This is a genomic window from Paenibacillus sp. J31P316 (assembly GCF_056269105.1).
The window spans coordinates 115,343-171,026 of the sequence record NZ_JBWDNI010000010.1 but is presented as its reverse complement, the minus strand read 5'-3'; the positions used below and the strand labels follow the sequence as shown (position 1 = coordinate 171,026).

Annotated in this window: 42 protein-coding genes and 2 pseudogenes (1 of these 44 only partly in view); 10 read left to right on the top strand and 34 right to left on the bottom strand. The window is 57.2% G+C overall.

What is annotated here, in order from left to right:
- Positions 1–400: 400 nt before the first annotated feature.
- The 4 genes from AC0YNU_RS23725 to AC0YNU_RS23710 form a co-directional block, all read right to left on the bottom strand.
- Entirely contained in the window at positions 401–958 is a 558-nt protein-coding gene (locus AC0YNU_RS23725) for a DJ-1/PfpI family protein (protein ID WP_475761160.1), read from the bottom strand.
- 168 nt (positions 959–1,126) lie between these two features.
- Positions 1,127–4,732, bottom strand: coding sequence for an S-layer homology domain-containing protein (locus AC0YNU_RS23720; RefSeq protein ID WP_475761159.1), 3,606 nt, complete (start codon positions 4,730–4,732; stop codon positions 1,127–1,129).
- Between the two features lie 234 nt (positions 4,733–4,966).
- Positions 4,967–5,314, bottom strand: coding sequence for a hypothetical protein (locus tag AC0YNU_RS23715; protein ID WP_475761158.1), 348 nt, complete (start codon positions 5,312–5,314; stop codon positions 4,967–4,969).
- A 191-nt stretch (positions 5,315–5,505) separates the two neighbouring features.
- Positions 5,506–7,023: an L-arabinose isomerase family protein gene (locus tag AC0YNU_RS23710; protein WP_475761157.1), complete on the bottom strand. Its 1,518-nt coding sequence runs from the start codon at positions 7,021–7,023 to the stop codon at positions 5,506–5,508.
- 121 nt (positions 7,024–7,144) lie between these two features.
- On the opposite strand from AC0YNU_RS23710, the gene AC0YNU_RS23705 reads away from it, so the two are divergent.
- Both AC0YNU_RS23705 and AC0YNU_RS23700 read left to right on the top strand, forming a co-directional pair.
- Positions 7,145–8,029 (top strand): helix-turn-helix domain-containing protein, encoded by an 885-nt coding sequence (locus AC0YNU_RS23705; RefSeq protein WP_475761156.1) that lies wholly within the window; start codon positions 7,145–7,147, stop codon positions 8,027–8,029.
- 143 nt (positions 8,030–8,172) lie between these two features.
- Positions 8,173–10,935, top strand: coding sequence for a glycosyl hydrolase (locus tag AC0YNU_RS23700; RefSeq protein ID WP_475761155.1), 2,763 nt, complete (start codon positions 8,173–8,175; stop codon positions 10,933–10,935).
- A gap of 180 nt (positions 10,936–11,115) precedes the next feature.
- Here AC0YNU_RS23700 and AC0YNU_RS23695 read toward each other — a convergent pair whose 3' ends face one another.
- From AC0YNU_RS23695 to AC0YNU_RS23670, 6 genes are all read right to left on the bottom strand, one after another.
- Positions 11,116–12,555, bottom strand: coding sequence for a nicotinate phosphoribosyltransferase (locus AC0YNU_RS23695; RefSeq protein ID WP_475761154.1), 1,440 nt, complete (start codon positions 12,553–12,555; stop codon positions 11,116–11,118).
- Between the two features lie 15 nt (positions 12,556–12,570).
- Entirely contained in the window at positions 12,571–13,128 is a 558-nt protein-coding gene (locus AC0YNU_RS23690) for a cysteine hydrolase family protein (RefSeq protein ID WP_475761153.1), read from the bottom strand.
- A gap of 255 nt (positions 13,129–13,383) precedes the next feature.
- Positions 13,384–14,157: an NUDIX hydrolase gene (locus tag AC0YNU_RS23685; RefSeq protein WP_475761152.1), complete on the bottom strand. Its 774-nt coding sequence runs from the start codon at positions 14,155–14,157 to the stop codon at positions 13,384–13,386.
- 187 nt (positions 14,158–14,344) lie between these two features.
- The gene (locus tag AC0YNU_RS23680) at positions 14,345–14,554 is read right to left on the bottom strand and encodes a DUF3934 domain-containing protein (protein ID WP_475761151.1); all 210 of its coding nucleotides are present in this window, start codon (positions 14,552–14,554) and stop codon (positions 14,345–14,347) included.
- Positions 14,555–14,561: 7 nt separating this feature from the next.
- Entirely contained in the window at positions 14,562–15,005 is a 444-nt protein-coding gene (locus tag AC0YNU_RS23675) for a HEAT repeat domain-containing protein (RefSeq protein WP_475761165.1), read from the bottom strand.
- Positions 15,006–15,165: 160 nt separating this feature from the next.
- Positions 15,166–17,457, bottom strand: coding sequence for a helix-turn-helix domain-containing protein (locus AC0YNU_RS23670; protein WP_475761150.1), 2,292 nt, complete (start codon positions 17,455–17,457; stop codon positions 15,166–15,168).
- Between the two features lie 289 nt (positions 17,458–17,746).
- On the opposite strand from AC0YNU_RS23670, the gene AC0YNU_RS23665 reads away from it, so the two are divergent.
- The 3 genes from AC0YNU_RS23665 to AC0YNU_RS23655 all read left to right on the top strand — a co-directional run bounded on the left by AC0YNU_RS23665 (position 17,747) and on the right by AC0YNU_RS23655 (position 21,322).
- Entirely contained in the window at positions 17,747–18,691 is a 945-nt protein-coding gene (locus AC0YNU_RS23665; RefSeq protein ID WP_475761149.1) for an ABC transporter permease, read from the top strand.
- A gap of 14 nt (positions 18,692–18,705) precedes the next feature.
- Complete coding sequence (locus tag AC0YNU_RS23660) at positions 18,706–19,587, top strand: carbohydrate ABC transporter permease (protein ID WP_475761148.1); 882 nt, start codon at positions 18,706–18,708, stop codon at positions 19,585–19,587.
- Positions 19,588–19,690: 103 nt separating this feature from the next.
- Entirely contained in the window at positions 19,691–21,322 is a 1,632-nt protein-coding gene (locus AC0YNU_RS23655; RefSeq protein WP_475761147.1) for an ABC transporter substrate-binding protein, read from the top strand.
- Between the two features lie 879 nt (positions 21,323–22,201).
- Here the strand turns inward: AC0YNU_RS23655 and AC0YNU_RS23650 are convergent.
- From AC0YNU_RS23650 to AC0YNU_RS23615, 8 genes are all read right to left on the bottom strand, one after another.
- The gene (locus AC0YNU_RS23650; RefSeq protein ID WP_475761146.1) at positions 22,202–22,552 is read right to left on the bottom strand and encodes a hypothetical protein; all 351 of its coding nucleotides are present in this window, start codon (positions 22,550–22,552) and stop codon (positions 22,202–22,204) included.
- Between the two features lie 72 nt (positions 22,553–22,624).
- Entirely contained in the window at positions 22,625–23,470 is an 846-nt protein-coding gene (locus AC0YNU_RS23645; RefSeq protein ID WP_475761145.1) for a carbohydrate ABC transporter permease, read from the bottom strand.
- A 14-nt stretch (positions 23,471–23,484) separates the two neighbouring features.
- On the bottom strand, positions 23,485–24,387 hold the full coding sequence (locus AC0YNU_RS23640; RefSeq protein ID WP_475761144.1) for a carbohydrate ABC transporter permease: 903 nt from the start codon (positions 24,385–24,387) through the stop codon (positions 23,485–23,487).
- A gap of 95 nt (positions 24,388–24,482) precedes the next feature.
- Positions 24,483–25,880 (bottom strand): ABC transporter substrate-binding protein, encoded by a 1,398-nt coding sequence (locus AC0YNU_RS23635; RefSeq protein WP_475761143.1) that lies wholly within the window; start codon positions 25,878–25,880, stop codon positions 24,483–24,485.
- 771 nt (positions 25,881–26,651) lie between these two features.
- Positions 26,652–27,929, bottom strand: coding sequence for an extracellular solute-binding protein (locus AC0YNU_RS23630; protein WP_475761142.1), 1,278 nt, complete (start codon positions 27,927–27,929; stop codon positions 26,652–26,654).
- 66 nt (positions 27,930–27,995) lie between these two features.
- Positions 27,996–28,982 (bottom strand): substrate-binding domain-containing protein, encoded by a 987-nt coding sequence (locus tag AC0YNU_RS23625; protein WP_475761141.1) that lies wholly within the window; start codon positions 28,980–28,982, stop codon positions 27,996–27,998.
- Between the two features lie 28 nt (positions 28,983–29,010).
- Positions 29,011–30,789: a cache domain-containing sensor histidine kinase gene (locus AC0YNU_RS23620; RefSeq protein ID WP_475761140.1), complete on the bottom strand. Its 1,779-nt coding sequence runs from the start codon at positions 30,787–30,789 to the stop codon at positions 29,011–29,013.
- A gap of 1 nt (position 30,790) precedes the next feature.
- A complete protein-coding gene (locus tag AC0YNU_RS23615) occupies positions 30,791–32,416 on the bottom strand; it encodes a response regulator transcription factor (RefSeq protein ID WP_475761139.1) in 1,626 nt (541 codons plus the stop codon).
- A 250-nt stretch (positions 32,417–32,666) separates the two neighbouring features.
- On the opposite strand from AC0YNU_RS23615, the gene AC0YNU_RS23610 reads away from it, so the two are divergent.
- Entirely contained in the window at positions 32,667–33,356 is a 690-nt protein-coding gene (locus tag AC0YNU_RS23610; RefSeq protein WP_475761138.1) for a glycosyltransferase, read from the top strand.
- 225 nt (positions 33,357–33,581) lie between these two features.
- On the opposite strand, the gene AC0YNU_RS23605 is transcribed toward AC0YNU_RS23610, so the two are convergent.
- From AC0YNU_RS23605 to AC0YNU_RS23565, 9 genes are all read right to left on the bottom strand, one after another.
- Complete coding sequence (locus AC0YNU_RS23605; RefSeq protein WP_475761137.1) at positions 33,582–34,289, bottom strand: response regulator; 708 nt, start codon at positions 34,287–34,289, stop codon at positions 33,582–33,584.
- The gene (locus AC0YNU_RS23600) at positions 34,276–35,844 is read right to left on the bottom strand and encodes an ATP-binding protein (protein ID WP_475761136.1); all 1,569 of its coding nucleotides are present in this window, start codon (positions 35,842–35,844) and stop codon (positions 34,276–34,278) included. The genes AC0YNU_RS23605 and AC0YNU_RS23600 overlap by 14 nt, the downstream gene beginning before the upstream one ends.
- Complete coding sequence (locus tag AC0YNU_RS23595; protein WP_475761135.1) at positions 35,825–38,161, bottom strand: histidine kinase; 2,337 nt, start codon at positions 38,159–38,161, stop codon at positions 35,825–35,827. The genes AC0YNU_RS23600 and AC0YNU_RS23595 overlap by 20 nt, the downstream gene beginning before the upstream one ends.
- Positions 38,162–38,237: 76 nt before the next feature.
- The gene (gene kdpC, locus AC0YNU_RS23590; protein ID WP_475761134.1) at positions 38,238–38,804 is read right to left on the bottom strand and encodes a potassium-transporting ATPase subunit KdpC; all 567 of its coding nucleotides are present in this window, start codon (positions 38,802–38,804) and stop codon (positions 38,238–38,240) included.
- A 26-nt stretch (positions 38,805–38,830) separates the two neighbouring features.
- Positions 38,831–40,870 carry a potassium-transporting ATPase subunit KdpB gene (kdpB, locus tag AC0YNU_RS23585; protein WP_475761133.1) on the bottom strand — a complete coding sequence of 680 codons (2,040 nt, stop codon included), beginning with the start codon at positions 40,868–40,870 and terminating at the stop codon, positions 38,831–38,833.
- 220 nt (positions 40,871–41,090) lie between these two features.
- On the bottom strand, positions 41,091–42,764 hold the full coding sequence (gene kdpA / locus AC0YNU_RS23580) for a potassium-transporting ATPase subunit KdpA (RefSeq protein ID WP_475761164.1): 1,674 nt from the start codon (positions 42,762–42,764) through the stop codon (positions 41,091–41,093).
- Positions 42,765–42,811: 47 nt separating this feature from the next.
- Positions 42,812–42,880: a potassium-transporting ATPase subunit F gene (locus AC0YNU_RS23575; RefSeq protein ID WP_420831483.1), complete on the bottom strand. Its 69-nt coding sequence runs from the start codon at positions 42,878–42,880 to the stop codon at positions 42,812–42,814.
- A 198-nt stretch (positions 42,881–43,078) separates the two neighbouring features.
- Positions 43,079–43,501 carry a hypothetical protein gene (locus AC0YNU_RS23570; RefSeq protein ID WP_475761132.1) on the bottom strand — a complete coding sequence of 141 codons (423 nt, stop codon included), beginning with the start codon at positions 43,499–43,501 and terminating at the stop codon, positions 43,079–43,081.
- Between the two features lie 138 nt (positions 43,502–43,639).
- Entirely contained in the window at positions 43,640–44,089 is a 450-nt protein-coding gene (locus AC0YNU_RS23565; RefSeq protein WP_475761131.1) for a hypothetical protein, read from the bottom strand.
- Positions 44,090–44,550: 461 nt separating this feature from the next.
- Here AC0YNU_RS23565 and AC0YNU_RS23560 point away from each other — a divergent pair, with 461 nt between their 5' ends.
- Positions 44,551–45,663 (top strand): NADH:flavin oxidoreductase, encoded by a 1,113-nt coding sequence (locus tag AC0YNU_RS23560; protein WP_475761130.1) that lies wholly within the window; start codon positions 44,551–44,553, stop codon positions 45,661–45,663.
- A 750-nt stretch (positions 45,664–46,413) separates the two neighbouring features.
- On the opposite strand, the gene AC0YNU_RS23555 is transcribed toward AC0YNU_RS23560, so the two are convergent.
- Positions 46,414–47,250 carry a methyl-accepting chemotaxis protein gene (locus AC0YNU_RS23555; RefSeq protein WP_475761129.1) on the bottom strand — a complete coding sequence of 279 codons (837 nt, stop codon included), beginning with the start codon at positions 47,248–47,250 and terminating at the stop codon, positions 46,414–46,416.
- Between the two features lie 269 nt (positions 47,251–47,519).
- On the opposite strand from AC0YNU_RS23555, the gene AC0YNU_RS23550 reads away from it, so the two are divergent.
- Positions 47,520–48,350: a sugar phosphate isomerase/epimerase family protein gene (locus AC0YNU_RS23550; RefSeq protein ID WP_475761128.1), complete on the top strand. Its 831-nt coding sequence runs from the start codon at positions 47,520–47,522 to the stop codon at positions 48,348–48,350.
- Positions 48,351–48,944: 594 nt separating this feature from the next.
- Here the strand turns inward: AC0YNU_RS23550 and AC0YNU_RS23545 are convergent.
- The gene (locus AC0YNU_RS23545; RefSeq protein WP_475761127.1) at positions 48,945–49,820 is read right to left on the bottom strand and encodes a phytanoyl-CoA dioxygenase family protein; all 876 of its coding nucleotides are present in this window, start codon (positions 49,818–49,820) and stop codon (positions 48,945–48,947) included.
- Between the two features lie 118 nt (positions 49,821–49,938).
- Between AC0YNU_RS23545 and AC0YNU_RS23540 the strand changes: the two genes are divergently transcribed.
- Together AC0YNU_RS23540 and AC0YNU_RS23535 are read left to right on the top strand one after the other, a co-directional pair.
- The gene (locus AC0YNU_RS23540; RefSeq protein WP_475761126.1) at positions 49,939–50,691 is read left to right on the top strand and encodes an AraC family transcriptional regulator; all 753 of its coding nucleotides are present in this window, start codon (positions 49,939–49,941) and stop codon (positions 50,689–50,691) included.
- Between the two features lie 122 nt (positions 50,692–50,813).
- A complete protein-coding gene (locus tag AC0YNU_RS23535; protein WP_475761125.1) occupies positions 50,814–51,620 on the top strand; it encodes an SDR family oxidoreductase in 807 nt (268 codons plus the stop codon).
- A 248-nt stretch (positions 51,621–51,868) separates the two neighbouring features.
- On the opposite strand, the gene AC0YNU_RS23530 is transcribed toward AC0YNU_RS23535, so the two are convergent.
- The 5 genes and pseudogenes from AC0YNU_RS23530 to AC0YNU_RS23510 all read right to left on the bottom strand — a co-directional run.
- Positions 51,869–52,231, bottom strand: a complete 363-nt coding sequence (locus AC0YNU_RS23530; RefSeq protein ID WP_475761124.1) for a hypothetical protein — start codon at positions 52,229–52,231, stop codon at positions 51,869–51,871.
- A 97-nt stretch (positions 52,232–52,328) separates the two neighbouring features.
- A pseudogene (locus tag AC0YNU_RS23525) lies at positions 52,329–53,579 on the bottom strand (ATP-binding protein); the annotation flags it as partial.
- A gap of 84 nt (positions 53,580–53,663) precedes the next feature.
- Positions 53,664–54,623 (bottom strand): annotated as a pseudogene (locus tag AC0YNU_RS23520) (response regulator); the annotation flags it as partial.
- 107 nt (positions 54,624–54,730) lie between these two features.
- Positions 54,731–55,582 carry a CheR family methyltransferase gene (locus tag AC0YNU_RS23515; RefSeq protein ID WP_475761123.1) on the bottom strand — a complete coding sequence of 284 codons (852 nt, stop codon included), beginning with the start codon at positions 55,580–55,582 and terminating at the stop codon, positions 54,731–54,733.
- A gap of 46 nt (positions 55,583–55,628) precedes the next feature.
- Positions 55,629–55,684, bottom strand: partial view of a response regulator gene (locus AC0YNU_RS23510; RefSeq protein ID WP_475761122.1) — the 3' portion only. The gene runs 3,679 nt beyond the window's last position; the window shows 56 of its 3,735 coding nt (coding positions 3,680–3,735); its start codon lies beyond the right edge, outside the window; its stop codon occupies positions 55,629–55,631.

Sequence of the window (55,684 nt, the reverse complement as noted above, 5' to 3'; positions counted from 1 at the left end):
TAGATGAATTCGCTTGTTAGCTCATTCAAAAAACTAGCTTGCGAAACGTTAATTTCGCGATTTATGACCTTTTGACAGGTCGCTCATTGTTCAGTTTTCAAGGAACAAATTGTTTCTAATTTCTCGTCCAAGCCTCTCGGCCCGGAATTAGAATATATCATATTTCAAAACCGTTTGGCAAGTTTTATTTTTCAACTTGTTGCGATTTCGATCACCGTTTCGACGTGTCCGTCTCGGCCGGAATTAGAATATACCATAGATCATTTTGGACATGCAAGCTTTTTCTCGGAAAATGTCGAAAGAACTTTCAAAGCCTCTTTTTCGCTACAACCGCCTTCTTTCCTTTTAACACAAAAAGACTGCCAAACGGCAGTCTTAGCGGATCGGAATGACATAACGGCTAGGCCAATAAACGAAGGAATTCGCGCATGAAGCCCGGCAGGTCCGGCCAAGCGTGACCGGAGACCAGCTTGCCGTCCACATGAAGCGTGTCTGTCGCATAGCGGGCTCCCAAGCGTTCTACATCCAAACGACATGCCGTGTAGGCTGTCATCGTGCGTCCTTCGAAATAGCTTGTATCCTTCAAAGCAGCGAATACTTGCACGCCGTGGCAAATCGCTCCGATCGGTTTATCCGACTCAAGGAAATGACTAAGGATTCGCGGAAGGTTCGCATCCCCTCTAATGTATTCGGGCGCTCGTCCACCGGGTATGAGGAGTGCGTCGTATTGGGCTGGGTCCACGTCCGCGAACGCGATATGGGCAGGAAGCAGATGAGCCGGTTTCTCGGTGTAGGTGTCCCAGCCATCGATGAAATCATGCACGACCGTGTGCAGCACTTTCTTTGCCGGAGCGGCGATGACGGCTTCATAGCCTTCTTCAAGCACGCGATAATAAGGATAGTAAACCTCGAGCACTTCTGCTGCGTCTCCGGTGACGATGAGAATGCGTTTGGACATGATATCGCTCCTCTTCAATAATGTCAGGCACTCTTTCCATTATGAAGAACCTCCCATTTTATGTATACGGGTGGATTTTGACGCGTTATGTCGAAACTGCCCCGCTTCTAAAATAAGAAAAGACGCCGAGTTTGCCTCGACGTCTTCGTTTGGTTTGCAGAGTCAGATTCAGTTTAATTCGAAATCGCTGAAGAACTGCGCTTTATTCGCGCCGTCGATCGCTAGCAAACCGTTCATGGCCGTCGGGGAGATTTTGAAATGCGTCTCGTCCGCTTTCGCCGCGACCGCTTCGACATTGGCCATTTGAAGCTGCCAATTGAGGTTCGTTACAAGATCGTCCATATCCATATAGGCCGATTCCAACACAATCGATGCCGTGTGTGTTCCGTCGTTCACCGTAAACGTCCGGTTCTTACTCGTATCCTCGTCCGTGCCCGTAAAATGGCTGTCCGCAAATAAACGGGAATAATCATCGCCCAACGTCACGGATGCCTGAGTACCGGTTGCGAACGTCATGATGTAGAATGTATCTCCATATCCAAAGGCCGTGAGCGTGCGCAGCCCCAAGTCGATGCCGTGATCATTGCAGTATTGTTGGATAAAGCTCTCCACAGCCGAACCTACGGCCTGTCCCGTCGTCAACCCATTGAGCGGAATGTCCCAATTAAGGTCGATCGGAATCGTGACCTTCCCGTCGCTGATCGTGAAATGCACGGGGTGCTGACCGAAATTCGCGTCCGCAATCGTTTTGCTTTGGCCTCTTGCTTGATCCTCGTACACGGTTTCGTAATCGAAACTCGAGACCGCCAGGCTCGGCAAGAATCGAAGCGCGACGATTGCAGCTTCCGCTTGGACCAGCTTGGCTTCATTCGCGACAAGCGCTTGCTGATCGGCCGTAAGCGCATCGAAGGCGCTTCTTGCCGCGTTGACCTCCGCTCGATCGTCCAACGTAATGTCGCCGGTATCCGGCAGAGCCGCTATCAGTGCCGTGACTGGCGCCGCGGCTTGGACGTCGGCGTCATGCTGAGCTTGAAGCTCAGCGATGCGGGCGATATCGGCCGAAAGTGTAGTTTGGTTCGTTACTAGCCCCTGCTGCGCCAGAGTCAACGCGTTGAAAGCATCATTTGCTTCGTTAACGGCTGTCGCGTCGGACAGCTTGAGGTCGGCCGTTGCCGGCAGAGCGGCGATTAGAGCCGTAACGGCATCCGCTGCGGCTTTGTCCGCCTTCATTGCGCCGATTCGAGCCACCGCAGCCGTAAGCGAGCTTTGGCTTTGACTCGGGACAAGGGCTTGCTGCGCGAGCGTCAAATCGCCGAAAGCGTCATTCGCGGCGTACACGGCTGCTTCATCCGTTAGAACCAGACTGGCAGCAGCAGGCAAGGCATCGATTAGACGGGTCACGGCATCCGCGGCAGCTTTGTCCGCTTTGAGCTCGGCAATCCTTGCGATGGCAGTCGTCAGGACTTCATCGTTCGTGACGAGCGCTTGCTGCGCGTTAGACAACGAGTCGAAGGCCATCTTCGCCGCGTTAACGGCTGATTCGTCTGTCAACGCGAGGCTTGCTGCAGCCGGAAGTCCGGCGATCCGTGCGATGACGGCATCTGCCGCCAGCTTGTCCGTCTGAAGTTCGGCGAGTCGGCTAATAGCGCTTGCCAACACCGCTTGATTGTTTACGAGCGCCTGCTGTCCCGGCTTTAACGCGTCGAAGGCATTCTTCGCTTCGTTAACGGCTGTCGCGTCGGACAGCTTGAGGTCGGCAGTTGCCGGCAATGCGCCGATTTGAACGATAACTTCATCCGCTGCTTGTTTGTCGGCTTTCAATGCTTGAATCCGGGATACGGAGTCGGTCAGCTTGCTTTGGCTTTGCGCAGGTACGAACGCTTGCTGCGCGGCAGTCAACGCGTTAAACGCAGCTTTCGCATCTTGTACGGTTGCTTCATCGCCCAGCGACAAATCCGCTACGGCCGGCAGTGCTGAAATTAGAGCCGTGACGACATCCGCTGCAGCCTTGTCCGCCTTGAGCTCAGCAATGCGGGATAACGCATCCAGCAAGGCATCATGCTCCGCCGTCGGAACTAGGGCTTGTTGTACGGCATTCAAATCGCCGTAAGCTTCGTTCGCACGGTTAACGTCCGGCTCGTCCTCCAGCGTCAAATCCGCATGATCCGGCAATGCCGCAATGAGGGCGATAACCGCGTCCGCAGCAGCTTGATCAGCCTTAAGTTCGGCTATCCGCGCAGCGGCATCCGATAATTTGACTTGATTCACGGAGGTTACTAATGCTTGCTGAGCCGCCGACAAGGCTTTAAAAGCAGAAACCGCGGCCTCGACAGCCTTCCCATTCGCCGCCAATGTCAGATCCGCGGTCACGGGAAGCGCAGTGATCAGCGCCGTTACCCGATCCGCTGCTTGATGGTCGATTTGCGCTTGCGTCAAGCCGGGAGAGGGGTTGATTGCGGCTCCGTTCTCGTCCAGCATCCGGTTCGGCTGTCTATCGAACGTCGAGCCGGCTCGCGCCGCGCCGCTCATTCGGACGGTCTCGATCGTGCCTCCGCCGACAACTTTGACGGCTGCTTGCAGCACCAGGTTCACGATATCCGCCTCGCTGCCCAACTGCAATACATTTCCCGCGGCATCCCGGATGACCGTAATATTCTGAACGCTTCCGCTCGGGATGTCGATACGGACCTTGACGCCCGACACGTCAACATCTTCGAACGAGCCGAGCAGCGTAACCGAAGTACCCTCCGCGAGCATCCCGCTTAATTGAACGTCGGTAAAGCCCGCGCCCGTTATTTCGGATTCCTCCAGCGTTGCCTCTGTCTGCAAAACAACCGAAGCAACCGTCGTCGTCCCTTCGGCGACGATGCGAACGGTCCCTGCCGCTTTGTCCACGACGATCGTAAGCAAGATCGAATCCTCGAAATGGATGCTATGAGCTCCGCCGCCCTGCACCAGCGTCGTTCCGTGCACCGTGACATGGTCCAAGACGGCATCGCCTTCCCCGATTCCCGCGGCAAACGTAATATTCCCTTCAATTACGGTGTTGCGCAGCGTGACGCCCGGCGCCGAGATGATGACGTCGCCTTTGATCGTTTGCGTGCCTGCCGCAGGTCCAAAAGTGCCTGCCTTATCGAACGTGACCGGAGCGGCCTTCGTTGTAAGGGCATGGCTCAAAATAACGACGGCCTCGGCGCGCGTCGCTTGGTTCGCGGGTCTGAACGACTTGTCTTCATAGCCTTGCATGATGCCCTTTGCTTGGACGGCTCCGATCGCGCCTTTGCTCCATGCCGGCAGCGACGCCGCGTCTTGGAAGACATCGGCTTCCTCGGCTGCCGGAGCCAGTCCCAGCAATCGCTCCACGATCAGCGCGATTTCTTGACGGGTAATCGGCGCATTCGGGTGGACGGTGCCGTCCTGAAAACCATTTATGTACCCTGCCGTGACGGCTTTCTGAATATCCGCGTAGCTCCAGTCTCCCGCTGTCAAATCCTTGAATGCCGCGCGGCCGGTCGCCTTAAACCCGAACGCTCGGTTCACGAGCGCCGCGAACTCTGCCCGCGTCACGGCTTTGTCCGGCTGGAAGCTGCCATCCGAGTAACCACCGATTAATCCTTGCGAGATCCATTGCTGGATATCCTGCTCCGCCCAATGGCCCGTGATATCCGCGTTGCCGCCCTGTGCGGCTGCGGCTCCATTCGCGGCGCCGACCATGGACAGCGACAGCGACCCTGCCAGCGTTAGGCTGATCATTTTTTTGGATACATGTTTCATTCCGTTCCCCCACCTTAAATTGTGACTGACTTCGCTGATGATAAAGTGCAAGCCGTTCGTTAATCGTTCGACATCAGACAAGAAATACCTCTAATAAATGGCGAAATTTGTCGAATGATGACGCAATGGGAAAAGGCTGCATGGGGGTACGAAGATACGCGGGTCCAGGTGAGCGAGATGAACAGGCTGAGTCCCTGAGCGCTCTTCGAGGCATGGAGGGGACGCCGCGTCCCCCTATTTGCGTTCCACCTGAAGATACGAGACATCCTTTACGGTGTACGCATCTTTAATTCGTTCCTCGGAGATGACGTTCAGCTTGACGAGCTGCGAGATTTTGGCGGTGTCCGGGCTCGACAGGAGGCGCCATAGCTCCAGGTCCGGCAACGCTTGGAACAACTTGGTCTCGTCGTATTCTTTCCTCCGCTGGGCAACCACTTTGACGCTGTATCCGCCAAAATCGGCCGCCGTCGTCTCGTTCTCCGCGCAGAAAGCCAGAATCTCGTTGCGCAGCGCGGCCAGCTCCAGCTCGATCTCCTTCTGCTTCTTTTTCAACCTGTAATAGCTTCGCACCTTTTCGTTCAATCGCTTCACGCTCCCTTCGTTCATATATATGCCGGCGCAAGGAGCGATAGAGCGAAGTAGAACAATCGGGAGCAAGAGAACCCAATTCGCTTTCGGAGGCGCTCGGTGCTCCGGGAACGCGAAAACAAATTAGGCGTCGCATAAAAAAACGGCCTGCGCTTCGATTGCGCAAGCCGGCATCCCTTGTCGGATTAACTAAGTTTCACGAACTGACAGTCCAACAGCTCCGCGACTTTACGAAGCAAGGAGGCTCGATGACCGACGGACATCGCGCAGTGATGGGTCGGCGCTTCTTGGAACCACTTTGCCATGTAGTCGTCCGGATGCATGCCGAAGCGTACCGGCGTCTGCGTATTGCCGATTTGCATGATCGGACCGTTGGTCGATTCGCCTTCGCCCACGATCATTTTGAGGCGTCCCGTACCGGTCTGCGTCATGTTCAGCGTCGTAACGGGACCCGACCGAACCTTTGCTTCGACGGAAATGCCGGTGCCCATTTTACCATGATACAGTCCCATGCCCCTCAGGATCGGCTTGCCGTCCGAGATCGCGATATGGAACGGTCCGTCGTGGCCGAGCAAAATCGTTCCGTCGACGTAATCCACGACTACGATTTCCGAAAAGCTGCCGCCGATGCCGAGCAAATCGCAGATCTTCATCGCGAGCGCCGTCTTCAAGTCCCCTTCGCCCGCGCACGGGATACCCTGCGCGGTGAGTAGCGAATGGCCGAGAATCATGCCGGCCTGCAGCTTCTCGTATTCATTGCCCGCGCTGCCATGATAATAGTAGGTCAGCGCATCGAGATCGTACTCCCTCACCAGCTTCTCCAGCGCCACGGCAACCGTGCATGCCCACTGCAGCTGCTCCTCCGTCGGCTTCTTCGCGATCGGGTCGGACGGCGAATCGCCGCTGATCTCGAACATGGCGGCAACGTCGCTGCGCTTGGCCGCGACTTCTTCGTCCGTGACCTTCCCCATCATGCGGTCCAGGTCGCACATCTCCAGAATCTCCACGTGCAGCCCCGACTGGGCCTGCATCATCGTGAAGTCGCTGTACATGTCCAGCATACCGTTGTATGTGTTGCCGAGGAAACCGAACCGGCTGTGGCGAAGCGTTCGGACGACGCCCGCTCCCCGGATCCATTCGGCGATTTCGCCCCATGCCCGAATCGCCTCCGGACGGTCGCAGGTCCGCTCGTCCGCGAGCGAGATGGCCGGCGTCGATTCCAAGCCCAACAGTCCGTTGACGACGCGGAACGGTATGTTTGCCCGACTGAACGCGTTGGCGATTTCGGGTACAGGACAGGCCCCGCAATGCGCGAGCCACTCTCCCGTCGTTGTCGTATCGTAATCGATTCGGGCGGTCGGCTGCAGATTCAGGACGATGACCGGCTTCGTACATAGCTGATGGACCGGGAGCACCGCGCTGCTCGTGGAGTAGGTGGCGGAATGACAGAACACGATATCCACGTTGCGCTCGTTGAACCATTCGCCCGCTTCGCGCGCCGTGCCTTCCGTGTCGACCAAGCCGAAGTTGTGTACTTCGCCGAAAGCGCCCATCCGCTCCTCAATGAACTCCCCGTAGCCGATCAGCCTTTCTCGCAGTCCCGGAAACTGGTTCCAATACTCCCGCAAACCGATCGAGTACAACCCTACCCTCGCCCGTTTGCCCGGTTTGATTATGTTACGAACCGCCTCTTCAGCTGTCATCGCACACCGCTCCCCACTCGTCGCCATTTTGTTTTCCTGCTACTATTGTAGGGCAAGCGTAGTCTGCGTTCATCCCATGAACTTGCTCAAAAATAACGGATTGTTGCGGAGGCGGATACAGGTGGAAAGCGTCTATTTGAAGGCCGTCTACAACTGGACGGAAGCGTCGGTTACCATCGTGGCGACCCCAAGCCCGGAGGCAAAGCAGAGCTTCTTCTATATGCAGGAGGCAGGGCATTACTTCAGCCTGCCCGGTTATATGACGGAGCGCGAGCACTTGGATTCGTTCCTGATCGTGTTCACGACCGGCGGGCGAGGAAGGCTGGCGTATGGGAACGCGACTTATGAGCTGCGTCCGGGACAAGCCTTCTTCATCGACTGCATGAAGCGCCAATGGTACGCGACGGATCCGAACGAGCTGTGGGAGCTGCATTGGGTTCACTTGAACGGCGCGACGACGCGCGGCTATTGGGACCTCTTCATGAAACAGAACCGCGGTCCCGTTGCCGACCTTGGCATCGATGCCGGGGTGCCGCAGTTGATCGAGAGGCTGCTGCGGCTGCAGGAGCAGCGGGACCTGCATACGGAGATCATCGCCTCGGAGCTGCTGCTTCGATTGCTCACCACCCTCTTGATCCAAGGCGATACCTCGCTTCCGGCGGCCGCGGAGGCGCGAATGCCCGCTTACATTAAGGAGCTGCGAACGCTGCTGGAGACGCGTTTTGCCGAAACGGTCTCCCTGGACGGGCTCGAGCGGACATTCGCCGTCAGCAAATATCATCTGCAGCGTGAATTCAAGAAGCATATCGGTCTATCGCCCAATCAATACGCCGTCAGTCTGCGCATCACGCATGCCAAACAGCTCCTGAAGCACTCCGACCTGGCCGTCGGCGACATCGCCCTTCAGGCCGGCTTCGACAATGTCAGCCATTTCATCCATATGTTCAAGAAGAGAGAAGACACGACTCCGCTCGCTTACCGGAAACGCTGGAAACTGCGGTTGTAACCGTCCGGCGCGCAGCCCCTCATCAGGTCGACTGTAGTGGAAAAGCGCAAAAGAACAAACGCGTCCTTATTTTTTCGCGCGACTGGTAACTTTTGTATCTCCCTTTGCTATACTTGCCCTAAGCAATGATAAGGAGGATGAAGATGACGCATTACGAAACGCTCAAGGCGCGGTTCACGTCGGATGCCCCGCCGCGGAGCCTGTTTCCGCTGCTGTGGCTGCACGGCGACGAACGCGAAACGGAAGAGGTGCTGCGCGCCGAAATCAAAGCGATGGACGATGCCGGCAGCGGCGGCTTCGTCATCGAATCGCGGCCCCACAACGATTACTTGGGCGACGGGTGGTGGCGCGATCTCGACATATGCCTCGACGAGGCGAAGCGCCGCGGCATGGAGGTCTGGCTGTTCGACGAAGAATACTACCCTTCCGGCATCGCCGGCGGACGCGTGCTGGAACGGATGCCCCATTACCGCATGCAGGTGCTTGTGAAAGAAACCGCAACTCCGCAAGCTGAAACGAACTGGTCCTCGCTCGCGCTCGATTTCGATGAACTGCTCAAAATATGCGCGGTGCCGCTGAACGGCGGCAGCACGTCCGCCTTCGACAGCAGGGAAGCTTGGCTCGCTTGGAGCGCGGACCAAAATCCGCAGGCGTGGACGCTCCATTTTATCGGCACTAAGCCGTCCTGGAGCGGCCGGATGTTCGACAAGATGGTCGATTATTTCACCCCGGAAGTCACGGATTTGTTCCTTGAGCTGACTTACGAGCAGACGCGGCTTCGTTACCCGGAATACTGGGGCACGACGATCAAAGGGTTCTTCGGCGACGAGACGAGCTTCGAGAACTTCGGCTCCTATGACTATCTGTTCGGCGAGGAGACGCCTTGCATGCCGTGGTCGCGGATTTTACGAGAGCGCTTCCAGGAGATAAAGGGCTACGACTTGATGACGCGTGCGGAACTGCTCTGGATCGACGGGGACGAGCACGCGACCTCGACGGTCAGAACGGATTTCATGGATGTCATGACGAGATTGTTCAGCGAAAATTTCTTCGGCCGCATTCAGAACTGGTGCCATTCGCACGGCGTGCGGTTCATCGGCCACGTCGTCGAAGACAATCACGCCCATATGCATCACGGGTACGGACCGGGGCATTTCTTCCGGACGACGAAGCATTTTGACATGGGCGGTTACGATTTCGTCATCCGTCAGCTGGATTCCGAGCAGAAGCAACTTCCGTACGAGGAGCAGTATCCGCAGTTCAACGTTTACCGCGACGCGCCCTATCCGGCGTTTTTCCATTACACGCTGACCAAGCTGGCGCAGTCCGCCGCGCATCTGGAAGTCGGCACCGATCTCGTCATGTGCGAGAATTTCGGGGCATACGGCTGGGACCTCGGACTTCGGGAAATGAAATGGCTGACGGACTGGATGACGGTTCGCGGCACGAACTGGTATGTTCCGCATGCCTTCTCGCCGATATTCCCGGACCCGGACTGCCCGCCGCATTTCTTCGCCGGCGGCCGCAACCCGCAGTGGCCACACTTCCGCCAGTGGGGCGATTACGCCAACCGCTCCTGCCTTATGCTCAAGGGCGTGACGCACAAGTCCGAAATCGCCGTGCTTTATCCGGCGGAAGCGCACTGGGCAGGCGACAAGGATAATCTCGACGGCGTGTGCATGACATTGACGCGAAACCAGTATGATTTTGATATTCTATCCATGGACTTGCTGCTGGACGCCGGTCGCGCGGTGATCGAGGACGGCAAACTGAATGTCGGGCAGGAGTCGTTCGCCACGATTCTGCTGCCGAACATTCGCTTCATTCCCGCTCCCGTCGCCGCTAGACTGGAGGCTTACCGTCAGGCGGGAGGCCGCGTCCTACTGGTGACGGACGATGCTGCTATCGCGGATAAAGCGGAAGCTGCAGTCGGGGTGTTGGACGGTGCGGCAGCGGAGGTGGCTGTGGGAGCGGAACCGGCAGCGGCAGCGCAAACAGAAACCGCAGCGAACACGAAAAAGGAAACGGCGGGCGAAGCCTACCCTTCATGCAGCTTGCGTTCGCTGATCGGCGCACTGTCCGAACGCACCGCCCCCGGCGTGAGCCTGACGAAGCCGTTCGGAGATTTGACCTTCTGCCATTATTTCAAAGACGATACGCATATTTTCTTCCTCAACAATGAAAGTCTCTATGACGTCTTGGAGGATACCATCACGTTCCCGGCTGCCGGCGTGCCGGAGAGATGGCTGCCGATGACAGGCGCGATCGAGTCCTTCGTCGCCTACGATGCCGCGGAGGAAGGCGTCACTTTGCCTCTTCGGCTCGCGCCTTACGAAGCGTGCTTCTTGGTCATCCGCGCGGGGTCGGAGGACCATTCAACGCTTGCTCAGGTCGATCGGTCGTTGTGGTTCACCGCCAAGCAATCGGAAACGGGCAGCTGGTTCGAGCCCGTGGATGCCGGCACGCAAACGCTCGCCGATTGGAAAGCCGTCGAGATTCGCAGTTTGCTGGATTACGAAGCGCTTCCCGATGCCGCGTCGATCGATGCGGGCGACTGGATTGTCCACCCTGCGCTCGCGAAATTCAGCGGCAGCATCACGTACGAGACGATCGCGCGGTTAGAATCGACAGGCGGCGTCTATCGGCTCGACCTCTCGGAGGCCGGAGAAACGGCCGAAGCGGAAGCGAACGGCACGAAGCTTGGCGTCCGCCTATGCCCGCCTTATTCGTGGGACATTCCGGCCGGACTGCTCCAGGACGGGGACAACCGGATTCAAATCAAAGTGACGAACACGCTTGGCCCTTACTTCAGCGGCGATTCGTTCGGCCGCAAGACGCCGCATGCATCCGGTTTGACCGGGCAGGCGTCGCTGACGGCCGTGACGCATCGGATAATCAGGCAGTAGGCATTGCTCACCAAGCAGTAAGAAAGCTTCAACGCCAAACAAGCGGCTTCTCCCTTCGGGGACGAGGCCGCTTGTTATTTTCCACGTTGATGGTTGCCTGTGGTTCGCTTGCTGTAGTTCGCTTGCTATCGTTTGCTTGCTATCACTTCGCATGCTATCGCCTATTCGCCGCTCGAACCATTATTTCGTATGCTCCGCGATCATGGCCATCTTCAGCTCCCAAGCCGCATCGCTGAGGTTGACGCGATATTCCGCCGGATTCGTCTTGCGCAGCACCTGCGGCCAAAACAACGCAAGCTGCCCGCGATGATAGCTGCGCGCTTCATCCAAGGTCGGAAGCTCGTAAACCAGTTCTCCGTCTCGAAACACGGCGGTCAGCAGCGGCACGGCATCGTAACGTTGCACGACCTTCTGGATGTAATGATGGATCGGATCGAACAACCGCAGCGGCTCCTCCGTGTCGAGCGGGCCTTCCTCGGTCAGCGTCAAATAATCGCCTTCCGCTATCCCGGTCTCGCGATTGACGATCCGGTAGATATCCTTGCGCCCCGGCGTCGTTACCTTCTCGGGATTACCCGAAATTTTGATCACGGGGATGAGATCGCCGTCCTTCTCCCGCGCCACCAGCTTATACACGCCGCCAAGCGACGGCTGGTCGCCGGAAGTAATGAGCTGCGTGCCGACGCCCCAAACGTCGATCTTCGCCCCCTGGCCCTTCAAGCTGAAAATAATCCCTTCATCCAAATCGTTCGACGCGACGATGCCGACGTAATGCAATCCCGCTTCGTCCAGCATGCGCCGCGCTTCCTGCGACAGATAAGCCAAATCGCCGCTGTCCAGCCGGATCCCGTTCATCTTTTTGCCCTGCTTCTTCAGCAGCTTCCCGATTCGGATCGCATTCGGCACGCCGCTTCGCAGCGTATCGTACGTATCGACGAGCAGCGTCACTTGATCGGGCAGCGCCTCCGCGTATTTGCGGAACGCCTCTTCTTCGCTGTCATGTCCCTGCACCCAAGCATGGGCGTGCGTGCCCTTGGTCGGAATGCCGAAGAGCATGCCCGCGCGCAAATTCGACGTGGCATGGAATCCGGCGAGGTACGCCGCTCTCGCTCCCCAGACGGCAGCATCGGCTTCCTGCGCTCTCCGCGTTCCGAATTCCAGCAAGCCGTCATCCCCGGCTACCTGCTTGATCCGCGATGCTTTCGTCGCGATCAGCGTTTGAAAGTTGACGAAGTTCAAGATGGCCGTCTCGATGAGCTGCGCCTCGAAGATCCGCGCCGTAACGCGAAGGAGCGGCTCGTTCGCGAACACGATCGTCCCTTCCGGAACGGCATCCAGCTGCCCCGTAAACCGGAATTCCCGCAGCGCGTCCAAAAACCCCTCCGTGTATCCCTCTTCCTGTTCGCGGAGGAACGCGATCTCTTCATCCCCGAAACGGAGGCTTTGAATATAGCGGACCACCCGCTCCAAGCCGGCGAATACCGCATAGCCGTTGCCGAACGGAAGCTTGCGGAAATAGACCTCGAATACGGCCTGCTCGTTATGCGAGCCTTGAACCCAATGCGCGTACATCATATTGATTTGATATTTATCGGTATGCATGGTCATGTTGTCGCTCATGTATGTCACTCTCCCTTAGCTTGCTATCTGTTGTCCGTCTCTATAAACGGCAGCGCCCAGCGATCCCGCGAAATGCGTCAGCGCCCAATCATGTCCCATCGCATTGAAGCTTGCGACTGCATCGGCATGCACGATGATCCGAAAGCCTTTATTATAAGCGTCGACGGCGGTGTGCAGGACGCAGATATCGGTGCAAACGCCAACCAAATGCAGCTCCCGAATGTCGCGCATGCGCAGCTGCAATTCCAGATCCGTGCCGCAAAAAGCGCTGTAGCGCGTTTTGTCCATCCAGTAGATACGATCACGGTTGGCTTCGTGGACCTCCTTCAGCTTGCCGTACAAATCCCGACCGCTCGTGCCTTCAATGTTATGCGGCGGGAACAGCTTATGCTCGGGATGCAGCACATCCCCTTCCTTGTGCAGGTCGACGGCCATCACGACGAAATCTCCTTGTCCCGCGAACTGCTCCGTCAATGCCGCGATGCGATCCTCGATATCGATCGCCGGCTGGCCGCAGGGCAGCTTGCCGACCACGAAGTCGACGGTGTAATCGATGACGATGAGTGCTTTCATTTGAAAATCCCCCTTCACAAGTAGCTTGGATAAGATAGTCATGTGCCCGGAGGGCGGTACGGGGTCGGAACAGTGAAGTCTATGCTTACGAAGCCGGTGAATGCTGCATTCCCTGTCATTCGACAGTGAACGCAACCCAATCACCTTAAGCGCTCGCCTTTGTAACCGGACTTATACCGCTAAATCTTTTAATAAATAAGTCTGGTTACAACAGCGAGTGGAGATCCGTACCGCCCGCAGGGCATGCCCATAGCCTTAGCTATAGATCGATAGCTGCGGCACATAATCCGTAAACCGATACAACTGCGCCGCCCGCTGGGAATGACGATTGGACTGCTTCAGCTCGCCCTTGCTGTCGCGCGCTTCTTCGATAATGCCTTCGCGGCTCCGCGTCGAGGTGATTTTGCGAATGAAATTCCGTTCCTCGAACTCCGGCACGACCGCTTCGATGACCTGGTACAGCTCGCCGATCGTGAACTCCTCCGGCAGGAACGACTTGGCGATCGTCGTCGTCAGCATCTTGACGCGGATTTGATGCAGCGCATCCGCCAGTATTTCCCGATGATCGAAAGCCAGGTTCATCCGCAGCGCCTCCTCTACCGGGAACAGCCGCACGTCCGCGGCATCGTCCGCCGCCCGCCGGTTCGCCAGCGCATGCTCGTGCACGAGCGCGAAGAACGCGTGGGAAATCATCCAGCCCCGGGGGTCTCGTCCCGGCGTGCTGTAAGCGCCGTAATATTCGATATGCACATCGGCGACGCCCGTTTCTTCGTGCAGCTCGCGCAGCGCGCTGTCGAGCAGCGTCTCCGTTTCCTTGGAGAATCCGCCCGGAAGCGCCCATTGTCCTTGAAACGGCCAGGCCTTGCGCTGAATGAGCAGCACCTCCAGCTGCCGAAGCGGCAGCGATTTCTTCGCGGTGTTGCGTTCCTTCGAGGTAATCGTGAAAATGACGATGTCGGCCGGTGCGCCGTCGGGCGTGCGGTACCGGTTGGCGGAGTAGTTCGCCGCCTCGTCAATCGGTTCGTTCATGGGCGAATCACCTGCTTTGCTTCTGATTATTATATTGTCATTTTGACATAATCAAAATAAAAGTCAATAGGCGGCGTAAAAAAATCCCCTTCCCGAGCAAACGCTTCTACCTATCAGCGTTAACGGAAAGAGGAAATTTATGCATGCCGGACGTCGACGGCCTTTAAATACGCGCGTTCTGATCCGCTTATTTGGTAGATGGGGATTTTGCCGTTGCGCCGTTACCCGCTCTTGAACTCTTGCTTGCAGCGGCAGCCGGAGCCGCTCCGTCTGCATTCTTGGTGCCCTTGCTCTTATACGGCTTCGGCGCATTCTTCAACCGATTCGCGCTCGCCTGCCAGCGGTTCCAGCCCTTCTTGTCCGTGCCGCGGCCCGTGCCGCCCTTGCTCTTGGCCATGCTCGGCCTACCTTCCGGACAAAGAAGACCAAGTGCTCTCGAGCCATTCGTCGAAGCCTTCTCCCTTGTCGCCCTCGTAAATATCGTACACGTCCGTACGCATGTTTTTCAGCTTTTCTTTGAACGCTTCGTACGAATGGCCTGCCGGCAGGCTCTTCTTGATGCGAAGCAGAATTTTGCCCGTGCCCTTCACGAGCTCGTTCGTCTTCTTCACCGGACGCTCGGCTTGCACGCCCAGCTCCGTCAAGGCTTCGTGCGCGGCCAACTGAACTTGATGAACGGTATCGTTACTCACGATGCGAGTCAGCAAATCGACGGCCGGTTGTCCTCCCAGCTCCCGCAAGGCTTCCACGGCTTTCAGCCGCTCTCTCCAATTCGAAGTCCGGCTCGCGGCCCGCTTCAATTCCTCCATGCTCGGCGATGTTTCCGCTTGTTCCTCGGCCTGTTGCATGGCCTGTTCCTCTGTATGTTCCACTTTCATCAATCTCCCTTAGGTTATAGATCGGCTGTCCGGACAGCGCAGCGTTCGGCGTCTGCTGTCTGCTTATCAATTGCCAGCTAGTACCACGCTACCCTTTATTAAACCTAAAGTCAATGCCGCCCCCGGCATCCTACTGCTGATAAGCATCCGATAACCGCGGACCGCCGCCCGCTTCCAGCTTCGCGTTGGTGCGATACTGGCTCGGCGTCACGCCGTAGGCTCGCTTGAACTGCGTAAAGAAATGGCTTCGGCTGGAGAAGCCCGATTTCTCCATGATGTCCGCGATCGAATCGTCCGACGAGGCAACCAGCCGGCTGGCATATTGCAGCCGCTCGCCATTGATATAATCCGCGACCGAAATCAACCGATGCTTCTTGAATAGTTTGCCCAAATAGGGCGGAGACAGATTGACTTCCTCCGCGATCGCATCCAGCGACAAGCCGGGATTGGCCAGCTCCCGCTCCACGATCCGCGCGACGCATTCCAGCAGCTTCGTGTATCGGTTGTCTTTTCTCGCTTCCAGCTCAGAGGCCAAGCTGTCGAGCAGCGCGCCGTAATCCGCCAGGACATCTTCAATCGTCTCCAGCTTCTGCAGCTTCACCAGGTAGGCATTGAATTGAAAATCCACCTTCATCGCATGGTTGCTCTCCAGCACTTCGACCGCATGACGGATGAGCAGCAGCTGCCGGATGAACATCGAGTGAATGGCCGTATAACCATATCGGGATGCGCCTTGAGCCATCTCGCCGAGCAGCTGCTTCCCTTCCTGAAACCGTCCTTGCACGAGCGCCTCCGTCAATGCCTTCTCCTGTTCCGGCAGCAGCTGGACGTCTTCCGTGCGCACTTCGGTCAGATCGCTGAAGATCATGCAATTATGGCCGTACATCAGACGGTAATCGGACAGATCCGCCGTCTTCAAGTAATGGAAATCCAGCGCGCGCAGCGTCTCGAACGGCTCACTGAACGTGATCGATACGGAGAGGCGAAGGAATTGCTGCGTATGGGCTTGGAGCTGCTTCATGAGACCGACGAGCTCTTCATTCTCCGATGGTGCTTCAAGCGACGGCACATGAAGCAGAATGACGATCAAATCCTCATCCATGTCGATGCACTCATGCGCATAGCTCGGTCGCAGCAGCTCGTTCACGATATTGACGATGCCGAATTTCAACAAATCGCGATCGGCACGGTTATAGGCCGTGCAGAAATCCGAGAAACGGTCGATCTTCGCCAGCACGATCAAGCTGTGTTCGGCAGGGTTAAGCCCGATCTCATAACGCTGGAATTGCTTCGTAACGAAGTCCGGCGGAAGCAGTCCTTTGGCATGAACAAGCTTGCGCAGAAACTCCTGCTTCCGGTTGTACAATTCGTTGCGCTTCTCGGATTCCAGCTGCTTGTAATTATGAATGACGACGGACATGGGGACATACAGCCTTCGGGAGAAATAAAACGACAGCAGCATGCTGCCAATAATGAAGCACGCCACGAACAGGTACGTTTTCTGCCGCATATGCTCGATGTCCTTGATGATGTGCGCATACGGCGTCACGCTGACCAATTTCCAATCGAAGGCATCCGTGCTCACATAGGTAACGAAGGCGTCCACGCCGTCTACGTTCATGCGGAGGCTGCCTGCCCGGTCCTTGGCCGCGTTGATCTGCTGGATATACGCCTCGCCGTGCAAATCAGTGAGCAGCGGATGTTCGGCATCGGGAGACAAGAGACTGCCCCGGTTATCGATCACGAAGATGCGGCTGTCATCCCCTGCCGGGTTCTGCGCTTGGATGCTCTGGTTCAGCCACTCCTCCGATATGTTCAAGATGATGGCTTCGTTCACTTTGCCGCTCGTCAGCTGGGAGTCGAAGAACAAATACGAATAGACGTAAATGTCTTTCTTCGCGTCCGTCGATATGCCCGCCATGATATTCGGGATTTTGCGGAGCACGATGCTGTGGGACTTGTACGTCTCCATATTGTCCAAAATCGCGAAAATGCCCGGGTCGTCGAAATGTTCCCGGTCCTGAACGAACTGCGTTCTCGGTACGGTATACATGCTATCGCCGTTATAGACGTAGATCGATTGGAGGAAAGGGTAGATGTTCTTGTAGGATTGAAGCTTGGTCTGATACTTGCTGTAATCCTCCGCGTCGACGTCGGAATAGAGCAAGTCCTTGACGACATCGTCGAAGAAGGCCGTCGTCGAGACAGACTTCGCCGTCTGTTCGAGCGCGTTTACGTTATTGCTCGTGTTCTGGAGGTTCGCCAGCTGCTGGCCGTACACTTGCTTCAGGGCGAACCGTTCGAAGTTGCGGCTGAGCAGCGAGGATTGAAGGAACAGCAGCAGCACGGTGCTGACGAGGAAAGGAAGCAGGATCGTAAGGAAGAGCTGAAACGGGTTTTTCAGCACGAATGTACGCAACATCTTCGCCACACTCCTCTATTCCCAAGACTATCATAGAACGCGAAAGCGCTTCAATGCGAACAGGTAAAATCAGGAAAAAAGCCTCAATTGAGAACTTATGGACGGTTTGAGAACTGCCCGATCGCCAATCTTCGGACGAATTCGCAAGATGAGAAATTGTCAGCGAACCCCGTTTCTCCTATGATCGAATCATAACAGAGAGCGCTTACAAAATATGTAGCGGATTGCTGTAAACTACGTTTGGCTTGGAACGCAGCCCCATCCGCTTATAAGCAAAGGAGTTCGGACCGTGTACAAAACAGAAAAATCCGTTAAGCGCCCCTTCTTCGCGCCGTCGCGGCATGCCAAGAAGAACCTGCAGCTCACGCTGCTCGCCCTGCCGGCCATTCTTCTCATTCTTGTCTTTGCCTACGTGCCCATGGGCGGCGTCTTCATCGCGTTCAAGAACGTCAATTATACCGACGGCATCCTGCGCAGCCCGTGGGTCGGGTTCACCAACTTCAAGTTCTTCTTTACCTCGAGCGATGCGTGGATGGTCATCCGCAATACGCTGTCCTACAATATCGTCTTCATTGCCGTCGGCACCTTCCTGTCCGTCGTGTTCGCGATTCTGTTGAACGAGATCGTGAGCCGCAGATGGCTCAAGACGTACCAGACCGTCTTCTTCTTCCCGTACTTCTTCTCGTGGATCATCGTCGCCTACATGGCGTACTCCTTCATCGGCCCTTACGGGATCTTAACCTCCTGGATCAGCCAGCTCGGCATGGAATCGTTCGACTTCTACAGCGAGACGTGGATATGGCCGATCATGCTTACCTTCATTAATATTTGGAAGGGACTGGGGTATGTCAGCATTATATTCTACGCGGGCATCATCGGCATCCCGCACGAATATTTCGAGGCCGCGCAAATGGACGGCGCATCCAAGCTTCAGGCCATCCGCCATGTGACCATCCCGCTGATCATGCCGCTCATCACGATCATGACGCTGCTGTCGGTCGGCAAAATCTTCTATTCCGACTTCGGCCTGTTCTTCTTCGTGCCAAGAGAGGTCGGACAGCTGTTCCCGGTCACGCAGGTTATCGATACGTACGTGTACCGCATGCTGAAGGTGTCCGGCGACATCGGCATGTCCTCTGCCGTCGGCCTGTTCCAGTCCGTCATGGGCTTCATCGTCGTACTGCTTAGCAATTACGTCGTTCGGAAGATCGACGACGACAATAAATTGTTCTAGAAGGAGGCGATCCCATGCCGCTGAAGAAAAGAGCCCCGCAGCTCATCATTCATTTGGTCTTCATCCTGTTCGGTCTATCCTGCGTCATTCCGCTCGTATCCGTCCTGTCGATCTCGTTCAGCAGCGAGGTGGACATCATCAAGAACGGTTATCGCCTCATCCCGCATATTTTCGATTTCAAAGCGTATGCCTACGTGCTCTACCGTCCGGTTCAGCTGCTGAACGCGTTCAAAATTTCTATCCTGGTCAGCGTCATCGGCACTTTGCTGTCCGTGCTGTTCATGGCGGGAATCTCCTATGCACTGTCTCGTCATGACTATCGCTTCCGGAACGGACTCAGCTTCTTCGTCTTCTTCACGATGCTGTTCAACGGCGGACTCGTGCCCTCCTACATTCTGATCAGCAATTACCTGCATTTGAAAAACACGCTGTGGGTGCTTATTCTCCCTTACCTCGCCGTGCCGTGGTTTATCCTGCTGCTGCGCTCGTTCATGCAGAAGATTCCCCATGACATCATCGAGTCGTGCATGATCGACGGGGCCAACGAGTTTCGGATTTTCTATCAGATCATCCTGCCGCTCGCCAAGCCCGGCTTGGCTACGATCGCCTTGTTCACCATGCTGCAGTATTGGAACGACTGGTGGCTCAGCCTGCTCTATATTGAAGAGGAGCATCTCGTTCCTCTGCAATACATGCTCTACCGCATGATGAACAACATCTCCTTCTTGACCAGTTCCACGAACATGATGCCGCCGGGCATGAAGAACATGACCCTTCCGTCGGAATCGGCGCGCATGGCGATGGCGATTCTGGCTGCGGGACCGATGCTGGCCGTGTTTCCGTTCTTCCAGAAGTATTTCGTCCGCGGTCTTACCGTAGGCGCGATCAAAGGCTGATGCCGGCGCACGGGACACCGGGTGTGACCGAACGTGCTTGAACATGGCGGCTTCCGCCCCATTTCAGGATAAAGAAACGCAAATGACAAGGGAGGTTTCATGGATGGCAAGAGCTTTCCGCATGACCAAGCTGGGGTTAACGGGTATCATCCTGCTTCTCGTATTCAGTCTGTTTGCCGCGGCTTGCGGCAATTCGAACAACAACGCAGGGAACAAGGACACGGCCGGCAATTCGACCAACGACAAGCCGGCCAACACGGGGACGAACGCGGGCGGCAATGACGCTGCAACCACGAACGACGCAGGCACGAACGATGCGGCTGCGAACAATGGAGGTACCGCAGCCGCCGATCTGCCCGAGGTGAAGCTGACCTGGTATTTCCCGGGAAACTGGCCGCAGCCCGATCAGGACAAAGTATTCGCCGAGGTCAACAAAGTCATCAAAGAGAAAATCAACGCCACCGTCGACTTCAAGGCGCTCCCCTTCGGCGACTACGATCAGAAGATGCAGGTCGTCATCGCTTCTGGCGAGCCTTACGATCTCGCGTTCACGGCCGGCTGGATCAACAACTATACGCAAAACGTCGCGAAAGGCGCCTTCCTCCCGCTTGACGACCTGCTGAACAAATACGCGCCGCAGTCCTATGCTTCCATGCCGGCTTCCTTCTGGGATGCCACGCGAATCAAAGGCCAAATCTACGGCTTCGTCAATCAGCAAATTTCGGCGCGCACGCCGGCAATCGACGTCACGCAGAAACTTGCGGATGAATACAAGTTCGACATCAATTCCGTCGGCGGCAAAATCACGTACAATACGTTAAATCTGCTGGAGCCTTTCATCCAAGCCGTCAAGGCCGACCATCCGGAGAGATATCCAAGCATCGGCATCGATCCGGACTTCTTCAACATGGAAGCGATCGTCGGCATCAACGTGCCAGGCGTCGTCCGCTTCAACGACGACACGCTTACCGTCGTGAACCAGTTCGATTCCGAGGAATTCAGAACGTTCGCCGCGACGCTGCGGGATTGGAACGCGAAGGGCTACATGAATTCCAAGGAGCGCATCTCCAAGAAAACGGATGACTGGGTCGATGCCAAAGCCGGCAAATGGGTCCTCAGCATCGGCGGCGCTTTCAAGCCGGGCGGCGCTAACCTGGCAGCCGCGCTCGGCGGAGAGCCGTACGTGGAAGCACCTGCCGGCACTGCCCATTTGACGACAGGGGGCATTACGGCAACGATGATGGCCATCAACCGCAACTCCAAAAATCCGGAGCGCGCGATGATGCTGCTGGAGCTGTTGAACACGGACAAAGATCTGTTCAACCTGCTTAACTTCGGCATCAAAGGCACCCACTTCGACATCGACGCCGACGGCTTCATGGTGCCCGGCAGCAACCAGCAGGGCTACAATCCGTCCGTGCCTTGGATGTTCGCGAGCAACTTCCTGGCGAACGTCGAGAAGGGCATGCCCGCCGACGTCTGGGAGCAAACGAAGAAGGTCAACGAAGAGGCGCTTCCTTCCAAGCTGCTCGGCTTCACGTTCGATGCGGAGCCGGTCAAGGGCGAAATCGCCAAAGCGACGGCCGTGTACGATGAATACTCGCGCGCCATCCAGCTCGGCGTATCCTCCGAGGAGAAATACAACACCTTCGTCGCCAAAATGAAAACGGCCGGCGCGGACAAAATCATCGCCGAGATCCAGAAGCAGATCGACGCCTGGAAAACGTCGAAGTAACGTATGCGCAGATGACCTAGGCGAAGCCGCGCACCGGGGCTGGTACTATTGTCGTTGCAGCGGAGAGACATTGGGCTGATTGCGGGTGCCGGCTGCGCTAGCTGCTGATTGCGGCAGTGCGGCTGCGCTAGCTGCTGATTGCGGCAGTGCGGCTGCGCTAGCTGCTGATTGCGGCAGTGCGGCTGCGCTAGCTGCTGATTGCGGCAGTGCGGCTGCGCTAGCTGCTAATTGCGGCAGTACGGCTGCGCTAGCTGCTGATCGCGGCAGTGCGGCATAGCCTATTCGCGGTAGGCCGGTTGACTGCGATTGCCTCGCAGTCAACTGGCAATATCGCGGCAGTGGCGTCGCTAGCTGCTGATCGCGGCAGTGCGGCATAGCCTATTCGCGGTAGGCCGGTTGACTGCGATTGCCTCGCAGTCAACTGGCAATTGCGCCGCTTGGCTGAGCTGCTGACCGCTAATTGTGAGTTGCTCACCCAATTCGTGCCTACGGTCTGAAATAACTGCAATTATGCAGTTATTTCAAACCAGTGAAGACGTTTCAGGGAAAATAAATGCGATTATGCAGTTATTCAGGTGAAATTGCCCCAATTGGGGCAATTCCAGAAGAAATAGATGCAGATTTGCATTTATTTCGCGAATACGTTCGATAGGGAACAAAATAAATGCAGATTTGCATTTATTCGCAAAGGCAAGCCGCAGTTGGAACCATGCCTGTCCGGAACAAACCCTATGCTCCGACAGACCGCCCACTAGCCAGCTAGCTCCCGAAGAAAGCGGCATAACACAAATAATGACGAAGAGGCACCGCAGGGAAGATCCTGCGGTGCCTTTTCGTCGTTCTCTCGTGATGTCAGTCGTTCGCGCGAACGACTGACGCCTACAGCGGTATCCTGTACGAGGAACGCTCCTCGACGATATGCTCGCCTTGATTATAGACCCATTTGAAAGCGAAGGTCTCGCCCGCATAACCGGTACGGCTGCGCAAATCCGGGAGAATGACGGCTTCGAAGTTATCCAGCAGCTTCTGCTGAATATCGTTCAGCCGCTCTTCGTTCGCCTCGCGCTGACGCAAGGCTTCCTCCTTGGACGGCGCCGTCTGCAGGAAGTAAGCGAGCGCGACTTGATCCGGCGTCAGATCCGACGGCAGCGGATGACCCGAGCCCGCGAAGATCTCCTTCACCGTATTCAGCCAGTCTTCGTAGAGATGAATCGTAATATCGTTGTGCATGTGCGGCAAAGCTCCTTTATGTTCTCGCTACCGTCCATTGTAGGGGGAAGCGCCGCTTGCCGCAAGTGCGCGTTATTTGACCGCGCCTGCCGTAATGCCGCTGGCGATTTTGCGTTGGAAAATAATATAGACGAGCAGCACGGGCACGATCGTGAAGAAGAGCGCGGCGAACAGCGGGCCCCATTCCGTGCGGTACTGCATCTCCGCCTGCATGACGCCGATCTCGACGGGCAGCGTGTACTGCTTCGGATCGTTGACGAGAATCGTGCCGACGATGTATTCGTTCCAGATATTCAGCACGTTGACGATCGCCACCGTGATCAGGCCCGGCTGGGAGAGCGGCAGCATGACGCGGAAGAACGTGCCGAAGTACGAGGCGCCGTCCATGATCGATGCTTCCTCCAGCTCCTTCGGCAGCGATTTGAAGAAGCCGACGAGCACGAAGATGCCGAATGCCAGCACGCTGGACGTATACACGAGAATCAGGCCGATTTTGGTATTAATGAGGTGGAACGAGTTCATCAGGAAGAACAATGGGATGAGCGCCAGGATGAACGGGACCATCATCGACGCGATGTAGAGCAGGTAGAGCGCGCCGCTGCCCATGAATTTGTAACGCGCCAGCACGTACGCGGTCGTCGCCGCAAGCAGCAGGCCGAGCAATGTCGAGCCCGTCGTAATGATGATCGAATTCATGAAATACGAGTCGAAATTGTATTTGTTCCACACATACGAGAAGTTGGACCAGAGCAGCGGGAAATCCGGAAGCGACCACGGCGCATGGCGGAAAAACTGGTCGTTGTTCTTGAGCGCGTCCAGCAGCGTCCACAAGAGCGGGTAAAGCACGGACAGGCCCCACAGGATAAGAATGGCGTAAAAGACGATTTTGACGATCGGGCTGCGAATGCCGTTATTCATGCTGAAGTTCCCCCTTAGCTGAGCTCGACGGTCTCATGACGAAGCAGCCGCTGGAGCACGACGGTCGTAATAAGCGAGAGCATCAGAATCAGTACGCCGATTGCGGCTCCGAAGCCGAAATGATATTGGCGGAATGCCATTTGGTACAAATACGAGCCCATGACCTGCGTGCTGTTGTCCGGTCCGCCCTCCGTCATGATCCATACAATCACGAACGAGCCGTTCAGCGTCGTCATCATGATATTGAGGATCGACACCTTCATCTGCTCCCAGATCAGCGGGACGGTGATGCTCCGGAACTGCCTCCACTGTGTCGCCCCTTCCAGATCGGCCGCTTCGTAGTACGAGGCGGGGATGTTCTGGATGGCCGCGATCAGCAGAATCATGTAGAAGCCGATACCTGCCCAGATGGCCGGCGGGAGCAGCATCCAAATCGTGTGATTCGTGAAGCCGAGCCAGGTGATGGTCACCTTCTCGTCGGTGAACAGGGACAGGAACGCGTTCAGAAACCCGATCTGCGGATTGTATATGAAGTTCCACAAGACGCCGATGACGACGACGGAAATGACATTCGGAATGAAGAAGATCGACCGGAAGAAGCCGGCCATCTTGAAGTTAAACCGGGTCAGGGCTACCGCGAAGAACGTGGCGATGACCATAATGCCGATGATTTTGCCTACGACGAGGAAGTAATCGTTGCCGATTGCCCGCCAGACGATGGGATCCTTGAACATGTCCTTGAAATTTCCGAGGCCGATGAATTCTTTCGTTTGCGACATGCCGGACCAGTCGAACATCGAATAATAGAGGCCTTTCGCGACCGGATAGATCGTGAAGATGCAGAAAAACGCGAACGTCGGGATGATGAATGAAGCGATGAAAAGATTTCTCTGCCACTTGGCGCTGCCTGCTTCCATGACGCGACCGCCCTTCCGGTAAATTCGCGAAGGACGACCGGGCTGACCCGGCCATCCATCGCGCTTCTGTATCTAAGCGTGCAAGTAAAGCTTGCTTATTTGGCTACTTTCTTGACGACGTCGGTTACGCGTTTGACCCAGCCGGCCGGATCGATCTTGCCGATCGTGAGCGCATCGGTCGCGTCTTGCATCGCTTTGTCGACATCCGCATTGAACGTAATCGTCGGAATGACGATCGTGTTCGGATCCGTCAGGTATTTCGCCGCGTCCTTCACGAAGCTAGGCGCGTTCGAAGCGCTGATGTCGCCTTTGATGTTGGAAGGCGCGCCGCTCAGCTCTGCCCATTGGGACGCTTGCGCTTTGGAGAAGACGAATTGCAGGAACGCGTGAGCCGCGTCTTTGTTCTTGGCGTTCTTCGCGATCGCGACGGTTGCCGTAGACGTGTTCGCTACGATCTTCTGACCCGCGTCCTGCGTGATCGAAGGAATGAAGCCGAAGTCGAAGCCTTGCGGGATATCCTTGGACATCTCGTTCGGCAGCCACAGGCCGTTCGGAATGAACGCGTCTTTGTTTTGCAGGAACAGCATTTGCGAATCGGTGTGGTTGATTTGGATCGACGCTTTGTCGATGAAGCCCTTGTCGCGCAGCGTTACGATCTTGCCGAGCGCCGTCTTGACCGCTTCGCTCTCGAACGCTTCCACTTTGTTCGCCGCCATGTCTTGCAGGACGGTATAATCGCCGTTGTTCGCGGACACGATGCCCGGGTACAGGAACGCGCCGTTGATGTAGTACGGGTATTTACCGGTATGGATGAATGGCGTGATGCCGGCAGCTTTGATCTTGTCGCTGACTTCGAGGAATTGTCCGAAGTCTTGCGGCTCGGCCCAACCTTTTTCCTTGAAGAGCGCTTTATTCCAGAAGATCCCCCACGAGTTCAGCACGAGCGGAATGTTGTAGATCTTGCCGTCGAACTGCTGCGGCTGTTGCGCCAGCATGTCGAGGATTTTGTCGCCGTCGACGTTCTTGGCGTCTTTGATCCAGTCGGTCAGATCTTCGAGCTGGCCGTCTTCGACCATTTGACGGTCGTTCAGCTCCGGTCCGTCGATGTAGACGAAATCGGGCGGGTTGCCGCCGATCCAGCGCGGTTTGTTTTGTTCGTTGATTTTCGGGCCGCCCAGCGCCTTCACATGGAGGTCGGGGTTCGCCGCTTGGAAATCCGCAATGACCTTCGTCCACCATTTGTCTCCGTATCCGCCGACGAAGTATTGGATTTCGAAATCGCCGGTCAGTTTCGGCGTGTCCGTCGTACCCGCGTTCGTGCCGGCATTCGTGCCGCCGTCGTTCGTCGCGTTCGTGGAACCGTTGTTCGTGGACGCGTTGTTCGTGGACGCATTATTCCCTGCGTTATCGTTGTTGGAACCGCAACCCGCGAGCGACATCGAAGCGAGCAATACGGCCGCGCTCATCGCAGCGTACTTTTTCTTGTTCATCATAAAGCGTACCCTCCCAGTATGTGTGTGTTGGCGCCAATCCCGAATCCAGCGATTCGCTTGTGCAAGACTGCTGCAGCGCTTGTATTCATCATAGAGGGCACGGGGGTTTCGCTGAATCGAATATCTTCCACGAATTCTTTAGTATTTTCTTCTTGTAAAAAAGTCAGGGTTTTTCTTCGCCTCGGGAGGCGACTGCTGGCGGGGGGTGAAAGTAAGAGCCGGACACCGATAGTGCCTGCTGGCCGCGGACGGCTGGAATTGCTGCATATTTGCACAATTTCTGTGATTGCTGACCGCGGAGGGCTCGAATTTCTGCATATCAGCACAATTTCCGTGCCCGCTAACCGCGGGAGGGCTCGAATTGCTGCATTTCTGCACAATTTTCGTGCCCGCTAATCGCAGGAGGGCTCGAATTGCTGCATTTCTGCACAATTTTCGTGCCTGCTGACCGTCGAGGGCCTGAATTTCTGCATTTTCGCACAAATTCCCCCCCAACTAGCAGCAAACAGCTCGCATTGCTGCATTTTCGCACAATTAACACGCCAGCTGACCGCGAACGGAGCTAATTGAAGCATTTCAGCACATTCCTCGTCACTAACTAGCCGTGGACGACCTTAATTGCTGCATTTCTGCACAATTCCCAGACCTCGAAGCGGAGAGTGCGATGCTGCTGAATGCAGAAGCCGCGCATGCAAAAAGACCGATCCGCTGAATGCGAACCGGTCTATGAATCGTTAAACAATAAAACTATTTTGCCCGTCTTCGATTGTCTTATTGCTGCTTGCCGCGCGACTCCGCGAAATGCTGCAGCTCGTCGAGCGCCGCCTGGGGCGTCAATCTGTCGTACAGGACCGCATCGCCCAGCTTGCGCGCGTAGTCCATGACGGCCTGCCAAGCCGGCTCCTGCACGGGATAGAACTTGGCCCGCGTGAGGGCAAGCAGATTGGCCTTCATCCCGTCGTCCTCGGCCGCCAGCTCGGCGCCGACCTGGGAATTGGCCGGGAGGAAACCCTCGCGCTGGATCATCTCCAGATAAGACGGATTGTCGTACAAGAAATCCAAAAACTTCGACAGCGCCACCTTGTCCGTATGGTCGGTCTTGAAGGAGACCAGCACGTCGTGGACGCCGAACGAGATCGGCGCACTGCCGTCCTTGACGGGAATCTCGCCGACGCCCCATTTTAGATTCGGAAACTCCTTCGGTACGACGGAGGTGAAATAGTTGCCGGATATCATCATGCCGAGCTTGCCGTCGCCGAGAATGCGCTGCTTCTCGTCCCGCGTCGTGACCGTCGGCTCCGGGTCGGTCAGTCCCGCGTCGAAGAGCGTCTTCATGTAGGTCAAGCCCTCCACGTTCTCGGGCGAATTGATCGTCCACTTTCCGTCCTTGATCCAGCCGCCGCCCGCTCCGAAGAAGAAATAGGATAAGTACGCCTGCGTCTCGTTGTCCGTCAGATCGACGCCGAAGCCGTATTCGCCGCTGCTCTTCTTGATCTTGACCGCATCGGCCTTGAGCTCCGACCAGGTGCTTGGCGTCTTCTGAATGCCTGCTTTGTCAAACAGATCCCGGTTGTAATACAAATTCCGAATCGTGGCGACGTACGGAATCGCATACTGATGGCCCTCGATCTGATCCATGCTCATTAAATTCGGATACAGCTTGTCCCGCAGCTCGGGCGACAGAATATCGTTGAAGTCGTTCAGCAGCCCGTCTGCCGCAAAATGAGCGTAGACGTTCGTATTGAGCAGGTCCGGCGGCTGGTTTTGGCTGATCATGGTCGTATAGATACCGTCTAAAATATCCCAGTTCGCAACCTGCAGCTCGATATCGATGAGCGGGTTCTTCAGCTCGAACTCCTTGACCAGCTTCTCGAGAATCGGCTTCGTCTCCGTGCTGTATTCGGACGCCACGAAACGAATGAGCGACCGCTTCTCCGGAGGAGGCGGAGCTTGTCCGCCTTCTTCACCGCTGCAGGAGGTGAGCAGCACGGGAAGCGCGATCAGTGCCGCGGCAGCGAGAATGGGCAGTTTAGTGCAGGCTTGGAGCATGGCGTGGACACTTCCTTTCGGGCGAATCGTTCAATCGTATTTAGGGAACCGCCGAGCCGCCGAGCACTATTGAATGACGGGAAACGGGAACATCAGACGCTGGATTTCGGGATCGTTCATATTGTCCCGGGTCACGACGGTCGAGCCGATCAGCGTCTTCTTGTCCATTCTGCGGCCATCGATCATGCCCATGGCCGTCTTGACGCCCAAGTATCCGACGTTAAACGGCTTCTGCACGAGAAGGGCGCTCACGGCCCCCTCTTCGAGCAGTTGGATTTCATAGATCGAGCTGTCGAAGCCGATCAGCTTGTATCGACTCGCTCCCTTCACTTCCTGAAGCGCCTTGGCGACGCCGAGCGTGGCGCTCTCGTTCAACGTAATGAAGGCATTGAACTGCGGATCCGAGCGCAGCAGCGTAACGGCGAATTCGTACGCCAATTGCTCGGAATCCCCATTGTAATACGTACCGGTCACGCGGCCGCCATGCTCTTTCATCGCCACTTGGATGCCATCCAGCCGTTTGAGCGAGATCGACGATTCCGGCGAATCGCTGAATACCGCAACGGCCGGGCTGTCCAACACCGTTCGTGCGGCAGCATCCCCGGCAAGCCGGCCTGCCAGCTGATGATCGTTCGCGACATAGACAGGCGGATCCGCGAGCGTCACCGGCGTATCCATGACGACGAGCGATATGCCGGCTTTGCGCGCATCCTCAAGCAGCGCGGGTATCCGCGGATCGTCCGCCGGCGCGATCGCGATCGCATCCGGCTTTCGCGCGATCGCGTCCTTCAGCGCCCGAACCTGGCCGTCCGTATCCGCTTCCTGCAGCGGTCCCTGCAGATCGAGCTCGATGCCGAGCTCCTTCGCCGCCGTCTGGGCGCCAGAAATCATCGTCTGCCAATAGTCGGAACGGACGTTCAGCGACTTCAAAATAATGGTAATCGTCTTGTCGCCTCGGTCAGGTCCGATTAACAGCTTGGAGAAAAAGACCGCGTAAACGGCAGCCGTCACGAGTACGATAACGATCAGAATCGTAAGGCGTTGCTTGCGCATGAGGCGTTCTTCCTTTGCGTAAAGTGGGTTAAAGGATCGGTATCGTGATCGTCACGCAAGTGCCGACTTCGAGCTCGCTGCGAATGTGAACGCCGTAGTCATGTCCGAAATAAAGCTTGATCCGTTCGTTGACGTTGCGGATGCCGATTCCTTTGCGGCTGTCCTCGTCGTCAGGGAGCAGCAAGCGCTGCACCTGCTCCGGCGCCATGCCTTGCCCGTTGTCTTCGACCTCGAAGACGATGTTGTCGCCTTGCCGCATGCCGCGGATCGTAATCAGCCCTTTGTCCGCGCTTCCCCGAATGCCGTGGTAGATGGCGTTCTCCACGAACGGCTGAAGCAGCAGCTTGAGCGTCTTGTGACGCAAGATGTCTTCCGCGATGTCGATGTCGTAATCCAGCTGACTTTCGTAGCGCATCTTCTGAATGAGCAGGTAATTCGTGATATGCTCCTCCTCCACGCGGATCGGAACGATCTCCTGGTCCTTCGTGATGCTTGCCCGGAACAGCTTCGCCAGCGCGGACGTCATGAGGACGACCTCCTCATGCTGCTTCTGCTCGGCCATCCACACGATGGAGTCGAGCGTATTGTACAGAAAATGCGGATTAATCTGCGCCTGCAGCAGCTGCAGCTCGCTCTTTCGCTTGCTTTCCTGGTTGAGGATGATTTCGTCCATCAGCGTCTTGATGCGGCCGACCATCATGTTGAAGCTGCGGCCGAGCTGGCCGATTTCGTTCATCTGCCGGATTTCGGTCTGGATGTCGAAGTTGCCGCGCTCGACGAGCTTCATGTCCGCCTGCAAATCCCGGATCGGCCGGGACAAGCGATGCGATAGCCAGAACGAGATCAGCAGCGATATCGCAAGCCCGCATAGCGCGTATAGCAATATGGAATTGCGCAGCGCGCCTTTGCTCGCGATGAGATCGTCCGTATACGCGACGCCGACGATTTTCCATCCGAAGTTCGTGTCCTGGATCGAATAGATCCGCTTCCCGTCATTGTCGTCGGCGATAAAGGACGTGCCGCTCTTCGCTGCGGTCACCTCCGGAATCAGCTCCGTCCGCAGGTTGCTGTTGATCAGCTGCTGCTGCGGATGATAGACGATGTTCCCCTGCCGATCGACGATGAAGACGTAGCCGCGCCTGCCGAGATTAATATCGCTTGCCAGATTGTTAATGACGCTCAGGTTCAAATCGACGAGAAACACGCCCTCGGCCGTAATGCCGTCCGTGCTCTTAAGCTCCCGGCTTAACGATACGACCCAGCGGTACTCGTTCTGGATAATATTCTGGACATGCGGCGCGGAGATGACCGATCTGCCGCCTGCGGCTTTCGCATCCTTATACCAAGCCTGCTCCGTCAGCTTCGCGTTCGGATTCAGGTCGGTGATGCGCCGATCCGATACGAAGCGGCCGTTGTAACCGAACACCATGATATTCGCGATGTCCTGGCGGGTATAGAGGATGGCCTGGAACAGGTCGGAGATTCGCTTCTCGTAAGGCCGGCGCTCCTCCGCGCTGATGAAGCTGTTGTCCGAGATATAATATTTGACATCCTTGCTCGTCATGGCGAGCAGGGAGATATTCTCCATGTTATCGACGTAAGACTGGATATTCGTGTTGACCTGCTTGATGATTTCCTCGATGTAGCCCTGCGAGTTCTTCTCGACCGCTCCGACGGACAGCCCGTAGCTGATGAGGCTGATCGACACGATCGCCGCCAGGATGACGCAGGAGAAGGCGAACGAAATGCTCAGCCGGATGCTCTTAAGCGGAAACAGCGGCAGTCGAAGCGGACGTTCTCTCGGCATGTCAGGTTCCGCTCTCCTTTGCGAGTCTGTCGCGATAGTCTTTCGGCGTCATGCCGGCGCGTTTCTTGAAGAGGATGCTGAAATAGTTCGGATCGGCATAACCGACCTGCCCGGCGATTTCGTAGAACTTCAGACTCGTCGACTGCAGCAGCTCCTTCGCCTTGGCGATGCGGACGCCCGTTAAGTACTCGACGAACGTCTCGCCGGTATGCTGCTTGAATACGAGACTGAAATAGCTCGTGCTCATATGCACATGGCGGCACAAGTCCTGCAGCGACATCGTATCGTTGGCGAAGTTGGTCTCGATATATTCGATGGCCCGGTGGATCTGCGTATTCGTAAAATGGTTCCGATTGTCGGCGATCTCCGTCATGACGGCGCTTACGACTTGCTTGAGCCAGTCTTCGATCTCGCCGAGCGTCTTGAAGCGGTACACTTCCATCAGCATCATTTGGCTGTCGATCGACGCTTCGCGATCATGCGGCACGACCTCTTGAATCGCGTTCATGAGCGACAGCACAACCTTCTGCATCTGCAGAAAGCAGGTCTCGATCGGAACGCGCGACTGCTTGAGCGCCGCGATGCCGTGCGCGATGAGATCCTGCGCCTCGCGGATGGAGCCCGTCTTGACCGTGGAGACGAGCTTGCGGTCCCACGACAGGCTTGGCAGCGGCGCGGCTTCCGGCTGACCCTCCAGGTCGAGAATGCTGAGCACCCGGTTCTTGCCATGCAGAAACCGATAGTCCAGCGCCGACAGCGCGCCTTTGTAAGAAGCAGGCAGCATTTCCGGGGACGATACGATCCGGCCAACGCCGATCGTGACGGTGAAGCTGAGGAACTTCTCGATATGGTGGCGCACTTCCTCCGCATAGCGGAAGGCGGTGTCGTACAGATCGTTCTCGTCTCCGGCGCCGGTCAGAATCGCGACCATGCGCTCTTCGCGGGTACGGAAGACGAGCGCGCTAACCCGCTCGGCGATTTCCTCGAAAATATCGAAAGCGGCGAACCGCAGAAATTCCGCGTCATGCTCGTACGAGAGCAGCTCGCGGTCGCCGAAATCGTCGATGTCGGCGACGATGGCTACGGAGCCGGATGCCAGCGGCGGCAGATTGAAGTACGCGAAGCGGTCTCCGATCTCCGCGCTGCCAAGCCCTACGGCAACAAGGCGCTCCAAGAACCGCTCCTTCAGAATCGGCAGGCTCTGCTTCAGCTGGCTCTGCAGCCGGCTCAGGTCCTCGCGGCGCTGGCGCTCCTCGTCCATCTCGGCCCGCACTTTATCCAGCAGCTGCCGGATTTCCCGCGCGGTAATCGGTTTCAATATGAAGTCCGACACCTTGAGGCGAAGCGCTTGCTGCGCGTATTCGAACTCGTCGTAACCGGTCAGGATGATGACTTTGATATAAGGGTAGCTCCCGCCGATAAGACCGGCCAGCTCCAAGCCGTCCATGAAGGGCATGCTGATATCGGAGATGACCAAGTCGGGCTTGTCCTGCTCGATGGCCTCCCAGGCATCGCGCCCGTTGGCGTAGTCGCCGGTCAGCTCGAAGCCGTGCCCGGCCCAATCGATCGTGTTTTTGAGGCCGACGCGGACGACCGCCTCGTCGTCGACGATAATTGCTTTGTACATCCGTTCATCTCCCTCCGTTCCCCTAAGAGTAGCCGATCGGGACGGCAATCGTCCATGCCTTTTCTTCTTCCAGCGGTGACGAATCGGCGAATGGATCGTTCTCCGAACGAATAAGGGGCCGCCCCCGCATCGTCCGCCGCGACACGAAAATGATGAATACGCCGTGCCTCGCGCGGTCGTCCGCTCATATCCTACAAGGAATGCCCATGCAAGCAAAGCTTGATCTTACGCCAAACGGAGATGACGAGCCATGATTACCGTAATCGCCTGCACGATCCGCCGAAAGTGCATCGATAACGTATTCGCGAACTACGACCGGCAGCTGTGGAAGGACAAGAAAATGATCATCGTCCTGAACAACGACAAGCTGAAGCTCAAGCGCTACCGGAAACGGGCGAGACGTTATAAGAAGAACGAGATCCGCGTGTTCAAGCTCTCCCAGAAATACAAGCTCGGCAAATGTTTGAACTACGCCATCAAACGGGCGAACAAAGGACTCGTCGCCAAGTTCGACGACGACGACTACTACGGTCCGAAATTTCTCCGCGAAGCCGCCCGCGCGATCAAACGAGGCAAAGCGGGCATCGTCGGCAAGCACACGTCCTACGTCTACTTCAAAGCGAAACGGGCGCTGATGGTATACCGTCCCGGAGGCGAGAAGACCTATACGCGCAGCGTCAAGGGCGGTACGCTCGTCTTCCGCAGATCGGTCTGGAAGCGGGTCAAGTTTCCGGAGTTCAAGCAGGTCGGCACCGATGCCGGCTGGCTCGGACGATGCCATCGCCGAAACATTCGGATCTATTCGTTGTCCAAGAAGCATTACGTCTGCGTCCGCAGCAAAAGCACGAAGGGCCACACGCAGAAAAAAAGCATGCGGCGCTACATGTCGCAGTGCAGGATGGTGCGCAAGACGAAACGTTATCGCCGTTACGTCAATTGACGGAATGGGGATCGAGCAGTAGCGCCGAACCGGCAACGACGGTTCCGGCAGCCGCGAGCGGCAAGAAGGCAGCCTGAGTAGGCTGCCTTCTTGCCGTTTATTCGCGCTGAGGAGCGGTCCTGCGCCTCGACGGAAGCTGAAGCAGGCGTTCACGAAAACGCGCGGCGGAAGTTCACGAAAACAGCCGCGGTCATTCCTTGAGACGCGCAGCCATGACCGAAATCGCTACTCCCCCGGCTCCTGAAGCAGAAACCGGTAACCGATGCCCGGCTCCGTCTCGATCAGCTTCGGGCGCGTCGGATCCTCCTCCAGCTTCTTGCGCAGATGGCCGATATAGATGCGCAGGTAATGGCTGTCGGACTCGTGATGATGCCCGCCCCAAACCTGCTGCAGCAGCTGCCTCTGCGTGATAACCTTGCCCGCGTTCGACGCGAGGATCTTGAGCAGCTCATACTCCGTCGGCGTCAGCTTCACCCGATTCCCGTTCAGCTCCACGAGCCGCTGCGCCAGGTCGATGACGAGCGTGCCGAACCGCAGCACAGGCTCCTGCTGGGCATTGCCCGAATGGCGGAGCGCGACTCGGATCCGGGCGACGAGCTCGCCCATGCCGAACGGCTTCGTCACGTAATCGTCCGCTCCGCCGTCGAGCGCCGCGATCTTGTCCGCTTCCCTTTCTTTCGCCGTCAGCACGATCACCGGAATCCGCGACCACTCCCGAATCCGCTTCAGCACTTCCATCCCCGGCATATCCGGCAGACCCAGGTCCAGCACGATCAAATCCGGATGGCTGATGCTCGCTTGGTAGATGCCCTCTTCTCCCGTCGCCGCCTCCAGCACGTCGAAATGATGCGCCTTCAGCGTGACTTTGAGCAGCTTGATGATCTGCGGCTCGTCGTCCACGACGAGGATCCGCGCCCCGTTATCCGTTGTCATCCCGCTCGTCCTCCTCTTGTTGCTTCCAGCCTTGCGGCATCTCCGGCTCGCCCGCGGGCAGCGCGATCGTCACGACCGTGCCCTTCTCCGCGCGCGGAGATGCCGTGATGGTGCCGCCGTGGGCTTCCACGATCCCTTTGCAAATCGCAAGGCCGAGTCCCGTGCCGGTCGTTCCGCCCGCTCCCGGCCCACGGTAAAATTTATCGAACATCCGCTCGCGGTCCGTCTCGCTGATACCGATGCCATTATCCGCGACCGATATCCGAATCCATGAACCTGACGTCCGGACAGCGATGATGATTTCGTCGCCGTCCGGCGAATACTTGATCGCATTGCTGACAACGTTGACGAGCACTTGCTCGAGCAGCACCTCGTCGCCCGGAAAATACGGCGCCGGATCCGGCAGCTTCACCGTGATGCGGCGATGCTGCTGGAACCCCTTCACCTGCGACAACACGACGCCGATTATGTCTTCGGCATCGCACCAATCCCGCCGCAAGGCCAGCATGCCGCTCTCCAGCTTGACCATGCCGAGCAGATTCGTGACGAGGCGGTTCATCCGCAGCGCACCGTCCCGGATCGTCGCCAGCAGCTCCTGCCGATCGTCGGCGGAGAACATGGCTTCGCCGTCGATAAGCCCTGTAGCCGAGCCGATAATCGTCGCAAGCGGCGTCCGCAGCTCGTGCGACACCGAATCGAGCAAGGCCGTCCGTATGCGTTCGGATTCCGCCGTCAGGTGAGCCAGCTTCGCTTCCTCGCTCAGCTTGACGCGGGCGATCGCCGATGCCGCAAGGCCGCCGAACGCCTCCAATAAATGACGGTCATCCGTCGACAGCCCTTCGCCTTCCAAATGAACGGCCATGACGCCATACGTCCGTTCCTCCGTCCGCAGCGGGACGAACAAGCCCGGAAATTCGCCCAGCGTCCCCGTATCCTTGCCGGCCATCCGGCCGTGCTCAAACACCCATTTGGCCACGGCCATCGTGGATTCGCCCTCGCCGAAGTCAAGTTCGCCGGGCGACCGGGCCGCACGCTCCAGCTCCGTCCGTTCCCCGGGCAGGTAGATCGTGATCTGGGCCTGTACGGTCGCGGACACCTGCAGCGCGATATTCTCGAGCAGCGCCCGAATATCGCTGATAGCCGTCATCTGCCGGCTCAGCGTATACAGCGCCACCGTATGCGACTCTCGATCCTTGGCCACCTGCACTTGGCGCTTCAGCCGGGCGGCAAGCGAGGCGGTCAACGCGGCGACCGCGAGATAGACGCCGAAAGATAGCAAATACCGCAGATCCTCCACGCTGAAGCTGAGGAACGGCGGCACGAAGAAATAATCGAAGGCCAGCACGCCTGCGGCCGCGGAATAGATCGCAGGGGCCAGCCCCCAGTACACGGCGCTGAAGAGCACCGGAATCAAATACAAGAGTGCAATGTTGACCAAGTCGAACGCAAACCCAAACGCATGCAGCACGGCGGTCAAAGCCGCCGTGCCGACCGTGATCCACCCATAAGACTTCAGCATGAATTTGCTTTTTTGTTCAACCGTTGCTACGCTCATCGCCCTCTTTCATGAAATCATCCGCGACGATCAAAATATCGCGCTGTCTGGACATCGTGATCAGCTTCTTCACGACCGCTCCGTGCAGCCACACCTCCCACCAGGATACTTTGGACTGGCCGATGACCAGCTGCGTCGCTTCCGACGCGTCCGCCGCGGCCGACAAGACATTCGCGATCTCCTTGCGCGATTCGGCGCGATGGACCACGAACTTGCCGCCAAGCCGGACCGTCAGCCGCTCCAGCGCCTCCATGTTTCCTTGCAGCGGGGTACTGCTCCCGCCGACTTGCACGAAATTGACGCACCAAGGCGCCTTAAGCCGATAGGCCGTCCGAAATCCCCGCCGAACGAGGCGCTGGGCATGCGGCGTATCGTTGACGCAGATGAAGATCGATTCCCGTCCGCGCCAAGGTCCGCGCAGCGAGCTTTTCCGTTCCAAGGACTCCAGCCGCTCATCCACGTCGTCCGCGATTTCCCGCAGCGCCAACTCGCGCAGCGCGATCAGATTGCCCGTCTTGAAAAAGTTCGACAGCGCCTGATCGATTTTATCCTTCGCGTAAATGTTGCCCTCCCGCATCCGATTCTGCAGCGCTTCGGGGGCGACATCAATTAATTGTACTTCATCCGCCAGCTGCAGGATACTGTCCGGCACCGTCTCGCGGACGCGGATGCCCGTGATCTGCTCCACGGCATCGTTCAGACTCTCCAAATGCTGCACGTTGACGGTCGTGATGACCGAAATGCCGGCGCTCAGAATTTTCAGGACATCCTCGTACCGCTTCTTGTTGCGGCTCCCGGGCACGTTCGTATGGGCCAGCTCGTCGACCAGCACCACTTCGGGACAGCTCCGAATGATCGCATCCGTGTCCATCTCCTCCAATGCCACGCCTTGGTATTGGATCTGCTCGCGAGGAATGAACGACAATCCGCCGATTTGGGCGATCGTCTCCTGCCTGCCATGCGTTTCGAGCAGGCCGATCCGCACGTCGATCCCTTTGCGCAGCAGATCGTTCCCATCCCGAAGCATCATGTAGGTTTTGCCGACGCCCGGCGCCGCTCCGATATACACTTTAAACGTTCCCCGCTTGATCTCGCCGATCCGGTCGGTGACTTCCTGCTCGTTCAGCCTGCGGTATCGCTGACGGTCCTCTACGGAGGCGAACTTGGCCGGGAGCACGCGCTCGCCTTCGTTCTCCGTCCGGTCCGCGACGAGAAATACGTCCAAATGCTTCGCCCGCTTCAGAAGCCGGTCAATGACGGAGCCCTGCCAGATTTCCTGCCAGCGGGTATGCTTCGTATGCCCCATGACAATTCGCGTCACCCCATGCTTCGCCGCGTAATCCGTGATCGTCTTCGGAATGTGCCGGCGATTGTGAAAGGGCAGCTCTTCGAAGCTCCCGCCTACCTTTTCCACGAGCTTGATCATGTTCCTGCGAAAGACGGTCGCTTCTTTCGAGAGCGTCTTCTTTCCGTTGCGGAAGGTGACGACCATCAACTCGCCGTTCAGCCGTTTGGCGATTTGCTGGCCGCGCCGGACGTAGATCGACCCGTTCCAATGGTACTGGGCCGACACGAGTATCGTCTCGCCCGTGCCTGTCGGGCCGCTAAGCCCATGCTCCTCCCTGTAAGTACGCAGCGAATCGCCGACGCCCTCGGCTACGATGCGAAGCGCCAGCTCGCGAAGCACCCCCAGATTGCCGCGTTTGAAGACTGCCGCATCCTTGCTGCCTAGCAGCTGACCCTCCGAGAGCCTGTTCAGAATCGTCTCCGGGGTGACGTCGATCAGCCTGACTTCGTCGGCCAGCTCCAGCGTATCGGCAGGGACCGTACACTGCGCGACGATGCCCGTCATTTTCTGAGCGAGCTCGGTATAGCCTTCCAGCTCGTACACGTTCACCGTTATCATCACGCTGATGCCGCGGCTGAGCAAAAATTTGATATCCTCCAGCCGCGTGGCGCGGGGAGCATCCGGCCGGTTCCGGTGCGCCAGTCCATCCGCGAGCACGACCTCGGGATTGCGCTCCAGCAGCGCGTCCACGTTCAGGTCCTTGTATTCGACGCCGTCCTGGTACCAGTGGATGCTGGGCACCCGCTCCAATCCGCCGATCTGCTCCAGCGTCTCCGGCCGCTGCATCGTCGATACGGCGCAGATGACGACGTCGACGCCCTGCTGCAGCAGCGTCTGGCCTTCCCTCAGCATATGATACGTTTTCCCCGATCCGCTGACCGGTCCGATATAAATCTTGAACGTTCCCCGGTGCAGCTTGGAGATCGACTGCAATATTTCCTCCGGCGTCTTCCTTCTGAAGCTCGTCACGTCCATTTCCCCCTCGCCATAGCCTATGCATGATACAGACAAAGCCACCCCCGTATTAACGGGAGCGGCTGTGTATTTAAAGCTTGATTTGCTTCAACAGTTGCTCATTCAAAGCGTTGACGTTCACCCGAGGTTCGCCGAAAATGCCCAATTGGCGCCCTTTCTCCGTGTCGTCGATCAGCTTGTTCAGCTCGTCCGCGCTCAAGCCGGTTGCCTTGCTGATGCGCGGTATCTGCGTCTTCGCCGCTTCCGGCGATAGATCCGGGTCAAAGCCTGATCCGGAGACGGTCACAAGATCCGCCGGGATCTTCGTCAGCTCGGGATTATCGGCCTTTACGGCGGTGATTTTATCGCCGATTTCCTTGACGTAATCGGTCGTGGCCACCGCGCGGTTGGAGCCGGCGGAGGCGGTCGGGTCGTACTTCGCGTTCGATGCCCGAGGATGGAACAGCTTCTCCGACTCGACGTTCTGGGCGAGCAGCTTCGATCCGGTGACCGTACCGTCGGCCGCCGTCATCAAGCTTCCGTCCGCCTGCTTCGGAAACAGCACCTGCGCGAAGCCTGTCGTCACGAGCGGGTATATGAGACCGCATATCAACATCAGCACGATGGAGAAGCGGAGCGCGATAAACGTGTTTTTCATTCAGTAAGGACTCCTTTGCTTTCGTTTTAGGCCAAATTCAGACCGTGCAGCACGAGATCGATGATCTTGATCCCGATAAACGGCACGATCACCCCGCCGATGCCATAGAGCAGCACGTTGCGCGTCAACAGCCGGTCCGCGCTCATCGCACGGTATTTGACGCCCTTCATCGCGATCGGGATCAGCAGCGGGATAATGATCGCATTGAAAATGAGCGCCGATAGAATAGCCGACTTCGGCGAAGCCAGGTCCATGATATTGAGCGATTGCAGCTGCGGCATCGCGATAATGAACATCGCCGGAATGATGGCGAAATATTTCGCGATGTCGTTGGAGATCGAGAACGTCGTCAGCGCGCCGCGGGTAATGAGCAGCTGCTTGCCGATGGATACGACGGACAGCAGCTTCGTCGGATCGGAATCGAGATCGATCATGTTGGCCGCTTCCTTCGCCGCCATCGTGCCGGAGTTCATCGCCAAGCCTACATCGGCCTGCGCCAGCGCCGGCGCATCGTTCGTGCCGTCGCCCGTCATCGCGACGAGCTTGCCCTCTTGCTGCTCTCTGCGAATGGCGGCGATCTTGTCTTCCGGCTTCGCTTCCGCGATGAAATCGTCCACGCCGGCTTCCAGCGCGATCGTCGCGGCCGTCAGCGGATTGTCGCCCGTGCACATGATGGTCTTGATGCCCATGCCACGCATTTCCGCGAACCGTTCCTTCAGCCCCGGCTTCACGGTATCCTTCAAATAGATGACCCCATAAATCCGGTCGCCGATCGAGACTGCCAGCGGCGTGCCGCCTGCCTTCGCGATCCGGTTCGAGATGTCGTCCAATCCGCCCGGCACGCTGCCGCCCTGCGCCACGATAAACTTCTTCATGGCGTCGACGGCACCCTTGCGAATCTTCGTGCCATCCGCCAAATCGAGGCCCGACATCCGCGTCTCTGCCGTGAATTCGACCGGCTCGGCAGCCTCGTCGACAGGATTGCCAGGCACGCCGCCCATCTTGAGCGCCAGCTCCACGATGGAACGGCCTTCCGGCGTTTCGTCCTTCAGGGAAGCCCGCAGCGCCGCTTCCGTCATTTCCTGCGCCGTCACGCCGCTGACCGGCGTGAACTCGGACGCCATCCGGTTGCCGTACGTAATCGTCCCCGTCTTATCGAGGATCAAGGTATCGATGTCGCCGGCGGCTTCGACCGCCTTACCCGACATGGCCAGCACGTTGAACTGCGTGACGCGGTCCATGCCGGCAATCCCGATCGCGGACAACAGTCCGCCGATCGTGGTCGGAATGAGGCAGACGAGCAAGGCGATCAGCGTCGCGATATCGAGCTTCACATTCAAGTAGTCCGCCATCGGCACCATCGTGACGATAACGATCAGGAAGATCATGGTCAGAACGGCGAGCAATGTCGTCAGCGCGATCTCGTTCGGCGTCTTCTGCCTCTTGGCTCCTTCGACGAGCGCGATCATCCGGTCCAGGAACGACTCCCCGGGATCCGTCATGACCTTCACCATAATAAAATCCGATGCCACCCGCGTACCGCCCGTGACGGACGAGAAGTCGCCGCCGGCTTCCTTGATGACCGGCGCGGATTCGCCCGTGATCGCCGATTCGTCGATGGAGGCAAGTCCTTGGATGATCTCGCCGTCGGTCGGGATAATCTCCCCGGTATCGACGCGGACGACGTCCCCTTTGCGCAGCTGCGTGGAGGAGACCTGCTTCAGCGACCCGTCCTTCTGAACCAGCTTCGCCGTGGTGTCCGACTTGGTCTTGCGCAGCGTATCCGCCTGCGCCTTGCCCCGCCCTTCCGCCAGCGCCTCGGCGAAGTTGGCGAACAAGACGGTGAACAGCAGGATGAAGAACACCGCAATATTGTAGCCGCGGCCCTCGCCGGAAGCGGCGAAGAGATCCGGCTTGATCGAGAGCAGCAGCGTAATCAGCGTGCCGACTTCCACGATGAACATGACCGGGTTCTTGATCATGACCGCGGGGTTCAATTTCTTGAACGCGTCGACGGCCGCTTGAAAGACGATTTCCTTTGAATAGGTTTTTTTGCTTGCAGCCATAATGATCCTCCCTTTGAAAGCTAAAAGCACGGTAGAAAAGGTTGACCTGCGGTCGGTATGGTTCTCCAATCGCTGTTGTAGTTCTGATTTCCTCGATTAAATAAGTGAGTAGAGGTAGAAATCAGACTACAAAGGCGAGCACTTCGTTTTTCCGAACTCATACCGACTCTCCGGTCACTGTTTCACCTAAACTTAGATCTTTTTTATTCCGTCTCCAACATTATTTCGGCATTGCCAGATGCTCCGCGATCGGTCCGAGCGCGAGCGACGGGAAGAACGTCAGCGCCCCGATGACGAGGATGATGACAAGCAGGATGCCCGAGAACAACGGCGTGTTCGTCCGCAGCGTTCCCGTCGTGACCGGCACGACGCGTTTGACGGCCAGCGAGCCCGCGATCGCGATCATGGCGATGATCGATACGTAACGGCCGAGCAGCATGACGACGCCGATGCCGATGTTGTAGAAGTCCGTGTTCGCGCTCAGTCCGCCAAACGCCGAACCGTTATTGGCTGCGCCGGACGCGAAGGCGTACAGTACTTCGGATAGGCCGTGCATGCCGCCGTTGGCGATCGACGACTGGGCGTTCGGACTGAGGAACGCGATGGCCGTCGGGGCCAAAATGATAAGCGGATGGATCAGCAGGGCGATGGAAGCGAGCTTCACTTCCTTGCCTTCGATTTTCTTGCCCAGGAATTCCGGCGTCCGACCGACCATCAGGCCGCATATAAAGATCGCGAGAATGAGATACAGTAGACCATTGAGCAATCCGACGCCTTTGCCGCCGAACACGTTGTTCAGCATCATTTCCGCCAGTGCCGTGAATCCGCCGAGCGGCGTCAGCGATTCGTGCATGTTATTGACGCTGCCCGTCGTGGCCGCCGTCGTTACGGTGGTGAACAACGCCGACTCCGAGATGCCGAAGCGCACTTCCTTGCCTTCCATGTTGCCGTGAACGCCCATGGCATCCAACGCGCCGACGCCTTTGTATTCGGAGACGAATACCGTCACCAGCATGACCAGGAAAATCGCGCTCATGGCGCCGAACAGGACCCAGCCCTGTTTCTTGTTCTTGATCATCAGACCGAATGCATAGATCAGCGCCGTAGGCAGCAGCATCATGCACAGGATATGAACCAAGTTCGCGAGCGCCGTCGGATTCTCGAACGGATGCGCCGCATTCGTGCCCATCCAGCCGCCGCCGTTCGTGCCAAGATGTTTAATGGACTCGAACGAGGCGATGAGACCCCGCGTAATCGTCTGTTCTCCTCCGTCCAGCGTCGAAGCGTGAACGGCGCCGAGCACCGTCTGCGGCACGCCCTGGAACACGAGGAACAACGCGACGAGAAAGCCGAGCGGAAGAAATACGCGGGTAATCGCCCGGGTTACATCGACATAGAAGTTGCCGAGCTCGTCCTTCCGGCCTGCCAAGCCGCGAATGAAGGCGATGGCGACCGCGAATCCCGTTGCCGCCGACGTAAACATTGGAAACGTAATGGCGAGCAGTTGGGAGAGATACGACAAACCGTTTTCTCCGCTGTACGACTGCCAGTTCGTATTCGTCATGAACGAAACGGCCGTATTGAACGCCTGGCCAGCGGGCATGTTGCCGATACCGTCGGGGTTCATCGGCAGATAGCTTTGCAGCCGCAGAACTAGGTAACATAATATCAGCATGACGAAGTTGGACAGCAGCACCGCGCCTAAGTAGCCGCGCCACCCCATGGACTCGCCTTCGCGAACGCCCATGATCCGGTAGAGCAATCGCTCGACTGGGCCGAATACCCGGTCAAGTCTTGTTTTTTCCAGTGAAAACACGTTGACGAGATATGTGCCCACCGGTTTGACCAGCAGCATGATGATCGCCAGCGTAATGGCGACTTGCAGGAATCCCATACCCATATCCAAATTTCCTCCTCATTATCGAAGCAGCCGTCGAAGGCTTAAAACTTTTCCGGCTTCACCAATACGAAACCGAGATAAACCAATAGTGCGATGGCAATGATGCCCATTGCGATCATGGCGTTTCCTCCTAAACCGTTTTTGTGCGCTCGGCGTTCACGCTCTTTCGCAAAATTTCCTGAACCCCCAAAACAATCCGAACACGACCGCCACCAAGACAATCATCGTAAAATCGTTCACCATCCGCACGATCTCCTTCTTTTGCTTTTTTACACTTGTTAGGTTTTCCCAATACAAGTTTTATTACTCTACTCCATTAGAAAAGCGATGCTTCCAGTCGTGGAATGCGCGATCCGGTCGGCACCGAGACTCTTGTAGATCAGCCTGCCGTTCATATGGCTCGTAATGACGGATACCGGTTGGCTGCTCCATGCGCGCACCATACGCAGGTACCGGCAACACAACGATATACTGCTTTCGAACAGAAACGCCTGACCTACGGGAAAGCCCGGCGCTGTCCATGTATCCGAATCGATCGTGTTGACGAGCAGGATCTTTCGGACGCCGAGCTTGGCCAATTGCTGCCGCTCGGCGATGCTGTTCGTGACGGCCGCAAACGGCACGCCCTTCACAAGCAGCTGCTTGATGAACTGTTCGCCCGCTTTCGTGAAAGAGGCGGCAACGATCATCGTCGGCGACGGATTCGTATCGGCATCATGTTGTTCGTTCACGTCCTTTTCCCTGCCTTTCGCTCTATCACACAGTCATCTTAATCCCATTTCCCATAAATTCGTGGTAAAGAGATGTCCGGAAAGGCGTAAAAAAAACGTAAAAATTCGTAAACATTTATCTATCGACCTGATGAGCAATTAAAAAATGACGTAGGCCTCGGCATGCTGGAAGCAATAGGACGAATCTCGAAAGCACTCGGCCAGCGCTATTCTTGCGCCCGAATCGACGCCCGGCGGGCGAGTCAATGCGCGGATCGCCGTCATGACCGCCGCCGTCCGCTCATCGCCCCAAGCTTCATGCTTCAAGAGCGTGGTTTGCAGGGCATCGCACAGCGTAAGGCCCTTGATCCGCTGAAAAGCGCAAGCCCACTGCACGAAGTCTCCCTTCAAATGGATCTCGTGGAATGCGCCGGCGCCGGATTCACCGTCCACCGTGCTCATAATCAGAATGCCGCAGCATTCGCCGCAGTCGTATCCGGGAGGGAGCAGCTGCGATGCCTCTCGGTCAAACCGGAAGCATTCCAACCTCGCGATTCTCGTCGTATCCAAACGTTCTTTCATCCACGCGCTCGTCTGTACCGCATACATGCACATTCACTCCTTTGTGGGATTACAAAAGAAACCGGAAGGAAGCGCAATCCTCTCTCCCGGCTTCGAACGGACGCCAAACTGACGTCGTGCTGATTCAAAGCTAGTGAAAATCTGGTGAAAGAAACAACAGGAATGGCATTCGGCATTGGAAGGAATGGCTGCCATTCATTTGTTGATACTAATCGTAGGTCCGGCCGCGAAAATTGTAAAAAGGCTTTCCGCTTCGCATGGCAGGCTTCCCGGCGAAAATAAGCGATGAAACCGCTGAGATCCGATTGATTTGCGGACAACCTTGCCAATTGCTTCGTCATGCTTCAGTTATCGCGTTCGCGAATCGCGGGCTTCGATCAAAGCCGAGTAGTTCTATTGAATTTCATACCTTAAAAGATTACAGTAAAAGGAAGTAACCGTCCCCCTTCTCGCAATGCCATAAACCTAATCCGCAAGGAGGAATTTGCATGAGCACCAATCCAGTAAAAGCCTTATTCGAGCCGTTCCGTTCCGAGAAGCTGTCGCTCGACAACCGCATCGTCATGGCGCCGATGACCCGCGGCTTCTCGCCCGGCGGGGTCCCGAGCGAAGACGTGGCCGCTTACTATAAGCGCCGTGCCGAGAACGGCGTAGGTCTGATCGTTACGGAAGGTACGCTGATTAACCATCCTGCCGCGGGCGCGAGCACGAGATGGCCGCATTTCTACGGCGCGAATGCGCTGAACGGCTGGTCCGGGGTCGTCAAAGCCGTCCATGAGGCAGGCGGCAAAATCATGCCGCAGCTGTGGCATCTCGGCATCACCCGCAAGCCGGGCACCGGCGCGCATCCGGATGCGCCGTCCGTCGGCCCTTCCGGCTTGAACCTGGCCGGCGAGCAGGTTGGCGAGCCGCTGTCCGAAGCGGAGATCGCCGATCTGATCGCGGCCTACGCACAGGCGGCAGCCGACGCCAAGCAGCTCGGCTTCGACGGCATCGAGCTCCACGGCGCGCACGGCTACCTGATCGACCAGTTCTTCTGGGGCGTAACGAATACGCGGACGGACCGCTTCGGCGGAGGGCTCGTGAAGCGCACGCGCTTCGCTGCCGAGGTCGTCGAAGCGTGCCGGCGCGCCGTTGGACCGGATTTCCCGATCATGCTCCGTTTCTCGCAGTGGAAGGACGGCGCATACGACGCCAGGCTCGCGAAGGATGCCGACGAGCTGGCCTTGTTCCTGCAGCCGCTCGTCGACGCGGGCGTCGATGTCTTTCATTGCTCCACGCGCCGCTTCTGGGAGCAAGCCTTCGATGACGGGGTCGACCTGAATCTGGCGGCGTGGACGAAGAAGCTGACGGGCAAACCGACCATCACCGTCGGCTCGGTCGGCCTGGATCTCGAGTTCACGCGCTTCTTCAAGGAGAAGAAAGGCGCCGAAGCCGTAGGGATCGAAGACTTGCTGGAGCGGCTTGATCGGGGCGAATTCGACCTCGTGGCCATCGGCCGCGCGCTCCTCGGCGATCCTACGTGGGCGGCTAAAATCAGGGAAGGCCGCGAGAGCGAACTGCTTCCCTTCTCGCCGGAGGCTGCGCAAACGTTGTATTGATGGCTTGTTGACTTGATGGGCGAACGACAAAAAGGGCAAAACGAGAAATGGCAGAACGTCAAAACGGCAAACGACAAAAGGACAAACGACAAAAGAGCAAAACGACAAGACGACAAGACGACAAAAAAAGCTGTTCCCGGTGATAAACCGGGGACAGCTTTTTTTAGAGAAAGACATTATAGTTCATAGCCAAAGCTGCTTTTCTGCAGCTTTCGGCGCTCGGCTGGGTCGATTCGAACGATAAAGCTGCTATTTTGCAGCTTTCGGCACTCGGCTGGGCCGATTCGAATGAGAAAGCTGCTGTTCTGCAGCTTTCGGCACTCGGCTGGGCCGATTTGAACGATAAAGCTGCTATTTTGCAGCTTTCGGCACTCGGCTGGGCCGATTCGAATGAGAAAGCTGCTGTTCTGCAGCTTTCGGCGCTCGGCTGAGCCGATTCGAACGACAAAGCTGCTGTTCTGCAGCTTTCGGCGCTCGGCTGAGCCGATTCGAACGACAAAGCTGCTGTTCTGCAGCTTTCAACGCTCGGCTGGGCCGATTCGAATGAGAAAGCTGCTATTCTGCAGCTTTCGGCGCTCGGCTGAGCCGATTCGAACGAGAAAGCTGCTGTTTTGCAGCTTTGGGCGCTCGGTTGAGCCGATTCGAAGGAGAAAGCTGCTGTTCTGCAGCTTTCGGCGCTCGGCGGGGCCACGTTAGATGGAAAGCTCCGATAACCGGAGCAGCATCAAGCTAGGCAAGACATGCGCAGGCTTACTTTTTTACCGAAAACTTGTCCATCAGATCGCCCGCGGTGACCGCGATATGCTCGAATGCGGCGTCGAGCTCCTTGACGCTCTCGGAGTGATGGGACATATCCCCTTTGATCTGCGCGATGTCGCTCGCGATTTCCTTCAGTCGCAGCTGGATCATGCCGAGCTGTTCGCGGATGTTTTTGGAGGCGTCGCGGCTTTGACCCGACATGCGGCGAATTTCGTTCGCCACGACCGAGAAGCCCCGGCCGTATTCGCCTGCGTGCGCAGCCTCGATCGAGGCGTTAAGCCCGAGCAAATTCGATGTGTCCGCCAGCTCCTGCACGACGCCGATAATGGCCTGCACGCCGTCGATATCGCGGTTTAACGTCTCGGACTTGCCGGATAGCGCGTCCATCTCCACGTTGATTTTGTCGAAGGCCGAGGTGATTTGGCTCGAGGTTGCCGTCATTTGCTCCACGGACGCAGCGAGCCCCTCCGAGGAACCGCGAATCATATCCATTTTGTGGCTCATCATCGCCGACGTCAGCACGCCGACGATTTCCCCTTCGAACCACAGCGGCGCAGCCGTGCCGATATACGAAACGCCGAACGCCTCCGGGCCGCGCTCCTCGCGGAATTCCCTTCCGTGCACGAACGCCTTCTCCGTAATCGTATGGGCCAGCGCAGAGCGCGGCGTGCCGACCGGAATTTCGACCGGAACGTCCGTCGTTTTCCGATAGGCGCGCACCTGCTCCGCGTCCATCAGAACCAGCCCCGCCTCTTCCGGAAAGATGCTTAACAACGTGTCCATCATGTTTATTACCGATTGCAAATACGCCTCTTTATCCATTGCCATGCCGCGTCCGCTCCTCTACGTAGATGCTCGTGTTGAATGCTCTATTTCTTATTTCGGTTTTTTGGCGGCCAATGATGTGCTTTGCGCAAATATTTTTTGCGGCGGCTTCGGGCATCTCCGTGACGGCCTTCAACATCCGCCGTGATTCCCGTACGGTATGGACGACGGGTTGGACGCACAGATACATATTCGGCATTTTCAGAGGTGTACGGATCGCTGTTTTTTTGGTTCAATCAGTATTGAACATCATTCGATCGGAGGTTAAAAGCATGAGACTTGGAGGACCGATCATGGAGAAGGCGGCTGACCCGCAGGAATGGGTCGCCGCCCATCGGCGCGAGGGATATACCGCGGCTTACAGCCCGGAATTAAAACTCGGAAAGAGCGACGAAATCGCCGCCTATCGGAAAGCCGCGGCGGATGCGGATATCGTCATCGCCGAGGTCGGCGCATGGAGCAATCCCATCAGCCCGGACGAAGAAGGCCGGCGGAACGCCATCCGCTACTGCCAGGAAAGACTGGCGTTGGCCGAGGAAATCGGCGCGCGCTGCTGCGTCAACATCGCGGGCTCCCGCGGCGTCAAGTGGGACGGGCCGCATCCGGCTAACCTGTCGGACGACACCTTCGCGCTGATCGTCGATACGGTGCGCGAGATCATCGACGCCGTTCGGCCGGCAACCACCTTTTACACGCTCGAAACGATGCCCTGGGTATTCCCGGACACCGCGGACAACTACCTGAACCTCATTGAAGCCATCGACCGGCCCGGCTTCGCCGTGCATCTCGATCCGGTCAATCTCATTACGAGCCCTCGGGATTATTACGGTAACGCCGATATTATCCGCGACAGCTTCCGCAAGCTTGGACCGTACATCAAGAGCTGCCATGCCAAAGACCTCGAGCTGAGCGACGAGCTGACCGTCCATCTCGGCGAGCGCCGTCCGGGTCTCGGGGGCATCGATTACCGGACGTATCTGTCCGAGCTGGGAAAGCTGGACAAGAACATCCCGCTGATGCTGGAGCATCTGCCAACCGCCGAGGAATACAAGCTGGCCGCGGCTTATGTGAGATCGTTGCAAGCTGAGCTGGAGGGGCGCTAGACGCCGGTGCGACAGACAAAGAGAGCCATGAACACCCTGCGGGGCATTCATGGCTCTCAAGATGTTAAGAGCATCAAAAATCGCGATCTCTGCTGGGTTGCTGATTGCAATGCAAGCAAAGATAGTCATGCTAGCGAAAAACCTAAACACCTCTCTACAGCTAACGGTTGCACGAATGACTAATCTGCTTGAAATGCCCATTTTATACAGTTAAAGTTTGTCAGGATGCTTATTCAGCGATTTTCCCGTGCAAATCAGCTCCTATGCGCCCACTAACGTCTGTCATAACCTTTAGAGTTTTTTCAGCTGTATTTGAGGTGGATTAGCAACGCTGACAACCGTTAGGTGTCAGTCCGCATTCACGTTGAATGATCGGCAGCTTCCGCCGCTTGCTGAGCTCCCATAAATGCCACAGTTTCTCTACATCCTGAGAGCCATGACCGCCCGGCGGGCAATCATGGCTCTCTTTGCTCTTTGCTCTTGCTCTTTTGCTCTTACCATTTGCTCTTTGCTCTTTGCTCTTTGCTCTATGCTATTGCTCTTTGCTCTTTGCTCTTTGCTCTATGCTATTGCTCTTTGCTGTTTGCTATTGCACTATTGTCCGAACGATTTATTCGCTTCGTTCTGCGCAGCCGCGAATCCGCCGACCTGGTTCCAAGACGAGCCGAATGGCGAGTAGCCGCCGCGGTATGGCAGCGTCATCACGCCGGCATCGCAGCGGACGATGCCCTTCTTGCTGCCGCAGATGAGCATCCCCGTGTCGTCGAACAGCATGTCGGCCAGCTGATAGGCGTCGCCCGCACGGTACGAGAATACGATTCCCCGGCGCGGCTTGCCGGAAGCATTGGCATCCGAGCCGTGAAGCGTCAAGCCGTGATGGATGCTGATACCGCCGCTCTTCGGCGTAATGTAGACGATGTCGTCGGGATTCTCCGGCTGCTCCCAATACTGCCGCTCCTGGCACTCCGCCACGAAGCGGCCGTTCACCAGATGATTCAGCAGCCCTAGCCGGTGGCTGCCCTTCACCATTTGCATGCAGCCGTTCTCCGGCGTCGCATCGTCAAGCATGATCATCACCGACAGCAGGTCGGTATTCGTATGGGGGTAGAACGCGATATCCTGATGCCACGCGAAGATGCCGAGCCCTTTCGTCGGCGGCTTCGTCGCCAGCTTGGAATGCTGCAGCTCGATATCTTCCCCGAGCAAAGGCTTCAGCTTGGCGACGATCGCCGGATGCTTCGCGAGCTTCAAAAACGCCGGATGGAGCGCCGTAATGCCGAGCGCGTGCACCGTCTTCGTCTCGTAATCCTTTTGCGACCGCAATCCCACGATCTGCGGCTCCTCGCAGGCGAGGCGCAGCTCCTCGACCTCCTCCGCGGTAAGAATATCGTCAAAAACGAGGAAGCCGTCCTCTCCGTATTGCTTGATTTCCTGTTCGGTCAACCCCTGCTCGATCCCACTGGTCATCATTTATCACTCCCGCGCTTGATTGAATACCCTACCCTTTCATCATAAAGGTGACAAGGTAGCGCCGCTATAATAGACTGGGTATAAAATATCAGAATTCCGGGAAAGGCCGTGTTTGCTTATGAACGGAAAACTAGACTTTTTCTTGTACCGCAGCCATGAGGCGGGCACCTATGTGGATTTTCACAAGCACAGCTGCTTCGAGCTCGTATATTATGTTTCGGGGTCCGGCGCGATGAACCTCGGCGGATACACGCTTTCTTACCGGCCCGGCACGATGACGCTGACACGCCCCAACTATATGCACGACGAGCGGCATGACGAGACGACAGAGGTCGTCTTCTTCGGCTTCCTCTACGACGACTTCCCCGTGCAGCTGCAGAACGGTCTTATCCCGGACACCGAGGACCAGGCGATCCTCGCTCTCATGCTAACCATGAAGGAAGAACTCCTCGGGCAAAAAGCCCATTACGCGCCGCGCGTCAATTTGCTGCTGAACGAGGTCATCCTGCTGCTCGGGCGACAGTCCGAAGCCGCGTCCGTGCAGGACGATCACCGGCCGGAACGGCTTTTCTACGCCAGGCGCTACATCGATGAGAATTTCACGCAGCCCGTGCAGCTTCGTACGCTTGCGGAACTGTCCGGCTACAGCGAGGATCATTTTCGCCAATTGTTCAAGGAGCAGACCGGACTGCCGCCGGGCCAATATATTCTGCACAAACGGCTGCACGCTGCCAAAGATCTGCTGCTCAATTCGGCGATTCCGATCAGCACGGTCGGCGTGGATTGCGGCTTCTCCACGACGTCGCAGTTCATCGAGCTGTTCAAACGCGCCTTCGGCGTCACGCCCCTTCAATTCCGCAAATCGCGCTGAACCGATCAAGGGGGAACACTCACACGGTCACAGAACGTATATTTGGTTGCGAATAGGAAAAAACGGGTATGAGAGAATGCAGAGCAACATAGCAGTCCATTGAATGGAGGTCTCATCTACCCATGACCAAATCGAATGAACGACAAGGAAGCGTACATGGCAAAGTCGCCGTTATTACAGGTGCGGGCTCCGGTATCGGACGTGCCGCAGCGCTGCGGCTGGCGGAAGAAGGCGCGCGCATCGCACTCGTCGACGTGAAGGAAGAGCGGGTGGCGGACGTCCGGAAACGGATCATAGATGCGGGCGGCGATGCCATCGCCATAGAAGCCGATATATCGAAGCCGGAGGATATCGAGAGCGCGATCCAAGAGGCAGCGGGCAAATGGGAACGGCTGGACATCGTGTTCGCCAATGCGGGCGTCAACGGCACGCTGGCTCCGATCGAGACGATGACGCCCGAGGATTGGGATACGACGCTCGACATCAATCTGAAGGGTACCTTCCTGACCGTCAAATACGCCATTCCGTTCCTGAAGAAAAAAGGCGGCAGCATCGTCATTACGAGTTCGATCAACGGTAACCGCGTGTTCTCGAATTTCGGCTTCAGCGCCTACAGCACGTCCAAGGCGGGACAGGTTGCTTTTATGCAAATGGCAGCTCTGGAGCTGGGGCAATACGGCATTCGCGTCAACGCGATCTGCCCCGGCGCAATCAAGACGCATATCGACCAAAATACGCATCCGACGCCGGAGCTGGAGGAGATCCGAATTCCGGTCGAATTTCCGGAAGGCGATCATCCGCTCGGTGACGGCCCAGGCCGCGCCTCCCAGGTCGGCGACCTCGTCCTGTTCCTGGCGTCCGACGCGTCGAGCCACATTACCGGCACTCCGATCTTCATCGACGGGGCGGAATCGCTTCTGCACGGGTGAGGCGTGGAGCATGCACGAGGCACGGAGAATGCACGAAAAACAAGGAGGAGAAGGCCTTTGCCTTCTCCTCCTTGTTGTGCCGTTTTGCGCAAAGTGGCGCACAGTGCGCTGCAACGGCAGCAATGCTGGCTTTTAGTTATTCGCCGCAAAATCACGGTTTTAAAATTGTAACGAACCTCACAATCGTTATTCGACGATTATGATCACCTAAGCGGCCCCATCGGGCTAAATAGCGATGCTGAGTTTCCTTAGCTTACTGGAAACAGCGTATTACGGGCAATAAGGACACTCAGGTTCGTTAGCCAGGTTGAACGAGTCTGAATCTGGAGTGGAGACTGGTGGATAACCGGGGTTCCAGCGATGTAGTGCACCAGGTGCACCTCTTTGCTCGCATCACTCAGGTTCCCGGCGATGTAGAGCACCTGGTGCACCTCTTTGCTCGAATCGGCCAGGTTCCCGGCTATGTAGAGCACCTGGTGCACCTCTTTGCTCGAATCGGCCAGGTTTTCGGCGATGTAGTGCACCTGGTGCACCTCTTTGCTCGAATCGGCCAGGTTTTCGGCGATGTAGTGCAGCGGGTGCACCTCTTTGCCCGCATCGCGTACAGACACGCAAAAAAACCTTCCCGCCACAATTGGCCGGAAGGTTTTTTTACGTGTGCGCGCCGCGCGCCATCAGGCGCCATTACCGCGCCTAGCCGCGCCGCCGCTACAGGGTCGACTGCGTCCGCTCCGGCTCGATGCCGTAGCGCTTCAGTACCCGCTTCACCGCATCGAATTGAATCGGCTTCGCGAGGAAATCCGCCATTCCCGCTTCCAGGCAGCGCTCTCTGTCGCTTGGCAGCACGTTCGCCGTCATCGCGACGACGATCGGCGCTCTGCCCGGCGGCGCCGAAGCGAGCACGCGCCGCGTCGCCTCGAGCCCATCCATGACAGGCATTCGCATATCCATAAGTATGAGATCATAATTGCGATTAAAAGCCAGATCGACGGCATCGCTACCGTTGCCGGCGACATCGGCGGAGATGCCCAGCTTATCCAGCAGCGACAGCGTCAGCTTCTGATTGATTTCATTATCGTCGGCGACGAGCACGGCGGCGCCGCCCGCTCTGTCCGCGGTCGTCTTGAACGGCTGCGCCTGAGCCGAAGCCTGCCAGTGCTCGAATGGTTCGACGGCCGAGCCCGGACCCGGGAGCTCGGCTTCATACAGGGCACCGAAGGATTCCCCTGCCATGGCGGCAAAACTGCCCTCTTCCGCAGACGGATCATGCTGCGACGCCGGCCACGCTTGCAGCTGCACGGTGAAACGGAACGTCGTGCCCACGCCCGGGGCGGAGCTAACGCTGATGGAGCCGCCCATCAGCTCGACGAGATTTTTGCAAATGGCAAGGCCGAGGCCCGTGCCTTCGTACTGCCGCGTAAGCGACGTATCGACCTGCGAGAACGGATGGAACAGCAGCGGCAGCTTATCTTCCGCGATGCCGACGCCGGAATCGGCTACGATGAATTCGATCAGCACCGACTGCCCGTGGACCGCGATCATTTTCGAGGCGACGGTAATGGAGCCTTCCGACGTGAATTTGAAGGCGTTGCCGACCAGATTGACCAGCACCTGACGCAGCTTGATTTCATCCCCTACCAGCAGCTCCGGCATGGAAGGATCGGCTTCATACGTAAGCGCCAGCCGGCTTTGCCGCGACTTGGCCGTGAACAGGTCGAACGTTTCCGCGATCAGCAGCGGAAGCTTGAACGGCAGCTGCTCGACCTCCAGCTTGCCGGATTCGATCTTCGCATAATCCAAAATATCGTTGATGACCGACAGCAGCGCCTCGCCGCTCTTCCTGATGATGTCCGCGTATTCGCGCTGCGCGCCGTCGAGCTCCGTATCGAGCAGCAGGCCCGTCATGCCGAGCACGCCGTTCATCGGCGTACGAATCTCGTGACTGACCATCGTCAGGAAATTCGTCTTCGCCCGCGCGGCGATCTCCGCCGTATCCTTCGCCGCCATCAGCTCCTGCTCGAACCGGGTTCGCTCGGTCACGTCTACGACAGTGCAGGCGTATACCCGCTCCTCGTCGATGGTCGCGACGCCGATCTGGATCTCCGCCGGGAAACGGCTGCCGTCCTTGCGGATCGGATCCAGCTGCCTGCGTTCGCCGGACAGGGCAGCGCAAACGGCTGCGCCGCTCTCGAACGGAATGTCAGCCGATGCTTCAACACCCCGCGAATGGAGCCGTTCGCCGGGCTCCGAAGGTTGGCCGCCTTGACCCGGCTGCAGCCGAGTCCCTGCTTTATCGTGCTCAGCCTTCGCGCCTCCTTCGGGCGTCCGGTACGCTCCGCCCTCGAAGCATGGGATGAGCATCGTGACCGGGTGTCCCAGCACCTCGTCCTCGCGATAGCCGAACATCGCCTTGATCGCAGGGTTCACCGTCAGAATGATGCCGTCCTCGTCGAAGGTCATCATCGTATCCATGCTCGTCTCTTGGATCGCGCGCGTAAGCGCCTGCGTCTTCGTCAGCTGATAAGTCGTCATCATGAGCTCGCGATTGCTCCGCTCGAGCTCCATCGTCTGCCGTTGCAGCAATTCGGCTTGCAGCTGCAGCGTCTTGTTGCCGACGTACAGCCGTACGAAGCCTTCGATCTTGGCTTTGAGAATTTGCGGCACGAACGGCTTCAGCATGTAATCGATCGCGCCGGCCTCGTAGCCGGTGAAGAAATGCTCCGCGTCCTTGCTTGTCGCCGAGATGAAGATGATCGGCGTCTCCTGCGTCTTTTTGCGCGACTTGATCAGTCTCGCCGTCTCGAAGCCGTCCATCTCGGGCATCTGCACGTCCAGCAGAATGACGGCAAACTCATCCTTCAGCAGGCAGCGCAGCGCCTCCGCGCCGGATAAGCATTTGACGAGATTGCAGTTCAAGTCTCCCAGCACTGCTTCCAGCGCTAATAAATTGTCCGGGTGGTCATCCACCAGCAATATGTTAACCGGTCCATCATAAGCGATCATAACTGCCCCTTCACCTTCCCCTTGCATGGATACCGCTTGGCGCTGCCTGCTTCATGTCTCTACTCTCTCGATTGCGCGTGACAACCCAGCATCGCAAGCCTTCCCGGTCATGATTTGATTTTACGGTACAGCCTGCTGTGCGCATCCAGTTCCTCGTAAGCACTGGCATGCTGCGTGAAATTGATCGATTCCTTCGTACCCAAGGCCAAGATCCCGAAGGTGCTGAGACTGTCGAAGAGCAGCCCATGCACGTGGTTCTGAAGCTCCTTGTTGAAATATATCATGACGTTGCGGCAAAATATGACGTTGAATTCGTTAAACGAGCGATCCGTCACGAGATTATGCTGCGCGAATACGATATTGCTCTTCAATTCGCTCTGGAACAGCACGGAATCGTACTTGGCCGTATAGTAGTTGCTGAACGATTCCTTGCCGCCCGCCTCGATATAATTGCGCGTGAAGATTTGCATCCTCTCCAGCGGGAACACGCCCTCGCGCGCCGTCTCCAGCACGCGTTCGTTCATGTCCGTCGCGTAGATGCGCGTCTTGTCGTACAAGCCTTCTTCCTTCAGCAGGATGGCCATGGAATAGACTTCTTCGCCCGTCGAGCAGCCCGCATGCCAGATTCGGATGAACGGATACGTTCGAAGCAAGGGCACGACCCGCTCGCGGAAAGCCTTGAACACTTCCGGATCGCGGAACATCTCCGTCACGTGAATCGTCAGATCGGCAAGCAGCCGGTTCATGACCGTCCGGTCATGCAGCACCCGCTCCGTCAAGGAGGTAATCGTCGGGAGCCGCTCCGCATTCACCCGATGCCAGATACGCCGGCGGATGGAAGAGAACGCGTAATTGCGAAAATCATAGCCGTACAGCTGATATAGCCCTTCGAGCAAGAGATTGATCTCCACCTGCTCCCGCTCGCTGGCTTTGTTTTGTTCGTTGTCGTCCTGCATCATGATGGTCTCTTCTCTCTTCAGTTCGTCATGTACGTCTTGCATGTCGTTATTGATATAACCACACCCTCATCAAGGACATCAGCTGATCGATATTCACCGGCT

Excerpts from the sequence above, each read along its gene's own strand:
- AC0YNU_RS23725 (WP_475761160.1), bottom strand. The coding sequence starts at position 958 with ATGTCCAAACGCATTCTCATCGTCACCGGAGACGCAGCAGAAGTGCTC.
- AC0YNU_RS23720 (WP_475761159.1), bottom strand. The coding sequence starts at position 4,732 with ATGAAACATGTATCCAAAAAAATGATCAGCCTAACGCTGGCAGGGTCG.
- AC0YNU_RS23710 (WP_475761157.1), bottom strand. The coding sequence starts at position 7,023 with ATGACAGCTGAAGAGGCGGTTCGTAACATAATCAAACCGGGCAAACGG.
- AC0YNU_RS23700 (WP_475761155.1), top strand. The coding sequence starts at position 8,173 with ATGACGCATTACGAAACGCTCAAGGCGCGGTTCACGTCGGATGCCCCG.
- AC0YNU_RS23695 (WP_475761154.1), bottom strand. The coding sequence starts at position 12,555 with ATGAGCGACAACATGACCATGCATACCGATAAATATCAAATCAATATG.
- AC0YNU_RS23690 (WP_475761153.1), bottom strand. The coding sequence starts at position 13,128 with ATGAAAGCACTCATCGTCATCGATTACACCGTCGACTTCGTGGTCGGC.
- AC0YNU_RS23685 (WP_475761152.1), bottom strand. The coding sequence starts at position 14,157 with ATGAACGAACCGATTGACGAGGCGGCGAACTACTCCGCCAACCGGTAC.
- AC0YNU_RS23680 (WP_475761151.1), bottom strand. The coding sequence starts at position 14,554 with ATGGCCAAGAGCAAGGGCGGCACGGGCCGCGGCACGGACAAGAAGGGC.
- AC0YNU_RS23675 (WP_475761165.1), bottom strand. The coding sequence starts at position 15,005 with ATGCAACAGGCCGAGGAACAAGCGGAAACATCGCCGAGCATGGAGGAA.
- AC0YNU_RS23670 (WP_475761150.1), bottom strand. The coding sequence starts at position 17,457 with ATGTTGCGTACATTCGTGCTGAAAAACCCGTTTCAGCTCTTCCTTACG.
- AC0YNU_RS23660 (WP_475761148.1), top strand. The coding sequence starts at position 18,706 with ATGCCGCTGAAGAAAAGAGCCCCGCAGCTCATCATTCATTTGGTCTTC.
- AC0YNU_RS23655 (WP_475761147.1), top strand. The coding sequence starts at position 19,691 with ATGGCAAGAGCTTTCCGCATGACCAAGCTGGGGTTAACGGGTATCATC.
- AC0YNU_RS23650 (WP_475761146.1), bottom strand. The coding sequence starts at position 22,552 with ATGCACAACGATATTACGATTCATCTCTACGAAGACTGGCTGAATACG.
- AC0YNU_RS23645 (WP_475761145.1), bottom strand. The coding sequence starts at position 23,470 with ATGAATAACGGCATTCGCAGCCCGATCGTCAAAATCGTCTTTTACGCC.
- AC0YNU_RS23640 (WP_475761144.1), bottom strand. The coding sequence starts at position 24,387 with ATGGAAGCAGGCAGCGCCAAGTGGCAGAGAAATCTTTTCATCGCTTCA.
- AC0YNU_RS23635 (WP_475761143.1), bottom strand. The coding sequence starts at position 25,880 with ATGATGAACAAGAAAAAGTACGCTGCGATGAGCGCGGCCGTATTGCTC.
- AC0YNU_RS23630 (WP_475761142.1), bottom strand. The coding sequence starts at position 27,929 with ATGCTCCAAGCCTGCACTAAACTGCCCATTCTCGCTGCCGCGGCACTG.
- AC0YNU_RS23625 (WP_475761141.1), bottom strand. The coding sequence starts at position 28,982 with ATGCGCAAGCAACGCCTTACGATTCTGATCGTTATCGTACTCGTGACG.
- AC0YNU_RS23620 (WP_475761140.1), bottom strand. The coding sequence starts at position 30,789 with ATGCCGAGAGAACGTCCGCTTCGACTGCCGCTGTTTCCGCTTAAGAGC.
- AC0YNU_RS23615 (WP_475761139.1), bottom strand. The coding sequence starts at position 32,416 with ATGTACAAAGCAATTATCGTCGACGACGAGGCGGTCGTCCGCGTCGGC.
- AC0YNU_RS23610 (WP_475761138.1), top strand. The coding sequence starts at position 32,667 with ATGATTACCGTAATCGCCTGCACGATCCGCCGAAAGTGCATCGATAAC.
- AC0YNU_RS23605 (WP_475761137.1), bottom strand. The coding sequence starts at position 34,289 with ATGACAACGGATAACGGGGCGCGGATCCTCGTCGTGGACGACGAGCCG.
- AC0YNU_RS23600 (WP_475761136.1), bottom strand. The coding sequence starts at position 35,844 with ATGAGCGTAGCAACGGTTGAACAAAAAAGCAAATTCATGCTGAAGTCT.
- kdpC (WP_475761134.1), bottom strand. The coding sequence starts at position 38,804 with ATGAAAAACACGTTTATCGCGCTCCGCTTCTCCATCGTGCTGATGTTG.
- kdpB (WP_475761133.1), bottom strand. The coding sequence starts at position 40,870 with ATGGCTGCAAGCAAAAAAACCTATTCAAAGGAAATCGTCTTTCAAGCG.
- kdpA (WP_475761164.1), bottom strand. The coding sequence starts at position 42,764 with ATGGGATTCCTGCAAGTCGCCATTACGCTGGCGATCATCATGCTGCTG.
- AC0YNU_RS23565 (WP_475761131.1), bottom strand. The coding sequence starts at position 44,089 with ATGTATGCGGTACAGACGAGCGCGTGGATGAAAGAACGTTTGGATACG.
- AC0YNU_RS23560 (WP_475761130.1), top strand. The coding sequence starts at position 44,551 with ATGAGCACCAATCCAGTAAAAGCCTTATTCGAGCCGTTCCGTTCCGAG.
- AC0YNU_RS23555 (WP_475761129.1), bottom strand. The coding sequence starts at position 47,250 with ATGGCAATGGATAAAGAGGCGTATTTGCAATCGGTAATAAACATGATG.
- AC0YNU_RS23550 (WP_475761128.1), top strand. The coding sequence starts at position 47,520 with ATGAGACTTGGAGGACCGATCATGGAGAAGGCGGCTGACCCGCAGGAA.
- AC0YNU_RS23545 (WP_475761127.1), bottom strand. The coding sequence starts at position 49,820 with ATGATGACCAGTGGGATCGAGCAGGGGTTGACCGAACAGGAAATCAAG.
- AC0YNU_RS23540 (WP_475761126.1), top strand. The coding sequence starts at position 49,939 with ATGAACGGAAAACTAGACTTTTTCTTGTACCGCAGCCATGAGGCGGGC.
- AC0YNU_RS23535 (WP_475761125.1), top strand. The coding sequence starts at position 50,814 with ATGACCAAATCGAATGAACGACAAGGAAGCGTACATGGCAAAGTCGCC.
- AC0YNU_RS23515 (WP_475761123.1), bottom strand. The coding sequence starts at position 55,582 with ATGATGCAGGACGACAACGAACAAAACAAAGCCAGCGAGCGGGAGCAG.